Genomic DNA, 55,887 nt, shown 5'->3' with positions numbered 1-55,887 from the left:
CCGTCCCAGCATGACCCGACAAGCACGACCGACAAGGATGACGGAGAGGTGTCCGATCATGGGAACCGCAGAGAATGTTGAACTGGTCCGGCGTGGGTACACGGCCTTCAACGCAGGGGATATGGCGACCCTCAGCGACCTGTTCGCGGAGGACGCAGTCTGGTACGCGGCCGGAAGCGGCGTGCTGTCCGGGACCAAACAGGGCCGGGACGCAATCATGAGCTACTTCGGCGAGCTCGGCGCCCGATCCCAGGGTTCCTTCCAAGCCAACCTCCAGGACGTCGTCGGCGGTGAAAAGTACACCGTGGGCATTCAGCAGACCCAGGCCCAGGGCAACGGCAAGACAATTGACCTGGCCACCGTCATCACGTTTGTGGTCCGCGACGGAAAGATCGTGGAAGGGCGGGAGTTCTTCGAGGACACGGCCAAGGCGGACGATTTCTGGGCGTGACCGAACCGGCGCCGCCTGTCCCCGGCCGGCAGACGGTTTCCATCATCGGCGGCGGCATCGCCGGACTGGCCCTGGCGGCCCGCCTCGACCCCGCACGGTTCGACGTCACCGTCAACGAGCAACGCGCCGGACTCCCGGCCGTCGGAACATCACTTGCCGTGTGGCCCGCGGCCCAGCGGGCCCTTGGCCGCCTGGGAATCCTGGACGCGGTCAGGGAGGCGAGCCCGGTGATCGAGGGCATGAGTGTCCGCGCGGCTTCCGGCAAGCCCTGGACAGCGGCACAGGCGAGTGGGCTGATCGGCGTTTCCCGCATTGACCTCATCCGGCTGCTCGACGCCGCCGTCCCGGTCAGCGTGGGCCGGGCGTCCGGCCGCATCGACGTCGTCCGGCCGGGTCCCGCTGGCCTTGTGGTGGGCGCCGACGGCGTCCACAGCTCGGTCCGCCGCAGCTGCTGGGGCGCCCGCTCCGGGGCGCGGCCCACACCGTATCTCGCGGTCCGTGGCGTGGTTCCCGGACGGCTGTGGCGCGGGCACACGGGCGAATACTGGGGCCGGGGGCAACTCTTCGGAGTTGGTCCCGCCGCGGACGGGACCAACTGGTACGCGGCGTTCCGCTCCGGCGCAGGACCAGGGAGCCTGGATGTGGCCGCCGTCCTGGCGGAAACACGTGCCCGCTACGCAGGCTACCCCCCGGCGATCCTCGAGGTCCTGGCCGCGGCAGCACCGCAGACATCCCTGGTGCAGCGGGTCTGGACGACGCCGCCGCTTGGCAGCTACGTCCGCCGCAGGGTGACCCTCGTCGGCGATGCCGCCCACGCGATGACCCCGAATCTTGGCCGAGGGGCCTGTGAAGCGCTAGTCGATGCCGTGACGCTTGCGGAGTTCCTCAACACCCGGTCCGTGGACGAGGCACTGGCGGCCTATAACCGGGCGCGCCACCTGCGCACGCAGGCGCTGCGGGCGGCGTCGTCGGCCGTGATGCGCCTGGCCCTGGCCGAACGTGGCCAGCCTGCAAGGGACGCGCTGCTCGGCATCATCGGACGCCGCTGCCGCTCCGGCCCGGGCTCCGCCTAGAGCGGGCGGTCTTGGTCCGGTTCCTAGTCCTGGGCCTAGTCCTGGTCAAGGGTCTCGGTCAGGTGGTGCGTCGGAATCCGGTCCCGGTCATAGGTGATCTCGGTGTAGCCGTGCGGCTCGGGCTTCCCGGACGCGCTGAGGTTCACGAAGACAATCTCATCAATGGTGAGGATGCTCCGGCGCGTGATCATGTTCCGGACCTCGGCGCGCATGGTCAGTGACGTCCGGCCGAAGCGCGTCGCGGTCAGGCCCATTTCGATCAGGTCGCCCTGAACTGCGGAGCTGACGAAGTTGATTTCCGAGATGTACTTGGTGACGGCCCGGCCGTTGCCCAGCTGCAGGATGGCGTAAATGGCCGCCTCCTCGTCGATCCACTTCAGCAGGCTCCCGCCGAACAAGGTGCCGTTGGCGTTGAGGTCCTCGGGACGGACCCATTTGCGGGTGCGGAAAGTGATGTCGGCCGATTCCATAGTGCGAGGTTAGCCGAGTCGGTGGCAGGCGGCGTTGTGTGACGCAGCGTTCCCCCTGCTCCGGTCGCGCGGCCCCCTAGGCCATGGCGGTGTGCGCGGCGCTGTGTGAATCGATCGGCTTCGCGTAGCAGTACGAGTGCACCACGCCGACATACGGCCCAAAGTTCGGCACGGACACAAAGCCCGAGTTCTCGTAGAACTGCCGTCCGTCGGTCTGCACCGAGCCGGCCTCTGCCGTCAGGGTGGTGACCCCCAGCGCGTGGGCGTGGGCTTCGAGCGCCGCGAGGATGGAGCTCGCCACCCCGGAGCCGCGGGTGTAGGGCAGCACATAGAGTCGCTTGATTTCGGCGGTCTGGGCGTCCAGCATGCGAAGGCCGCCGCAGCCCACCGGCTGGCCCGAGGCTTTGTCGTGCGCCACCAGGAACACCGCCGTGTCCGCTTCCGACGGCGGCGGCCCGGGTTCGTGGTCGGGCCGGCCGAAGCGCGCCTCGAGTTCCGCCTGCTGGGCGGCCCTCAGGTCCGCACCGACGGGGTTTGCCCAAGTGACCTGACGGATGTTGAGCCGCGGGTTGGTCTGCATCACTGCCTCGATTCGCCGAAGTGTTATGCAATCCAAGGCTAGGCGCCAGCGGTTTCGGCCGTGTTTCCTGCCGGTAAGCGTTGCGCTACGCCGGACGGCCGGTGGGGTCCTCCGCCGTCGGGTCCGCCAGGGCCAGGCCGCCCACGGGGCTGTCGTCCCAGTGGATGAGCTCCCAGCCGCCGTCGGGATCGCCGTCCAGCGCCACGATTCCGGTGTTGTCCAGCACATGTTTGATGGCAAAGTCCGGGTCGATGTTGCCCGCCCGCAGGCCAGCCCACACCCGGATGGCTGCACCGTGGCTGACCACGGCCACGGATCCTGAGCCCCCCGCTCCGTCGCCCCGTGCCGCTACTGTGGCCATCGCGGCATCGTAGCGGTCGAAGAAGTCCCGCCCGCTGGGACCGGCCGGCATCCGGCGGTCCAGGTCGCCGTCCGCCCAGGAAAAAATGGTGCCCAGGTACCGCTTGTGCGATTCGTGGTCCGTCAGCTTCTCCAGCGCCCCGGCTTCGATCTCGTGAATGCCCTGCAGCACCTCGGTTTCCAGCCCGTGCACCCGGGCGAGGGGCGCGGCCGTGATCTGCGTCCGGACCAGGGTGGAAGCGTAGAGGGCATGGATCCGCTCGTTCGCAAGGGCGCGGGACAAGGCCTCAGCCTGCCGCTCCCCGAGTTCGGTCAGGCCGGGCCCCGGGTGCGCGGTGTCCAGCTGGCCGAGGACGTTCCCGGGCGTCTGGCCGTGGCGGATGAGCAGGAGCCTCATTTGAGGTGGTCCACCAGCTGGTCCGCGATGCCCGTGTACTTGCCCGGAGTCAGGGCCAGCAACCGGGCTTCGGCGTCGGGGGACAGGCCGAGTCCCTGGACGAATTCCTGCATCCTGGCAGCGTCCACGCGCTGTCCGCGGGTCAGGTCCTTGAGCCGCTCGTACGGGTTCTCCATGCCTTCGACGCCGGCGATGGCCTCGGCGCGCATGACCATCTGGATCGCCTCGCCGAGGACTTCCCAGTTGGTGTCCAGATCAGCGGCCAGGGCGTCCTCGGCCACCTTGAGCCGGTCCAGGCCCTTGGCGACGTTGGAGATGGCGAGCAGCGAGTGGCCGAACGCCACGCCGATGTTGCGCTGCGAGGAGGAATCGGTGAGGTCGCGCTGCCAGCGGGAGGTGACCAGGGTGGAGCCCAGCACGTCCAGCAGGCCCGAGGAGATCTCGAGGTTGGCCTCGGCGTTTTCGAATCGGATCGGGTTCACCTTGTGCGGCATGGTCGAGGAGCCGGTGGCGCCTGCCACCGGGATCTGCACGAAGTAGCCGATCGAAATGTAGCTCCAGATGTCGGTGCAGACGTTGTGCAGGATGCGGTTGAAACGCGCGACGTCGGCATAGAGTTCGGCCTGCCAGTCGTGGCTTTCGATCTGGGTGGTCAGCGGGTTCCAGGTCAGGCCGAGGCCTTCGACGAAGCCCTTGGCGACGTGCTCCCAGTCGGCGCCCGGGACGGAGGCAACGTGGGCGGCGTAGGTGCCGGTGGCGCCGTTGATTTTGCCGAGGTATTCGGTCCGGGCAATCCGGTCCAGCTGGCGGCCAAGCCGGTGCGCTATGACGGCCAGTTCCTTGCCCAGTGTGGTGGGCGTGGCGGGCTGGCCGTGGGTGCGGGAAAGCATCGGCACGGCGCGGTTGTCCTCGGCCATGGCGCTGATCTGCGCGACGAGGGCGCGGGCCGCGGGCAGCCACACGTCCTCGACTGCGCCCTTGACGCCCAGGGCGTAGGAGAGGTTGTTGATGTCTTCGGAGGTGCAGCCGAAGTGCACGAGGGCGGTCAGGTGATCGATCCCGATGCCGGCCAGGCGGCGGCCGATGTAGTACTCGACGGCCTTGACGTCGTGCACCGTCACCGCTTCGATCTCGGCCAGTTCGGTGACCGAACCGGCGTCGAACTCCGTAACGATCGCGCGCAGCTGCTGCTGCTGTTCCGCCGTGAGCGGGCCAGCCCCGGGCAGGACGCTGTTGCCGGTCAGGTGGATCAGCCACTCGACTTCCACGGCCACGCGGTCGCGGTTCAGGGCGGCTTCGGAAAGGTAGTCCACCAGCGGCGCGACGGCGGACTGGTAGCGGCCATCCAGCGGGCCGAGCGCGATCTGGTGGTCGGACGCGGCGAGGGCCAGGCGTCCGGACGGCGTGCGGGTATCAGCTGTGGCGGCAGTTTCAGGCATGTGCCGATTCTTTCACGAAGTGCCGCCGGGCCTTAAGCGCACCTTTTCTTATGACAGTGCCGTGTGACTTTGCCGGCCGGTCCGGGATGGCTGTCCGGGGCGTTGTCCACATAGCCGGTCGGCGCTCTTCAGCCGGTTCTGGCAGGCCGATAGCGTCGGTCCATGAGTAGCGGGATGACGCCCGGCAGTTGGATGTCAGATGGCAGGTGGATGTCACACGGGCCGGCAGGCAGCGTGGCCGTTTTTGGCGTGACGGCCGCCGATGCCCTCCAGTGCGCGTCACGCGGTCATGAAGTCCAGCAGCTCGCGGCGCGCGTTGCGAGGTGCGCCGATGAGGCGGACGCGGTGCTCGCCGCCCTCGCCAGCCTTGAGCTGCAGACGTGGCAGTCGCCGGCCGGCCGCGCCTACCGGCTGGCCCTGTCCCTGCACGCGGCGGCGCTGCGCCGAAGCCGGGACTCCCTCCTCGATGCTGTTGCCGTGGTGCTCCGGCACGCCCGGAACGTGGCGCAGCCTCCGGACCGGATGGGCCCCTGATGGCCGAGGTGACCCCGGCAGGTTCCGGCGGCACCCCCGGGGTTTCGGCGCCGCCGGCTGACGGCAGCCTGCGGATCCGGGGCGGAATCGGCGGGGTGAGCTTCCAGTTTGAGGAACTGCTGGCAGGTGCTGCGGCACTGGACGGGCTGGTCCGGCAGCTGCAGTCGGTGGAAGTGGAGGCCGACGCCGTCCGGCGCGCGCTTTTCCCCTATCAGTCCGACTCCTACACCAGCGGCAGCAATGCCATCATCGCCGTGGGGGAGGCCGGCCGGAACGTCGGCCGCGTCCGGTCACAACTCCAGCGCATCGGCGACGACGTCCGCGCCAGCCACCGCGAGTACGAATACGCCGAAGCCCGCAATGCCCTGCTGCTGCGAATGGGGTTTCACGGCTCCGAATTCGGCGCAGCGCCGGCGCCCTTCGCCCTGCCGGCGGTGCGCGGCATCGTTGAAGACTGGACCGCCATGGCGCCCCGGAACCTCGCCGTGCTGCTCGGCCTGCCCGGGCCCCTGGCCGCCGTCGCCGGAGCCCTGAGCGGGCCCACAGACGTCCGCCGCCTGGTCCGGGACGCCTCGGACGCGCCGGGGCTCACGTTCCTCAAGCCCCGGCCCGTCAGCATCGTGGGCCGCGAGACGTATTCGGCGGACGTCGACCTCTCGCCGGCCGGGCTGTTGCGGCGCGCCGGAGCGGTGGGGGAGCAGGGTGGCCGGATCGAGGTCATCGAGGTCGACGGCGCCACCCGGCCCGCGTGGGTGGTCATCATCCCCGGAACCCAGCAGGGCGGCCTGCCGGAAGGCACCAACCCCTTTGACCCCGCCGGAATCGCCGAGGCCCTGGGCCACGACTCGGCATGGACCTCAGCCGCCATCCGGCAGGCTTTGGAGCAGGCCGGAGCCGAGGCCGGCGATCGGCTCGTGGCTGTCGGCTACAGCCAGGGCGGGATCCACGCCATGAACCTCAGCAAAGACCGGGCGGTCCTGGCCGAGTACGATCTCAAATTCGTGCTGACGGCGGGCTCGCCCGTTGGCGGTATCAGCCCGGGGCCGGGGATCCGCAGCCTGCACCTGGAGCACGAACAGGACTGGGTGCCGGGAGCGGACGGACTGGCCAACCCGGACACCAGGGACCGCGTGACCGTGACCCTCACCAACCCGCTGGCAATGCCGCCGCTGCAGGACTTCGGGCTGGGTCCCGGGCACCGGCTGGAGAATTACGCGGACGGTGCCGCGCTCGTCTCGGCAAGCCGGGACAACACGCTGCAGGACTCCACGGCTGCGCTGGCCGCAGTGGTGGGAACCGGCGGGGCGGCGACGGTGAGCCGGTTCTCGCTGCGGCGCGAGGCCCGGCCGGCATCACCAGGAACGCGGGCACCGCGGGGAACATCCGCGGCTCCGGGGCCCGTGGGTCCGGGACCGCCGCACGGCCCGGGAGCTTCTAGCGGTCGAGGGCGGGAAGGAAGCTGGCCACGAGGGACACCGCGCTGATGATGATGGCGGCGAACACGGCGGTCCAGAAGAACGAGTCGATGGTGAAGTGCACGGTGGTGTAGCTGCTGATCCAGGACGTCAGGTAAAGCATTGCCGCGTTGATGACCACCGTGAACAGGCCCAGGGTCAGGATGGTGATTGGCAGCGACAGGATGCTGACGATCGGCTTGACGAAGGCATTGACCAAGCCAAAAATCAGGCCGATGAACAGGTAGCCCAGGATGAGGCTGATGGTGCCGTCGCTCTGGGTGGAAATATCCAGCCCGGTGAGGATCCAGCAGGCGATTGCCAGAGCCAGCCCGTTGATGATGACTCGTACGATGAATGAGCGCATGGCCCCATGCTGTCATAAGCCCAGCGACGGCGGCAGGGACCATCTTCCCCTTTGCGGCAGCGGCCATCCCCCAACAGCACCAGCGACCCGAAGTAGGCTAGTTGGCATGACTTCATCAGAGAACCCGGCCGGGGGCATCAGGCCCCGTCCGGTGGTAGACCTCCTCCCCCGCTACGCGGCCGGCAAACCGCCCGCCCCCGTGGAAGGCCTGGTCAGCTACAAACTGTCCTCCAACGAAAACCCGTTGCCCCCGATCCCTGCAGTGCAGCAGGCCATCGCGGCGCAGACCGATTTCAACCGCTACCCCGATCCGCTCAGCAGCAAGCTGCGCGAATCGCTGGCCCGCTTCCTGGATGTTCCCGCCGAGGACATCGTCACGGGCGCCGGCAGCCTGGGCGCCCTCAACCAGCTGCTGGCCACCTTCGCCGGCCAGAACGACGACGGCAAGGCCGACGAAGTCATCTACGCCTGGCGCTCGTTCGAGGCCTACCCGATCTGTGTGGGGCTGGCGGGGGCCGAGAGCGTCCGGATCCCGCTGACGGCCGAGGGGCGGCATGACCTGGACGCCATGGCCGCCGCAGTGACCGCCCGGACCCGGATGATCCTGCTGTGCACGCCCAACAACCCGACCGGGCCCATCCTGACCACGGAGGAAACGGAACGCTTCATCAACGCCGTTCCGGCCGACGTCGTGGTGGTCATCGACGAGGCCTACCAGGAATTCGTCCGGGCCGGCGACGCTGTGGACGGCATCGCCATGTACCGGAAGTACCCTAACGTCGTCGTCCTCCGGACGTTCTCGAAGGCGCATGGCCTCGCCGGACTCCGCGTGGGTTACAGCGTCTCCCGGCCCGACCTGACGCAGCACCTGCGGGTAGCCGCCACGCCCTTCGCGGTGTCCCAAATCGCGGAAACGGCTGCAGTCACGTCGATCGAGCACTTCGCTGACGTTGTAGAAAGGGTACAAAGCCTGGTGGACGAACGGGACCGGGTCACGGCCGGACTCAGGGATCTGGGCTGGTTCGTTCCGGAGGCCCAGGGCAACTTTGTCTGGCTCAATCTGGGCGCAAACAGCGCGGAATTCGCCGCCCTGGCTGCCGAGCGGGCACTGTCCGTGCGCGCCTTCGGCAACGAGGGCGTCCGGGTCAGCGTCGGCGAAGCGGAAGCCAACACCCGGTTCCTGGAGCTCTGTGCGATCTATACAAAACCGCCACAGCGTTCCTAGCGCTTAACACGGCACGTTCAGTCCGCCCCGTGCGGATAAAGTAAGGAACAGTAAGCCAAAATATATGCCGAATGCGGAATGCATTCCAACTCCGGCATATATCCCAGCGATTGCGGCGCATTCGGATGCGGCAAGCAAGGAGACGGTATGGGCGCCATACATCTGCCCTCTACCGAGTTCGACGGAACCGAGATGGATGACCAGCTCGAGGCGGAGGCGGAGGCCCAACTGGGCGCCCCGGCCGAATCGATGGTGCAGTTGCTGGCCCCTGACGGCACTCTGGGCTCGGACCCGGTTTTCTCAAAGTACGCCGAGAAGCTGGATCCGGCCACGCTGCGCGGGTTCTACGCGGACATGGCCAAGATCCGTCGCTTCGACGTGGAAGCCACCGCCCTGCAGCGGCAGGGCCAGCTGGCCCTGTGGGTTCCGCTGACGGGACAGGAGGCTGCCCAGATCGGCTCGGGCCGGGCCAGCCAGCCGCAGGACTACATTTTCCCGACCTACCGCGAGCACGGCGTGGCCCTGACGCGGAACGTGGACCTGGCCGAGCTCCTGCGTCAGTTCCGCGGTGTCTCCAACGGCGGCTGGAACCCGAAGGACACGAACTTCCACCTCTACACGCTGGTCCTGGCCGCCCAGACCCCGCACGCCGTCGGTTACGCCATGGGCATCCAGCGGGACCAGAAGCTGGCGGCCGCCAACGCCGTGGCCGGCGGTGAAGCGGGACAGGCCGGGGAGCCGAATGCTGCCGTCATGGTGTATTTCGGCGACGGCGCCAGCTCCGAAGGGGACGTCCATGAATCCATGGTGTTCGCCTCCTCCTACCAGGCGCCGGTCGTGTTTTTCTGCCAGAACAACCACTGGGCGATCTCGGTGCCGAGCTCTGTGCAGACCCGCATCCCGCTCGCCAACCGCGCCAAGGGCTACGGCTTCCCCGGCATCCGGGTGGACGGCAATGACGTGATCGCCGTCCACGCCGTCACGGAGTGGGCGCTGGAGCAGGCCCGCGAAGGCCACGGTCCGGTCCTGATTGAGGCGTTCACCTACCGGGTCGGGGCGCACACCACGGCCGATGACCCCACCAAGTACCGCGAGTCCGCCGAGGAAAGCCTGTGGCGGGCGAAGGACCCGCTGGAACGGCTGGAGAAGTATCTCCGCGCCGAGGGCCTCGCGGACGACGCCTTCTTCAACCAGGTCAAGGCCGACGGCGACGAGCTCGCAGCCTATGTCCGCAAGACCACTTACGACCTCGAAACCCCGGACATCCGGACTGCCTTCGCCAATACCTATGTGGAGGCCCATCCGCTGGTGGCCGAGGAACTGGCCTGGTTCGAGGAATACAGCGCAGGGTTCGCCGATGCCGAAACCGGACAGGCAAAATCAGATCCGGCACAGGCGGAGCAGACAGACAAGGCGGCCGAGTAAATGACCACCATGACCATTGCGAAAGCCATCAACGAGGGCCTGCGGGCCACGTTGAAGAACAACCCCCGCTCGCTGCTGATGGGCGAGGACATCGGGGCCCTCGGCGGCGTCTACCGGGTCACCGACGGTCTGATCGCCGAGTTTGGCGCCGACCGCGTCGTGGATACCCCGCTGGCCGAATCCGGCATTATCGGCACCGCGATCGGCCTCTCCCTGCGCGGTTACCAGCCTGTCTGCGAGATCCAGTTCGACGGCTTCGTGTTCCCCGGGTTCAACCAGATCACCACCCAGCTGGCCAAGATGCACTCGCGCAGCAACGGCAACCTGACCGTTCCTGTCGTCATCCGGATCCCGTACGGCGGCGGCATCGGCTCGATCGAGCACCACTCCGAATCGCCGGAGGCGCTGTTCGCCCACACGGCCGGCCTGCGCATCATCACGCCGTCCAACCCGCACGACGCCTACTGGATGATCCAGCAGGCCGTCGACTGCCAGGATCCCGTCATCGTCTTCGAACCCAAACGCCGCTACTGGCTCAAGGGCGAGGTCGACACCGAGACCCCCGGCGCGTCCGCGGACCCCTTCAAGGCCCATGTGCTGCGCGAGGGAACCGACGCCACCGTGGTGGTCTACGGGCCGCTGGTGCCCGTGGCCCTGGCAGCGGCGGAGGCCGCCGCCGAGGACGGCCACAGCGTCGAGGTAATCGACCTCCGCTCCATCTCGCCGATCGACTTCGACACCGTCACGGCATCGGTCCAGAAGACCGGCCGGCTGATCGTGGCCCACGAGGCCCCCACGTTCGGCGGCATTGGCGGCGAAATTGCCGCCCGGATCAGCGAACGGGCGTTCCACTCGCTGGAGGCTCCCGTCATCCGCGTCGGAGGATTCCACATGCCCTATCCCGTGGCCAAGGTCGAAGAAGACTACCTGCCGGACATCGACCGCATCCTTGAGGCGCTGGACCGCGCCCTGGCGTACTGACGAGGACCCATGACGCTCAACAAGTTCAACCTTCCCGACGTCGGCGAAGGGCTTACCGAGGCCGAAATCGTCGCCTGGAAGGTCAAGCCCGGCGATACCGTGGCCATCAATGACGTCCTGTGCGAGATCGAGACGGCCAAGTCCCTGGTGGAACTGCCGTCGCCCTTCGCGGGGACCGTCACGGAACTGCTGGTTTCCGAGGGAGTCACGGTGGACGTCGGCACGCCGATCATCAGCGTGAGCGACGCCGTCGCCGCCGAGGTGCCGGCCGCGCCGGTGCCGGCCGCCCCTGCTGCCCCGGCACCTGCCGCCGCGGCCGCTCCCGCGGCGCCCATGTACGGCACGCTGCCGGCTGACACGTCCGAGGCCGGCGAAGCAGCCGGGCGCCCGGCTGGCGGGCCGCTTGTGGGCTCCGGTCCCAAGGCCGACGCCGTCAAGCGCCGGCGGCGGATATCCGCCCCGGCGGCCACTTCGGCCGCCGGCAACGGCACTCCGGTAATAGAGCCGGCTGCTGTGGAGGCCCACGACATCTGGATCAGCCCGGCCGCCGTCGGCAATCCGGCTGCGGAGGCCGCCGGCCCGGCCGACGCCGTGGACCTGCGCCCCACGCTGGGCGGTGCCATCAGCGGCCTGGTCGGCAAGGTGCTCGCCAAGCCGCCGGTCCGCAAGATCGCCCGGGACCTCGGGATCAACCTGGCCGACGTCGTCCCCACCGGCGCCCGCGGTGAGGTGACCCGTGAGGACCTGGTGAGCTATCAGGCCCAGCGTGATGCCGAGGTGGACAAGGCGGACTCGTTCTGGGGCAAGTCCGGCCGCCCGCAGGACCAGCGGATCGAGCGGATCCCCGTCAAGGGCGTCCGCAAGGCCACCGCGAAAGCCATGGTCGAGTCGGCGTTCTCGGCGCCGCACGTCAGCATCTTTGTCGACGTCGACGCCAGCCGCACCATGGAATTCGTCAAGCGCCTGAAGGCCTCCCGCGACTTCGAAGGCATCAAGGTCTCCCCGCTGCTCATCCTGGCCAAGGCGGTCATTTGGGCCGCGGCGCGGAACCCGAGTGTCAACGCCACTTGGGTGGACAATCCGGACGGCAGCGATTCCGCGGAGATCCACGTCAAGCACTTCATGAACCTGGGCATCGCGGCCGCCACGCCCCGCGGACTGATGGTGCCGAACATCAAGAACGCCCAGGACCTTTCGCTCAAGCAGTTGGCCCTGGCCCTCAACGAGCTCGCCACCACGGCGCGGGCCGGCAAGACCCAGCCCGCCCAGATGCGGGGCGGCACGCTCACCGTGACCAACATCGGCGCCCTCGGGATCGACACCGGCACGCCGATCATCAACCCGGGCGAGGTCGCGATCGTGGCCTTCGGCACCATCAAGCAGAAGCCCTGGGTCCTCGACGGCGAAGTCATTCCGCGGTGGATCACCACCCTCGGCGGCTCCTTCGACCACCGGGTGGTGGACGGTGACCTGTCGGCCCGTTTCATGGCCGACGTCGCCGCCATCCTGGAGGAGCCGGCACTGCTGCTGGACTGACGCGGCCCGAGGACCGCAGCCCGCAACGTTCCTCCCCAGTTGCTTCGGCTCCCACAGCCCTGCACCCGCGGAATACCGCGGGTTCCCCGGCCGCCGCGACGTCCCGCGGCCGGCAACTGGGACGGAGCGTAGGACCCGGGCCGCGGCCAAGGTGAAAACGACGGAACCCCGCCGCTGAAGCATTCAGCGGCGGGGTTCCGTCGGTATCGGGCCGAATGGCCCGGGTGTCTCAGTATCCCGAGTACGCGGTCAGCATCTGAACCATCGCGGGATCGCCGCTCATGCCTGCGACGGCGGCCGAGGCGGCAAACATCAGGCCCCCGAGCCCCGCGCCGCACGCGCTGATCGCAGTGAGGAACTTCCAGTCCTCACGGAACACGCTGCGCAGGGTGTCGGGCATGCGCAGGCCCGGGGCAATCAGGTTGGGGGCGCTGTCGGTTGAACCGTCGTCCAGGAACGCGACAACGCGGCCGGCGCCGCGGTCCACGCGCATGGCACTGATGTGGTTGCCGTGCCGGGCCAGGAGAATGTCGTGGCCAACCAGCTGGCGGCGCTGAAGAGTGATCATGGGTCCCTTTGGGTAGGTGGGTTCTTGGATGTCCGCACCATCGCAGGGCACTTCCCATTTTATCGGCCCGGTCTGTTCCGGGCGGCCCAATGGGCGGTGAGGCTGCCCACGGGAGGGGGTGATCCTGATCAAGTTCGATACACAGTCAAGTCCGCGCCGTCCTGTCCCGGCGGTGCACCCCGGCATTAGAGTGACACCAGCCGCCGACAGCCCGGGCGGACGCGGATCAAAGGAGATGTTGCGTGTTTTCAAGCCCCTACCCCGACGTCGAAGTTCCCAATCTCAGCATTTACGACTACCTCTTCGGCACTCTGGCAGAGGAGGAGCTGGACCGGGTCGCCGTCGTCGACGGCACCAGCGGTGCAGAAACGACGTACCGGGCGCTGCGTGGGCAGATCGATGCCCTCGCCGGCGCCGTGGCCGCCCAGGGCCTCGGCGTCGACGGCGTGGCAGGCATCCTGTGCCCCAACGTCCCGGCCTTTGCGGCAGTCTTCCACGGCCTGCTCCGGGCCGGCGCCACGGTCACCACCATCAACTCGCTGTACACGGCGGACGAGATCGCCCTCCAGCTCACCGACGCCGGCGCCGGCTGGCTTTTTACCGTTTCGGCGCTGCTGCCGGCAGCCCGGGAGGCCGCTGAACGGACCGGGATCCCGGCCTCGCGGCTCGTGGTGCTCGACGGCGCCGACGGCCACCCCTCGCTGGGTGACTTGCTCGCCATGGGCGCCCCGGCTCCCCGGGTCTCATTCGATCCGGCCACGCATGTGGCCGTGCTGCCCTATTCGTCCGGCACCACGGGCAGGCCGAAGGGTGTCATGCTCAGCCACCGAAATCTGATCGCCAACGTGGAACAGGCCAGGGGGCTGCTCGGCGTCGGTCCCGAGGACCGGCTCCTAGCGCTGCTCCCGTTTTTCCACATCTACGGGCTGACCGTGCTGCTGAACCTCGCCCTGCGCCAGCGCGCCAGGCTGGTCACGATGCCCAGGTTCGATCTGCCCGAGTTCCTGCGGATCATCCAGGAGCACCGATGCAGCTACCTGTTCATCGCACCTCCCGTGGCCGTGGCGCTGTCCAAGCACCCGCTGGTTGCCGAGTACGACCTCGGCTCGGTGCACACCACCCTCTCCGGCGCGGCGCCGCTGGACGGTGAGCTCGGCACCCGCCTGGCCGAGCGGCTCGGCTGCCGGGTCCTGCAGGGCTACGGCATGACCGAGATGAGCCCGGTGTCGCACCTGATCCCGCGCGACAGCCGCGACGTCCCCGTCAGCTCTGTGGGCCACACCGTGCCAAACATGCAGTGCCGGCTCGTGGACCCGGCTACGGGGGAGGACATCCCGGTTCCCGCGGAAGGAACCAGCGCCCCGGGGCATCTGTTGTGCCGCGGGCCGAACGTGATGCTGGGCTATCTCAACCGGCCGCAGGAAACCGCGGACACCCTGGACGCGGACGGCTTCCTGCACACCGGAGACATCGCCACGGTGCGGGCAGACGGGGTGGTGACGATCGTGGACCGGCTCAAGGAACTGATCAAGTACAACGGCTACCAGATCGCCCCGGCGGAGCTGGAGGCGCTGCTCCTCACGCACCCCGGCATCGCCGACTCGGCGGTGATCGGGACCCGCGACGCCGACGGCCAGGAAGTGCCCAAGGCGTTCGTGGTCCGCCAGCCCGGCGCGGACGGCGATGCCCTCGACGTCGCGGGTGTCATGGACTTCGTGGCAGCCAAGGTGGCGCCGTTCAAGAAGATCCGCCGGGTGGAGTTCATCGAGGCCGTGCCGAAGTCGGCCTCAGGAAAAATCCTGCGCCGGATGCTCAAGCCCGCAGAGCCCGCCGCAGTGCCGGCCCCAGAGCCGGCCGCGGTGTCCGAGAAGCAGTAATGCCTTAGTCGGCGTCGGTCTTGGCGATGTAGACGTCGCAGGGGGCGTTGTGGGCCACACTGTTCGCAACGCTCCCCAGGACCCGGCCGATCCCGCTCATGCGGCGGTTCCCGACCACGATCATCCGGGCACCGGTCCGTTCGGCTTCCCGGATCAGGGCCTCGGCGGGCTTGCCCCGGGCTGCGGCATGGGTGACGTTGGTGTCCGGGCGGCGCAGGCCGTCCGCCACGGTCCGCGCCACCTTCTCCGCGTTGCCGGCGTCGGAGACGATCCACTCGTCACTGCCGCTGCCGAAGACCTGGGTCCTGTCGCTGTCAAAGGCGCTGACCACATGAAGTGTCGCCCCCATGGAAACTGCGAGGTCACGCGCGGTCTGCGCGGCCCGCAGGGCAGTTTCACTGCCGTCGACGCCGACAACGATAATTCCGGTCATGGACTGCTCCTCTTTGAACGACTAATGCTGGTTAGTGTGCCTGTTCGCTGGGCCCTGCTGTTCAGGGACTAGTGCTGTTCAGGAACTAGTGCTGCCCGACAGGCCCAGCGAAACCTGCCGGTGTTCACGCTACAGTTCTTCAAACTACAGTGCGGCCAACGCTTCGCGCAGCACCGGCGCGAGCCGCCGCACGCCCTCACGGATCGACTCGGGCGGCACCGCGCTGAACGCCAGCCGGATCTTGTTCGAGGTGTCGTCCGACGGCGTGAACGCCGCTCCCGGGATGAAGACGACGCCGGCGTCGATGGCCTTCTTCAGCAGCGGGTAGGTGTCCACGCCTTCGGGCAGCGTGACCCAGACGAAGAAACCGCCGTCGGGTTGGGTCCAGCTCAGCCCGTCCGGCATGTATTCGGCCAGGGCGGCAAGCATTGCGTCGCAGCGTTCCTTGTACAGCCCGCGGTACGTCTCGATCTGGCCGCGCCAGTCGTATTCGCGCAGATAGGCCGACACCAGCATCTGGTTCAGGGTGGGCGGGCACAGGGTGACGGCCTCTGATGCCAGGTAATACCGGCGCTGCAGGTGGGCCGGGACGAGGGCCCAGCCGATCCGGAGGCCCGGGGCGAAGATCTTGGAAAAGGACCCCATGTAGATGACGTCGTCCGGGTTGGCAGCCCGCAAAGGGGTCAGCGGCTTGCCGTCGAAGCGGAGGAGGCCGTAGGGGTTGTCCTCCAGCACCAAGATATTCGCGTTTCGGCATATATCTACCACCGCCTGCCGGCGTTCTGCGGACAGGGTGATGCCGGACGGGTTGTTGAAGCTTGGGATGGTGTAGAGGAACTTGACGTTTCTGCCGGCGGTTTGGAGGGCGGCGATTTTCGCCTCCAGCAGGTCCGGGACGATGCCGTCGCCGTCCATCGGCACGGCCTCGACTCCCACCTGGTAGGCCTCGAACGTGTTGAGGGCGCCCACATACGTAGGATCCTCCACGAGCACCACATCTCCGGGATTGCAGAAGACTTTGGCGGCGACATCCTGGGCGGACTGCGAACCGGCCGTAATCACGATGTTCGCCGGGTCGGCGTCGAGGATCCCCTCCGCTGCCATGACCTCGCAGATCTGGGAGCGGAGTTCCTCAGTGCCCTGGCCGCTGCCGTACTGCAGGGCGATCATTCCCTGCTCGGCGATGATCTTCTCGGCGGTCTGGCCAAGGCGTTCCAGCGGCAGGGACTGCAGGTACGGGCTTCCGCCGGCGAGGGAAACGAGGCCGGGGCGCATCGAGATGTCGAAGACGTCCCGGACTGCCGATTGTTTGATATTTGCTGCGCGCTCCGAGAACAGGATCTCGTGGCGGTGGGCGGACGTAGCCGCACGTTCGATTGCGTCAATGGCCTCGGCCGGAAGTACTGCTGCGGCGGCATCAAGTGTTTCGTGGGTCACAGACCCTAGGATACTACCCATGTTGCGCGGGAGGAAACGATTGTTTTCTAGCATTTGCTTGCCATCAAATCGTCAAGCCTCCGTCCGCGGCGCCCCCGGGTGGTCCGGAAATCCCGGAGGCCCCCGGCAGCTGCATCCTGCCGGGGGCCTTGGGGTGTTGTGGAGCGGAGTCCGTGAGTGGCGGAGGGCCTAGGCCGCTGCCGCGGCGGGGGCTTCGGCCAGGGCGTCGAACACACCCTTGATCTGCTCGACAACTTCGGCGTCATCCTTGGGGTGGACCTCGGCGAAGCGAACCATCGAGCCGGGGACTGCCAGCTTGACGTTCTCGAGGACCTGGGCGCCGGCAATGCCGACGGCCTTGCGGGCCTCATCCTGGGCCCAAACGCCGCCGAACTGGCCAAAGGCGGTTCCGACAACCGCGGTGGGCTTGCCGGACAGGGCGCCGGCGCCGAACGGGCGGGACAGCCAGTCGATGGCGTTCTTCAGCGATGCCGGGACTGTGCCGTTGTGTTCCGGCGTAACCAGCAGGATGGTGTCGGCGTCGCTGGCGGCGGCGCGCAGGGCGGCGGCGGCAGCGGGCACCTGGCCTTCGACGTCGATGTCCTCGTTGTAGAACGGGATGTTGCCCAGGCTCTCGTGAATGACAACGTCCACCTGCTCCGGGGCGTTGAGAGCGATGGCCTCGGCCAGCTGCAGGTTGGTGGAGCCGGCGCGGAGGCTGCCGACGAGGGCGAGGATGGTCTGCTTGGACATGTGTACTCCTGTGCATCACGCCGCAGGATGGTTCCGGCGGCTGGTGGATCGTAGGGCTTTGGGGGCCTTCACCCATGCTAAACGGACTGCGGTCCGGTTATATTCCGGGGGGCTAGACTCAGCGGTGTGAGCCTCATCCCGATCCGTCCCGGTGCCCAGTCCGGGGGAGGGCGCCCCGCAGCGCCCGCCGCAGAAGCCGGGCGCCGTGACGCGGCGCGCAACAGGGAGCTGCTTCTTTGCGCCGCCCGGGAAATCGTGGAGGAATCCAGCGTCGACGCCCTCACCATGGACAGGCTGGCGCAGCGCGCCGGAGTTGGAAAAGGGACAGTCTTCCGGCGGTTCGGCAGCCGTGCCGGGCTGATGATGGCCCTGCTTAGTGATGCCGAGGCTGAATTCCAGGGCAGGTTCATCTTTGGGCCGCCGCCGGTGGGCCCCGGCGCGCCGCCCCTGGAGCGGTTGATCGCCGTGGGTGCCGCCCGCATTGCCTGGACCCTGGAGTTCGGGGAGTTGGCCCGGGCCGCCGACGCGTCGGCCTACAACAGGTTCGATGTGCCGCCGGCCGTCCTCTGGCACCGCCACCTTGAGATGCTGCTGCGCGAGGCCGGTGTGACGGCGGACCCGGGCCTCATGGCGTCAGCCCTCGGGGCGGCGCTGGAGCCGGAGCGGCTACTCCATTCCGTCAGCGTGCACGGGATTGCGCCCGAACGGCTGGCGGAAACCTGGCGGGAACTCGTCACACGCGTAGTAGCCGGACAATAGCGCGGTGTTGGCCATTCCGCGAGTCAAAATCCACTCCACGGACTTATTCATAACGATCTGTAGTTGAGCCGCCGTGTCGCGGCCGCCGGGAGCGCTCCGCGGCCCGGCATATGTGATAGCTTCCTCTGGAATGTGACCCGCAACATAGTCCACAAGGACTCAGCCGCGAGGCCTGCGGGCGGCCGGAAAACCAGCTGGCACATGATCCCGAACCGGTGGCGGAACCCACTGCCGGATGGGGGACGACGGAAGGACCTAAGTTGTGAATAGACTTGTCACCCCGGCAGGCAGGCCGGCCCGTCCAGCAGCCGCCTCGGCGCCCGGATCCGCTCAGACAACGGCGATCCAGAACTAGCCGCTCCATGCTTCGATACCTCGCCCAACGTGCCGTCACGTATGTCTTCATGATCTTCCTGACCACCAGTGCCGGTTATCTCCTGGCGGTGAGCACACTGCAGCCGGCACTGCTCGAGCAGGAGCGGATTCCGCGGCCCACCCCCGAACAAGTGGTCAACTCCTTCCGGCTCAAGGGGCTCGATCCGACGCTCAACCCGTGGGAGCGCTACGTCGACTGGCTCACGGGCATCCTCACCCGCTGGGACTGGGGGCGGAGCCCCAACGGGGCCTTCATCAACGCCGAGTTCGGCGACCGGGTCTGGATCTCCACCCGGCTCTTCCTGGCCTCGATCATCCTGACCCTGGTCATCGGCGTCGCCCTCGGCGTCTACACCGCCGCCCGTCAGTACAAGGCCTCGGACAGGGTCATCACCTCGTACAGCTACCTCATGTACATCGTCCCCGCCCCGATCGCCTACTTCCTGGTGCAGCTGGGCGCCATCAACATCAACGAGTCGGTCGGGGAGCGCGTCTTCTTTGTCACCGGCATCTCCACCCCGGGCCTCGACGGCGGCGGCTGGGCCCAGTTCGTCGACATGCTCGCCCACTACGCCGTGCCCACTTTCGCCATCACGGTTGTGGGCTGGGGCGCGTACCAGATCGCCCAGCGCCAGTACCTTCTGGACAACGTCAACGCCGATTTCGTAAGGACGGCACGGGCCAAGGGCCTGACCCGCAACCAGGCCATCAGCCGCCACGCCCTGCGGGTGTCCTTCATCCCCGTGGCGCAGAGCATCGCCTTCACCATCCCGGCCATCTTCGCCGGCGGCTTCTTCGCCGAGAAGATCTTCGCCTGGCACGGCGTCGGATCCTGGTCCATCGACTCGATCGCGCTGCAGGACGTCAACGCGGCCACCGCCACCCTCGCCTACGGCTCCGTCATCTTCGCGGTCGGGGCGATCCTCGCCGACTTCGCCACCACGCTCGTCGACCCGAGAGTGCGGGTGCAGTAATCATGACCAACCTCAACACGATTGACCCGGCCGCCGTCCTGGACGAAGGAAAGATCGAAAACGACGACGTCGTGATCGGCAAGTCGCGGATCATCCTGCGGCGCTTCCTGCGCAACCGGACAGCCCTCGCCGGCCTGGTCATCTTCCTGACCCTGACCCTCTTCTCCTTCGTCGGCGGCTTCTTCAGCAGCTGGGACAAGGAGAGCATCGACCCGTTCAACATCGGCATGCCGCCCTCCGGGGAGCATCTGCTGGGTACCTCCCAGGCCGGGATCGACCTCTACGCCCTGACCGTCGAAGGCACCCGGGTCTCCATCCTGATCGGCGTCGTCGTCGGTCTGGTCTCGGTGCTGATCGCCGCCGTCTACGGCTGCACCATGGCGTACTTCGGCCGCAAGGTGGACAAGGTCATGCTGTTCATCCTCGAAGCCCTGATCATGATGCCCGCCCTGCTGGTGGTCGCGGTGGCAACGAGCGGCGGCGCCAACGGCCTGAAGAACACCGTCCCCAGCTGGCTACTGCTCATCATCGTGCTGCTGGTCTTCAGCTGGATGGGCACAGCGCGCCTGATCAGGTCCCTGTCGCTGTCGCTCATGCAGCGTGACTTCGTTAAAGCAGCCCAGTACATGGGCATCCCGCCGCGCAGGATCGTCTGGCGCCACCTCGTGCCGAACATCGGCTCCCTGCTGGTCCTGGAAGTTACCCGCGGGGTCACCGGCGCCATCCTCGCCGAGGTCGCGTTTTCCTTCATCGGCATCGGCATCAAGGTCCCGGACGTGAGCCTGGGCGTGCTGATCGGCCAGTCCACCTCCCAGGTCTCCACCTTTCCGTGGATGTTCTGGGCTCCCCTGATCGTGATGTTCCTGCTGACCGGCTCGCTGGCCATGATGAACGATGGCCTCCGCGACGCGTTCGACCCCAGTTCCAGCTCCGTTGGCCGCACAAAGCGGGGCCGCGCGCGAATCGGCAGCGCCGTGACGGGCAAAACACAGAAGACGAGCAAATGACCAGCAATACGACCGCCCCGGACACCGCCCAGAGCACCGCCGAGCGTCTCCGCGTCGCCGGGCTGCACGCCCCCACCGACGCGGTCCTCTCCGTCCGCGACCTCAACGTCCGCTTCAACACGGAGAACGGCGTGGTGCACGCGGTGCGCGGCATCGACTTCGACGTGTTGCCGGGCAAGACGCTGGGGATCGTGGGCGAGTCCGGTTCCGGCAAGTCGGTCACGTCCATGGCGATTATGGGCCTGCTGCCCCCGACGGCGGAAATCAGCGGTTCCGTCCGGCTCAAGGGAAAGGAACTGCTGGGTCTCAGCGACAAGGCCATGTGCCGGCACCGCGGCAACGACCTGGCGATGGTGTTCCAGGACCCGCTGTCCTCCCTGACCCCCGTTTATACGGTCGGCACCCAAATCGTCGAGGCCCTGACCGTCCACAACCCGACCATGAGCAAGCAGGCCAAGGTGGCCCGCGCCGTCGAACTCTTGGGGTTGGTCGGCATCCCCAGCCCGAAGGACCGGCTCAAGGCCTTCCCGCACGAGTTCTCCGGCGGCATGCGCCAGCGCGTCATGATCGCCATCGCGATCGCCAACAACCCCCGGGTTCTGATCGCCGATGAGCCGACGACGGCGCTGGACGTCACCATCCAGGCGCAGGTCCTCGAGGTGCTCCACGCCGCGCAGGAGGAGACCGGCGCCGCCGTCGTCATGATCACGCACGACCTCGGCGTGGTCGCCGGCATGGCGGACGACATCATGGTGATGTACGCCGGCAGGCCGGTGGAGACCGGCAGCGTCGACGACATCTACTACAGCCCTCGGATGCCCTACACCATGGGCCTGCTCGGCGCGGTCCCGCGCGTGGACATCGCGGAAAAGACCTCGCTGGTGCCGATCGAGGGCATCCCCCCGAACCTCGCCCATCCGCCCACCGGCTGCTCCTTCGCGCCGCGCTGCCCGCTGGCCAGCGAGGCCTGCCTCGACGGCGAACCGGACCTGCGGGCAGTGGGGCCCGGGACCGGGCACAGCGCCGCGTGCATCAAGACCGAAGCCCTCGCCGACGTCGACGCGCACGCGATTTTTGCCGCCCCGGCTGTGCCGGTCTCCCGTTTCGACGTGGTGCCGCGGCACGAGCGCAAGCCTGTCCTGGAACTCCGCGACGTCAGGAAGCACTTCCCGCTCATGAAGGGCGCCCTGCTCAAGCGCAGGATCGGCACGGTGAAGGCCGTGGACGGGCTGAGCTTCGATATCCGAGAGGGCGAGTGCTTCTCGATCGTGGGGGAGTCCGGCTGCGGAAAAACCACCACCCTGCTGGAAATCATGGAATTCCACAAGGACCAGGACGGCGAGGTGGTCATTGGCGGGCTGAGCAACAAGCAGGCCGCCGACGCCAAGACCAAGGGCGCCATGCGCAGGGAACTGCAGATGGTGTTCCAGGATCCAACCGGGGCGCTGGATCCGCGCTTCACCGTCTACGAGGTCCTGGCCGAGCCGATGGAAAACCTGGGCATGCCCAAGCCGGCCATCCGGAAGCGAATCATGGAGCTCATGGAGCTGGTGGGCCTGCAGGCGGACCACGTCAACCGTTTCCCCAACCAGTTCTCCGGCGGCCAGCGCCAGCGGATCGGCATTGCCCGCGCCCTCGCCGTGAACCCCCGGCTGGTTGTCCTGGACGAACCCGTCTCCGCCCTCGACGTGTCAGTGCAAGCCGGCGTCATCAACCTCCTGGACAAGCTCCGTGCCGAACTGGGCCTGAGCTATCTCATGGTGGCGCATGACCTCTCCGTGGTGCGGCACATCTCCAACCGCGTTGCCGTCATGTATCTGGGCAAGATCGTGGAGATCGGAGACGTCGACGCCGTCTTCGACAACCCCCGCCACCCCTACACCCGGGCCCTGCTCTCCGCGATTCCGGTACCGGATCCGGAGCTGGAGCGCACCCGCGAACGGATCATCCTCCAGGGCGACCTGCCCTCGCCGTTGGAGGCGCCGGCGGGCTGCAACTTCGCCACCCGCTGTCCCGTGTTTGCGGCCCTGCCGCCGGCCAAGCAGGAGAAGTGCCTGACCTTGGAGCCCGTCCTGGAACCGGCCGCCGTCGACCAGCAGTTCGCCTGCTTCTACCCGGACGGCGAACTGGACGCGGACATGGTCGTGGTCCACGAAGACCACTGACAGCCCGACCGCCAGAACCGGCACCAGCAACCACCAATCCGCCAGACCACCATGCATCACACTCGCACGAAAAAATGAAGGGGATCTCATGAAAAATCGCACCAAGGTCGGCGCCATCACCGCCGTCGTGGCGGCGCTTGCGCTGACTGCCTGCGGCAGCGGCGGCGCCTCCACCACGGCCGAGAGCGCCAAGGCCCAGGACGCCTCCGGCGACCTCAGCAAGCTCGTCAGCGTCAACGCCAAGAAGGCCGCCGAGCTGCAGCAGGGCGGCACCGTGACCCTGCCCCTGGGCAACATCGGACCGGACTTCAACGGCTTCTCCAACGCGGGCAACTCGGCGGACAATACGGAACTGCACTACCCGATCGACGAGGCCGGCTACGTGGGCTGCTGGAAGCTGGACTTCGACGGCACCGCCAACCTCAACAAGAACTTCTGCGAAGACTTCAAGAGCGAGGTCAAAGACGGCAAGCAGACCATCACCATCAAGATCAACGCGAAGGCCGCCTACAACGACGGCACTCCGATCAACGCCGCCACGTTCGAAAACACGTGGAAGATGCTCAACGGCAAGAACAAGGACATCGACATCGTCTCGTCCGGCGCCTACGAGTTCATCGACTCCGTCAAGGCCGGAAGCAGCGACAAGGAAGTCGTTGTGACCACCACGCAGCCGGTGTACCCGCTCAGCGACATCTTCGGCGGCTTCATCCCGCAGGCCGTCAACACCCCGGAACTGTTCAACACCGGCTTCAGCGGTGAAATGCACCCCGAGTGGATGGCCGGCCCGTTCAAGGTGGATAAGTTTGACTCTGCCGCGAAGACCGTCTCCCTTGTTCCGAACGACAAGTGGTGGGGGGAGAAGCCGGTCCTGGAGAAGGTGATCTTCCGCCAGTTGGAGGCCAGCGCCGAGATCGCCGCCTTCAAGAACGGCGAGGTCGACATGGCTGACGGCCGCACGCTGACCAAGTACAAGCAGCTGGAAGGCTCCAAGAACTCCGAGGTCCGCCGTGGTCAGCGCCTGTTCGCGGGCGGCCTGAACCTCAACGCCCTGAAGGCGCCGCTCACCGACGTCGCCGTCCGCAAGGCGATCTTCACCGCCGTCGACCGTCCCGCCATCCGCGCCGTCCGCTTCGGCGGCCTGAACTGGGACGAGAACAGCTCGGGCTCGATGATGCTGATGCCGTTCTCGAAGTACTACCAGGACAACTACCCGGTCAAGGAAACCGGCGCCGATGCCGCCAAGAAGGTCCTGACCGAGGCCGGCTACACGGCAAACGCCAAGGGCATCATGGAAAAGGCCGGCGTTCCGGCGTCGTTCAAGATCACCAACTTCGGTGACGATCCCACCGCCCTGGCCACCGTGCAGACGCTGCAGAAGCAGCTGCAGGCGGCCGGCATGGAGGTTGGCATTGACCAGCGCGGCGACGCCGACTTCGGCAAGGTGGTTGGCAGCCGCGACTTCCAGCTCACCATCAGCGGCTACACGGTGGGCGCCGACGCCACCGCCGCCGTGAAGCAGTTCTACGACTCCGCCACCAACGAGAACGGTCTCGGCGACGCCGAACTGGACAAGGCCATCAAGGACCTCGCGTCCATCCAGGATGACACCCAGCGCAACAAGGCCGCCATGGACGTTGAGAAGAAGCACATGGAAAAGTACTTCTCCATGGGCGTGATCATGAACGGCCCGCAGATCTACTTCGCCCGCACGGGCCTGGCCAACTACGGCGCCAGCCTGTTCCAGACCCCGGACTGGAGCGTCGTCGGCTGGGACAAGAAGTAAGCTCTGCCGACTGAGCAGTACTAGGCAGTACTGAGTAATACTGAACAGTACTGAGCAGCATGGCCGAGGCCGGCGCCCCCGGAAGCATCCGGGTGGCGCCGGCCTCGTTCTCTTAACCTGCCGTCCGTTCAACCAACCCGCCGGGTCCAACAAGCGGGCAGGGCGGTAGCCTAGGCACCATGAGCAACGATCCAACCCGGCCCATCCGCACCGCCGTCGCCGGTTTCGGCCTCTCGGGCAGCGTCTTCCACGCCCCGTTCATCACCGCAAACCCCGCCTATTCGCTGGACGCCATCTCCACCTCCGACGCCGGCAGGCAGTCTGCTGCCGCGCAGAGCTACCCGGGGGCCAGGATCGTCGACACCCCGGCGGACATCCTGGAGCTCGCTGGAGAACTGGACCTGCTGGTGCTCGGCACGCCGCCCGCCACCCACTACCCGCTGGCGAAAGCTGCGCTGGAAGCCGGGCTCGACGTCGTTATCGACAAGCCGTTCGCCGTCAGAAGCGCCGAGGGGCAGGAACTCATCGACCTGGCCGCGCGGCTGGGCCGGGTGCTCACCGTGTTCCAAAACCGGCGCTGGGACGGCGACTTCCTCACGGTGAAGGCGCTTATGGACGCGGGAGCCTTCGGCACCGTGACCCGCTTTGAATCCCGCTTTGAGCGGTGGTCGCCGGATGTCCCCAAGGCATGGAAGGCGGCAGCCACGGCCGACGACGGCGGTGGGGTGCTCTTTGACCTCGGCACGCACCTGCTGGACCAGGCCGTGCAGCTTTTCGGGCCGGCCACGGTCACGCACGCGGAACTGGCGGCCCGGCGGCCGGGAGGTGTGGCTGACGACGACGTCTTCGTGGCCCTGCGGCACAACTCGGGGGTGACCAGCCACCATTGGATGAACATGCTCTGCGCCCAGCAGGGGCCGCGCTACCGGATCCTGGGCAGCGAGGGCGGCTTCACCAAGCACGGTGTGGACCCGCAGGAGCCCTACATCGTGGCCGGCGGAAGCCCGCTGGACGCCGACTACGGCATGGAAGATCCGGACTGGGCCGGACTGCTGGGGCGCGACGGGCATCTGGACCGACTGCCCACCGAACGGGGCGCCTACCCGGAGTTCTACCGGATCCTGGCCGCAAAGATCGCCGACGGCGGGGCAGCCTCGGCGCTGCCCGTCCCCGTCGACCCCGAGGGGCCGCTCCAGGTGCTGCGGCTGATCGAGCAGGCCCGCTCCCTGGCTTAAAACACCATCGGCTGCTCCGTAACTGCCGTTCTGGGGGTCCAAAAGGGCGGTTGCGGAGCAGCCGATGCAGTGTTGGCTAAGCGGCGACCGGCAGGTTACGCGGAGACCAGCTCGTGCCAATCGGAGACGAGGGGCAGGTTGTGCGCCTCGGAGACCGAGCGGTGGGCAACCTTGCCGCCGGCGATGTTCAGGCCGGAGGCCAGGGCGGCATCGCGCTCGAACGCAGCCTTGACGCCCAGGTTCGCCAGGGAGACGGCGTAGCGCAGGGTGACGTTGGTCAGCGCGTACGTGGAGGTGTTCGGAACGGCGCCGGGCATGTTGGCGACGCAGTAGAAGATCGTGTTGTGGACCTTGTACGTCGGTTCCTGGTGCGTGGTGGGGTGGGTGTCCTCGAAGCAGCCGCCCTGGTCCACTGCGATGTCCACCAGCACCGAGCCGGGCTTCATCCGGGACACGAGCTCGTTCGTAACCAGTTTCGGGGCCTTGGCGCCGGGGATCAGGACCGAACCGATCACGAGGTCGGCGTCGACCACGGACTTCTCGATCTCGTACTTGTTGGACGCGACCGTCTTCAGGCGGCCCTGGTACTGGGCATCCAGTTCGCGGAGGCGGTTGATGTTGATGTCCAGGATGGTGACGTCGGCGCCCAGGCCCAGGGCCATGGCGGCGGCGTTGGTGCCGGCAACACCGGCGCCCAGGACAACAACCTTGGCCGGGCGGACGCCCGGGACGCCGCCGAGCAGCACGCCCTTGCCGCCGGCCGGGGCCATCAGGGAGGTGGCGCCCACCTGCACGGACAGCCGGCCGGCAACCTCCGACATCGGGGCCAGCAGCGGCAGGGTGCGGCCTTCCTGGACGGTCTCGTAGGCGATGGCGGTGACGCCGGAGTTGATCAGTTCCTGGGTCAGTTCCGGCTCGGCGGCCAGGTGCAGGTAGGTGAAGAGGATCAGGTCCTTACGGAAGCGGTGGTATTCGGCCTTGACCGGCTCCTTGACCTTCATCACCATGTCGGCGCGGCCCCAGACGTCGTCGGCTTCGGCGACGATCTCCGCGCCGGCGATCGCGTATTCCTCGTCCGTGATGCCGGAGCCCAGGCCCGCGCCGCGCTCGACGAGGACCGTGTGGCCGTTGGTGCGGAATTCGTGGACGCCAGCAGCGGTGATGGCGACGCGGAATTCGTTGTTCTTGATCTCTTTGGGTACACCGATGATCATTTATTAGCTCCAGTGGGTGTTGGCCTCGTGGGCCTGGGTGAGCGGGGGATTCGTACTTCCAGAATAAATCCCGCTGTGAGGCACGCGACAGGTGCCGCGGCACCGCCACGGGCGCCGGCCGCGTGATTCCGGGGTTTTTCAAATCCGCGGATAGACATTTGTCGAGGCGGCGGGCGTCAGGTGTCGGCTCGTGTCCGTCCCGGCTGCATTCGCAGCGCGGCGGGCCGGAGCAGTAGTGTGGCAGGATGCAGCAGCAGGACGTGGAGCAGCTCGTGGAGCAGGTGGCGCAGCGGCTGGGCCGCGGCCTCTCCCTCGAGGACCTCGACGGCTTGCTCCTGGCCTACAGTTCGAACCAATCGCACGCGGACCGCGTCCGGGTGAACTTCCTGCTCAGCAAGCGGGTCCCCGTGGACGTCATCGCGTGGCAGCTCTCCCACGGGATTGCGACGGCGGTCCGGCCGGTGGTGGTGCCGGCCAACGAGGACCTCGGCATGCTCGGCCGTGTGTGCGTGCCGCTGCTGGTGCGCGGCTTCCGGGTGGGGTACCTCTGGGTCCAGCTCGACGCCGAGGAACCAAGCGCCGCGGCCGTCCTCGCCCAACTGCAGGACGTGGCGCCGGAGCTGGAGCAGCTGTCCTCCCTGCTGCTCGATTCCAACACGGCCGAGTCCGAGTTCCGCCGCCGCCGTGAGCAGGAGTTCTTGGCCGCCTGCGCCGGCGAGGCGAACGCGGCGGCTGCCGTGGCGGGCTGGAAAGAGGTCCAGGGCAAGGGACCCTGGCAGTTGGTGACCGTCCTGGACGCCGATGGCTGGGCCGGGGGCTCGGACCCCATCGCCGATACCCTCATTCACCGCTCCGCGGCGCTGCAGGCGACCATCGGGGTGGACGCCGCCCTGTTCAGCGCCGGCACGGAGACCCACGCCGTGGTGCTCTTCAAGGAATCCACGGGACGCGCTGACCACGCCCAGGTGCTGGTGCACTATCAACTGGAACTCGCCAAACGCTCTGGGCGCACCGTCCGGCGGATCATCCTGGGCACGAGCGAGGGATTTGCCAAGCCGCGGGAACTCGCCGAGGCCTACCGGCAGTCGCGGCAGGCGGCCCAAGCCGCGGCAGTGGACCCGCAACTGGGCGAGCTCGTCGACTGCCGGGCCACCGGCGTCTACCAGCTCCTGGCCTCGGCCGGCGGTGGGGCGGGGGCCTGGGCGGACGCGGGATCCGTGTACTTCCGCATGCTCGAGGACCATGACCGCAACCGCGAGCTGCTGCCCGTGCTGGAGTTGTTCTACGACAACGACGGCTCGGTCCAGGAAGTCGCGGCCAAGCTGCACCTGCACCGGAGCAGCATCTACAACCGGCTCGGCCGGATCCGCCAGCTGCTGGGCGTGGATCCGCTGAAGGGAATGGTGCGGCTGGAACTGCATGCTGCGCTCAAAGCGCGGCGCTGGGCGGGCCGGCCGCGGATTTAGCGGATGCAGCCTGATTTGAGCCTGCGGCCTAGCCCTCGGGCTTGGAGGAATCGGCGTCCAGGGCCAGTTTCGCGTCCTGACCGGCGCCGGGACCGGGATGGCGGAGTGCGCTCCGGCGGCGGGAAATCCGGCTGTCCACCCAGAGGGAGACCGCAACGAAAGCGACGCCGCTGGCCAAATAAGTGGCGGTGATATTCAGGCCCATCGCGGTTCCGAAGATGCCAGCGAGCAGCATGGCGGCGATGCCTGCCACGATGTGCCACCCTCTGAATTTACCCACAATTCAAGCGTAACCCGCGCGATATCAGTGTTTCCGCGCAGGAGCGGGATCGTTGCTTGATCCTTATCACTGCTTCATGAAGCATCCCTTCATGAAGCGTCTGTTCACTCAACACCGGCACCCTCGTCGTCCTGGCCGGCCGGTGACACGGCGCCCATGCCGTTCTTCTTCTGCGTCTCGAGCCAGGCCATGATGTCGGCCAGCCGGATCCGTCGGTGTGTTCCGCGGTATTCGACCGGGATCTCACCGCGGTCGGTCATGTTCCGCAGGTACGTGTGCGAAATCCCCGCAAGCTCCGCGGCCCGGGACGTCGTCAGCATCTCCTCGACGCTGCTGACGGTAACGGCCTCGCCGCGGCTGAAGCGGCCCAGCAAATCGACGACGGCGTCCCGCGCCGCGGGCGGCAGCCGGTGGACGGTGCCGTCGACGAACACCGTGATGTCGTGGCTGCCGTCGAGGGCGTACCGCAGTTTCTGCGCGTCTTCGGCCGGGAGGCCGGCCGTCACCCGGGGAGCTATCAGTGCCATGAGTGCATCCTAGCGGCACCGGCGCAGCGGAAGGGCCTGTCGGTGGGCCGGCCCGCGGGCCCACCGGCCGCGGGCCCACCGGCTGCCGCGCGGTTACAGCCCAAGGTCCTCCAGAACCGGCAGTTTTGCCCGGACCCAGGCGCGGGCCTCAGTTGCGCTCGGCGCGGACAAGGCCAGCTTGGCCAACTCCTGCGCTTCGGCCAGGGTGACGGTCTTCAGCACGGCGGCGACGGCCGCGATGGAACGCGCCGTCATGGACAGGGTGGTGACGCCCAGTCCGGTGAGGACGACGGCGAGGGCCGGGTCCGCCGCGGCCTCGCCACACACGCCCACCGGCTTGTTGTGCCCCTCGGCGGCCGAACCCTCCACCGTCAGGCCCACGAGCCGCAGTACGGCCGGCTGCCAGGGTGTGTTCAGGCCGGCCAGCGGGCCGAGCTGGCGGTCGGCGGCCATGGCGTACTGGGTGAGGTCGTTGGTGCCCAGGCTTGCGAAGCCGACTTCGCGGAGGATGGCCTCAGCCGTCAGGGCAGCCGAGGGGACCTCCACCATGACGCCGGGGGTCTTGATCCCTGCCGTGGCGCACAGCGAGGCAAAGCGGGCCGCCTCCTCCGCGGTGGAAATCATCGGGGCCATCACCCAGACGTCGGCCTCGGATGCCTTCTCGGCCAGGGCGATTGCCTGCAGCTGGCGTTCCAGGACCCCCGGCGTGGTGAAATCTGTCCGGTAGCCGCGGACGCCCAGGGCGGGGTTGGGTTCGGTGGCGTCGGTCAGGAACGGCAGCGGCTTGTCCGCGCCGGCGTCGAGAGTGCGGAGCACCACCTTCTTGCCCGGGAAGGCGTCGAAGACGCCCTGGTAGGCGGCGGCCTGTTCTTCCACGGTCGGTTCGGTGTCCCGCTCAAGGAAACAGAACTCGGTCCGGAACAGCCCCACGCCCTGGGCGTTCAGCCCTGCCGCGGCTACGGCGTCCTTGGCTCCGCCGACGTTGGCGAGGAGCGGCACAAGGTGGCCGTCCGACGTCGTGCCCGTCCCGTCAAAGGCGGCCAACAACGACGCCGTGGCGGCCCAGTGCGCTGCGGCCGCGCGCTGGGACTCATCCGGGTTCGCGGTGATGAGGCCGGCCGCGCCGTCCACGTACACCTCGGTGCCGTCGGCGAGCTCGTCGACCCCGACGGCGGCGACCACGGCCGGCAGGCCCAGCGAGCGGGCGATGATCGCCGTGTGGGACTGCGGCCCGCCGCCGGCGGTGACCAGGGCCAGCACCTTTTCCGGATCCAGGGTGGCGGTATCGGCCGGGGCCAGGTCCTCGGCAACGAGGATGAACGGGGTGGAGGACACGGGAATGCCCGGCGCGGGGACTCCACGCAGTTCCGCCACGATCCGGGACCGGACATCCAGGACGTCCGTGGCGCGCTCGGCCATGTAGCCGCCGAGGTTGTGCAGCATTTCCGAGACGGAGGCACCGGCTTCCCAGATTGCCCGCTGCCCGGACGTGCCGCGGCCGATCAGCTTGGTGGCGGATTTGAGCAGCATGGTGTCGGTGGCCATGAGGGCCGTGGCCTCGAGGACGGCCTTGCCGTCGCCGGTGACTGTCTCGGAGCGGGCCTTGAGTTCGTCGTGGACGGATTTCGCCGCGGCTTTCAGTGCCGCCGTCGCGTCTTCCGCCGTGACGCCGGCGGGAAGCTGCTCTCCGGCGGGCGGTTCGCTGATCGGTTTGGGCATCTGCCGGATGGTGCCGATGATGCGGCCTGGGCTAACGCCTACTCCTGGGAAGTTCTGCACTGAAGGTCCTCATTCTCTGTCGTAGGCCAGTGGCCACTAAGCCGGTAAACCAGGTGCCGCCGCTGACCCTGCTGATCATTTGTGCCTGCCGTCGACGGCTACGTCAACAGGCGGGTCACGGCACCTGCAAAAATTGTATGTGATGCAGTTCATATAGCGTTGCTATAGGTGCTAGGGTAGCGGTTATGAGTATCGATGGCCAGCTACCACCCAAGGCCCGGCTGCTGCGCGCGGCCGCCGAGCTGCTGGCCAACTCGGGCGGATCCGCAGTCTCGACCCGCCAGATCACACAGCTGGCCGGTGTTACGGCACCGACCCTCTACCACCACTTTGGTGACAAGGAAGGGCTGTTCGACGCCGTCGTCGCAGCAGGTTTTGACGAATATGTCGCGGGCGAACGTGACTTCGCGCCCTCTGGCCAACCGCTGGAGGACATCCGCAGGATGTGGGACAACCATGTCCAGTTCGGGCTGAAACAGCCGGAACTCTATCTCGTCATGTTTGGCAATATCCGCCCTGAGAGCCGTCCGGCGATCGTCGCCGATGCCGAGGCCCTCATGGAGGAGATGCTCAACAAGGCGGCAGTCTCCGGGCAGCTCAACGTCCAGCCCAAGGAGGCGGCCAGGTCCATCCTGGCGGCCAACGTGGGCATGACCCTCATGCTGATCGCGGAAAAGGTGCCGGAGCGGAACCTCGAGCTCTCCGCCATGACCCGCGACGCCATGATCTTTGCGGTTTCCACCGAGCAGGCCCGGAGCAACGGTTCTGATGACAGCGGAAAATCCTCCGTGGTCGTGGCGGCCATCGCATTGAACGCGGCACTCCAGGCGTCCCACTCGGACCAGCTCTCCAGCTCGGAACTCAAGCTCTTCCTCGAATGGCTCCACCGGATCTCCAACAGCTCCACCAGCTAGCTCGGCGAAATTATCGGACCATCCTGCAAAGCAGCGGGAACGACGGTTAGGAACTCACATGGCAACAGATACAGTTGCGAAACCAAAGACCAGCGTGCGGGTGCACGTCCAGAAATTCGGGACGTTCCTGTCCGGCATGATCATGCCCAACATCGGCGCGTTCATCGCCTGGGGCTTCATCACGGCGCTCTTCATCCCGGCGGGCTTCTTCCCCAATGCGGAGCTCGGCAAGCTCGTTGGGCCGATGATCACGTACCTGCTCCCGCTCCTGATCGGCTACACCGGTGGCCGGATGGTCTACGGCGTGCGTGGCGGCGTGGTCGGTGCCGTGGCCACGATGGGTGTGATCGTCGGTACTGACATCCCCATGTTCATCGGCGCCATGATCCTGGGCCCGCTCACCGCGTGGCTGATGATGAAGGCGGACAAGATCTGGGAAGGCCGGGTCAAGCCCGGCTTCGAAATGCTGATCGACAACTTCTCGGCCGGCATCCTGGCCGCTGCCATGGCGGTCGTCGGCATGCTGGTGGTCGGCCCTATCGTGAAGGCATTCAGCAACGGCGCCAGCGCCGTGGTCGAATTCCTTGTGGTGAACGGCCTGCTGCCCTTTACCAGCATCTTCATCGAGCCCGCCAAAGTCCTGTTCCTGAACAACGCCGTCAACCACGGCATTCTCACCCCGCTCGGCACCCAGCAAGCGCTCGAGCAGGGCAAGTCCATCCTGTTCCTGCTCGAAGCCAACCCCGGTCCCGGCTTCGGCGTCCTGCTGGCCTACTCGTTCTTCGGCAAGGGTCTGGCCAAGGCGTCGGCGCCTGGCGCGGCAGTGATCCAGTTCATCGGCGGCATCCACGAGATCTACTTCCCGTACGTCCTGATGAAGCCGATGATGATCTTCGCCGCAATCGGCGGCGGCATGACAGGCATCTTCACCCTGGTGGTCACCGGCGCCGGCCTCCGGTCCCCGGCTGCCCCAGGCAGCATCATCGCTGTCTACGCCTCCACCGCACGCGACAGCTACGTCGGCGTGACCCTCTCGGTGCTGTTCGCCACCACGGTGTCCTTCCTCATCGGATCGGTGATCCTGAAGGCCAGCAAGGCACCCGCGGAGGACGATCTCGGCGAGGCCACGCACCGGATGGAGGCCCTGAAGGGCAAGAAGAGCTCGGTTTCCGCGGCCCTGATCGGTGAGGGCGTGGGCCCCAGCGGCGTCGCCGTCCTCGCGACCCCGATCAAGAACATCGTCTTTGCGTGCGACGCCGGAATGGGCTCCAGCGCGATGGGCGCGTCCGTGCTCCGCAACAAGATCAAGGCGGCCGGTTTCCCGGACGTCAAGGTCACCAACTCCGCAATCGCCAACCTCAGCGACACGTTCGACGTCGTCATCACCCACCAGGACCTGACCGAGCGGGCCAAGCCCGCGACCGCCAGCGCCGTGCATGTCTCCGTGGACAACTTCATGAACAGCCCGCGGTACGACGAGATCGTGGAACTGGTCAAGGCCAGCAATACGGAAGCAGATGCGACAGCGGCTGGCACCGCGGGAGCGGTCCCAGCCGCGGCCGCTGTCGCCGCGCCGGAGGCCCCCGCGGAGGCCGAGCCGGACGCCGATACTGGTCCCGCAGGGATCCTGGTGGCCGAAAGCGTCATCCTCAACGGCACCGCCACCACGCGGGACGCCGCGATCGATGAGGCCGGGCAGCTCCTGCTGGACCGCGGCGCCGTCGACTCCGGCTACATTGACGCCATGCACGAACGCGAGGAATCCGTCTCCACGTACATGGGCAGCTTCCTTGCGATCCCGCACGGCACCAACGCCGCGAAGGACCACATCATGAAGTCCGCGGTATCGGTGATCCGCTACCCGAACGGCATCGACTGGAACGGCAAGGAAGTGAAGTTCGTGGTCGGCGTGGCCGGCGTCAACAACGAACACCTGCACATCCTGTCCTCGATCGCCAAGGTCTTCACCAACAAGGCCCAGGTGGCCCAGCTCGAGGCGGCCACCACGGTTGACGAAGTGCTGGCCCTGTTCGGAAAGGTCAACTCCTAGTGAAGGCTGTTCATTTCGGAGCCGGAAACATCGGGCGCGGATTCGTGGGCCTGCTGCTGCACGAGGCCGGGTATGAGGTGGTGTTCGCCGACGTCGCGGACGCCCTCATCACCCAGCTGGCCGCCGCGGACAGCTACCAGGTCCACGAAGTGGGAGAGAACCCCGCCGTCCGCACCATCGACAACTTCCGTGCGCTGAACTCCGGCACCCAGGAAGCCGACGTCGTCGCGGAAATCGCGACGGCGGACATCGTCACCACCGCCGTCGGGCCGCACATCCTGAAGTTTGTGGCGCCTGTGATCGCCAAGGGGATCACGGCCCGCGCCCCCGGGCTGCCGCCGCTACAGGTGATGGCGTGTGAGAACGCGATCAACGCGACCGACATCCTCAAGTCCGAAGTTGCTGCCCAGTGGGATCCGGCCGCCGGGTCCCTGGACGCTGCCGCCGTGTTTGCCAACACGGCAGTAGATCGGATCGTGCCCAACCAGGAGGCCGGGCAGGGCCTGGACGTCACGGTGGAGACGTTCTATGAGTGGGTGATCGACCGTACCCCCTTCACCGGGCAGGCGCCGGTGATCCCGGGCGCGACCTTCGTGGACGACCTGGAGCCGTACATCGAACGGAAGCTGTTCACCGTCAACACGGGCCACGCGGCGGCGGCCTACTTCGGCTTCGAGGCCGGCCTGGGCAAGATTTCCGAGGCCATGGCCGATCAGGACGTCGCGGCTGACGTGCGCGCCGTCCTGGACGAAACCAAGGAGCTGCTGGTGGCCAAGCACGGCTTCAACCGCGGGGATCAGGAGGCGTACGTGGAGAAGATCCTGGGCCGCTTCTCCAACCCGCACCTACCGGACACCGTCAACCGGGTGGGCCGTGCCCCGCTGCGCAAACTCAGCCGGCACGAACGCTTCATCGGCCCCGCTGCCGAGCTGGCCGAGCGCGGAATTGTCCCCGAGGCGCTGCTCGGGGCGATCGCCGCGGCCCTGCGCTTCAACGATCCGGCCGACACCGAGGCCGTGGAGCTGGCGAAAATCCTCTCCGCGTCCACGCCGGACGAGGCCACGGAGACGATCACCGGCCTCGCAGCGGACCACCCGCTGTTCGCCGCGGTCTCCTCACTCATCGAGGAAGCCAAGGCCGTCGTCTGACTAACGCCCTAGCTGGGCCGGCGCCGCAACTCACGCGAGTTCCGGCGCCGGCGTGTTTAAGCCGTGTTTAACCCGTCACCCGCCCGTTGCGCTATCACTCTCGGTTGCTATTCGCCGGGTTTAGCCACCCAGAGTGATAGGGCAACGCGATATTCCTTGCCATTAGGTAGCCTAAATGTTAGGCTACCTAACTATGACGTCAAGTGAACCGGCTGACCCCGGCCTTCTCGCCCTCGCCCAGGATTTCCGCGAGGCTCTCCGCCACAGCATCTATCTCGTCCGCCGTCTCGACGCCGACGGCGAACTCAGCGCCGCCCAGCTCAGCACGCTCAAGATGCTGATGGACGCCGCACCCGCAACCGGGGGCAGTGCTTCCTCCGCCAGCGGAGTGCGGGTGGGCGAAATCGCCCGGAACCTCGGCGTCAAAGTGCCCAGCGCCACCGAGCAGATCATCAAGCTCGAGCGGGCCGGCCTCGCCCGCCGGGAACCGGACCCCAGCGACTCCCGCGCCGTCCGCGTGACCCTTACGGAAGCCGGCCTCGCCGCCGTCGCCTCCGCCAACGAGCGCCGCAACGCCGTCATGGCCGGCATCCTCTCGTCCCTCCCGGACGATGACCGCGCCGCCCTCGCCGCCGCCCTTCCGGTCATCGGCCGGATCAACGCGACGCTCCAGGCCTGACCCTCAACCGAAATTCCCATCATTTAGGAGCCCCTCCCATGCACGGCCACCCCGCCGACACCCTGCCGGCAGCCGAAGTTACCCTCGAGGCCGAGAAGGCCTCGCTACTCAAACAGCCCAAGGCGGTGTGGGCGACGGCCCTCGCGGCGGTGTTCGCCTTCATGGGCATCGGGCTGGTGGACCCCATCCTGCCGGCGATCGCCAAGAACCTGGACGCCTCCCCGAGCCAGGTGTCGCTGCTCTTTACGAGCTATTTCCTGGTGACCGCGGTCGCCATGCTCATCACCGGTTACGTCTCCTCCCGGATCGGCGGGAAGCGGACGCTGCTGATCGGACTGGCGGTGATCGTCGTGTTCGCCTCGCTGTCTGGCACCTCGGGCAGCGTGGCTGAACTCATCGGTTTCCGGGCCGGCTGGGGACTGGGCAACGCACTGTTCGTGGCCACGGCGCTGGCGGTGATTGTCGGCGTCGCAAGCGGCGGGGCCGGCACAGCGATCATCCTGTACGAGGCCGCCCTCGGCCTGGGGATTTCCCTCGGTCCGCTTCTGGGTGCGCTGCTGGGCGGCTGGCAGTGGCGTGCCCCGTTCTTCGGCACGGCCGTGCTGATGGCCTCCGCCTTCATCGCTCTCATTGCCTTGCTGCCCAAGACCGCGCTGCCCGAGCGGAAAGTCCGGCTCCGTGATCCGCTGCTTGCCCTCGGCCACAAGGGACTGCGGACGACGGCGGCCAGCGGCCTGTTCTACAACTACGGCTTCTTCACCGTCCTCGCCTTCACGCCCTTCATCCTGGGCATGGACGCCTATGGGATCGGCGGGGTGTTCTTCGGCTGGGGCGTCGCGGTCGCCGTCTTCTCGGTCTTTGCCGCCCCCTTGCTGCAGAACCGCTTCGGAGCCGTCCGGGTGCTCATCGGCACCCTGGTCCTGCTGATGCTGGACCTTGTGGGACTGGGCCTGTCCGCCGGGCACTCGGTGCCCGCCGTCGTGGTCCTCGTGGTGATTTCCGGGGCACTCCTGGGGGTCAACAACACCATCTACACTGAGCTGGCCATGGGCGTTTCGGATTCGCCGCGGCCGGTGGCGTCCGCCGGCTACAACTTCGTGCGCTGGATGGGCGGCGCCCTGGCACCCTTTGCCGCCGCGCAGCTGGGCGAGCACTTCGGCCCGCAGGTGCCCTTCTTCGCCGGCGCGCTGGCCATGGTGGCCGCGATTGCCGTCGTCTTCGGCGGGCGCCGCTACCTCACGGCGCACGAGCCGCACGTGGTGTAGCAACGCTGGCTCCGTGCAGAATCCGCAGTGACCAAGGACGCCCATGCTTCCGAGGAAGCATGGGCGTTCTCTGTCGTGCCGCTGGGTGCAGCGGCGGCCTCACGCGGCGCGCCGGATCAGGCCTTGGCGGACTCTTTCGCGGAACCCTTGGGCACGAACAGGGTTTCGGCCTGTTCCAGGGACATGCCGTTGGTCTCCGGCACCTTGAACATGACGAAGAAGAACGATGCCGCCGCGAACAGCGCGTACATGGCGTACGTCAGCGGCAGCGAGGCCGCGGCCATGACGGGAAAGCTCAGGGTGATGGCGAAGTTGGCTATCCACTGCGCGGCCGCGGCCAGGCCCAGGGCGCGGGCACGGATGCGGGACGGGAAGATCTCGCCCAGCAGCACCCACACCAGGGGGCCCCAGGAGGCGCCGAAGCTAATGACGAACACGTTGGCGGCGACCAGCGCGGCCGGACCCCACGCGCCGGGCAGCGAGATCGCGTCCCCGGACCCGGTGGCCGAGCTGAAGGCCAGGGCCATGGTGCCGAGCGAGAGTGCCATGCCGATGGAGCCGGCCAGCATGATGGGGCGGCGCCCGATCCGGTCCACGAGGGCGATCGCCACGAGCGTCACCAGGATGTTGGTGATGGCGGTGGCCACGGAGATGGTGAGCGAATCCTTTTCCTGGAAGCCCACGGCCTTCCATAGGGTGGTGGAGTAGTAGAAGATCACGTTGATGCCGACGAACTGCTGCAGCACGGACAGGATGATGCCGATCCAGACCACCGGCTGCAGGCCCAGGGCCTTGCCGCGCAGGGAACCCTTCTGGCCGGCGAGCTTGTCCTCGTCGATGGCCGTCTTGATGTCGCGCAGGTGCCGGTCCGAGTCCTCGTCCGGGGCGATCGTCTTGAAGACCTTGAGGGCTTCCTCGTTCTTGCCCTGGAAGACCAGGAACCGCGGCGATTCGGGCAGGGTGAAGGCGATCCAGCCGTAGACCACCGCGGGGACGGCGGCGGCCATGAACATCCAGCGCCAAGCTTCCAGTCCGAACCAGAGGGCCTGGTCCGCGCCGCCGGCCGACGTCGCGAACACGGCGTCGGAGAGGAGGGCGGCGAAGATGCCGGTGGTGATCGCCAGCTGCTGCAGCGAGGCCAGGCGGCCCCGGACGTGGCGGGGGGAGATCTCCGAAATGTAGGCCGGCGCGATCACCGAGGCCAGGCCGATGCCGAGCCCGCCCACCAGGCGCCAGAAGATCAGGTCCCAGACGCCGAACGCGAACCCGGTGCCGATGGCGCTGACCAGGAACAGCAGCGCGCCCAGCTTCATGGCCGGGATCCGGCCGTAGCGGTCGGCGACCTTGCCGGCCAGGTAGGCGCCGGCCGCGCAGCCGAGGAGGGCCACGGCGACGGCGAAGCCGGTCACGGCCTCGCTGAGGGCGAACTCGTCCTTGATCGCGTCGACGGCGCCGTTGACGACGGAGGAGTCAAAGCCGAAGAGGAAGCCGCCGACGGCGCCCGCCACGGCCAGCCAAATGACCCGTTTCGGGATCTTGGCTGCGGTCTGGTCCTGGGTGATGGTCATACGGCTCCCTTGGCAGTTCGCGTTCCACGGCCTTCGCCGCAGCTACCCAGTCTTACACCCGAGCCGGCGTGCCGCCTGTCACAACCGCCGGAAAGTGAGACGAAACATACACTTTGCGCACGCCGTCGGCCGGGCCGGCCGGACCGGAAACCGCAGCCGTCACGCACGGCAGGGTTCCGGCGTCGGGCCCCTTTCCGGAGCCCGGTTTGACTGCAGACGACAACGGCAGGCAGTCCAAAGACTGCCTGCCGTGACGTGCTGCCTGCCGCTACGTGGAACTGCCGTGAAATGAACCGGCCGGAGGAACGCCCTAGTGGGCGGCGGCCGCAACTGCCTCTTTGGCAGCCGCCTTCGGGTCCGTGAGTTTCTTGTTGGGCAGGGCGAAGGTGATTAGGAAGGCGATGCCGGTGAGCACGGCGGCTGTGAGCATGACGGCGTCGATCGACTGCGCGAAGCCCTCGGTGATGGGGCGGGTCAGCGTCGAGTTGGCGGTGTGCAGCCAGCTGGTGTCGTTCAGTGAATCGTTGCTGGCACCGTTCTTGAAGAACTCGTAGAGCTTGGCGTTGGCGGGATCGGCGGCCACGGCCGGATCCTTGAGCACCTTGAGGTAAGCGGCATTCTGCGCGGCGTCCTTCATGCCCGCGGCGATCTTGTCCGCCGCGAGGCTGAAGAGCATCGAGATGAACACGGCCGTCCCCACCGCGCCTCCCATGGAGCGGAAGAACGCGGCGGAGGAGGTGCCCACGCCCATGTCCTTCGACGGGACGGAGACCTGCATGGCCAGCGTCAGCGGCTGCATGCAGAAGCCTAGGCCCAGGCCGAAGAAGACGGCGATGGCGCCCGGGACCCACAGCGGCGTGTCGGCACCGAGGGACAGGCCCATCACGACGGCGGCAACGGTCAGGACCGCCGTGCCCAGGATCGGGAAGATCCGGTACGTGCCCGAGGCCGAGATGGTCCGGCCGGCCGTGATGGAGCCGGTGAGGATGCCCACCGTGAAGGTGATCATCATGAGGCCGGCCTCGGTGGGCGTCAGGCCCTTGACCAGCTGCAGGTACATCGGCAGCATCGCGATGGCGCCGAACATGCCGATGCCGATGATGAAGTTCAGCAGCGAGGACAGGCCGAACGTGATGTTCTGGAACAGCCGGAGCGGGATCAGGGCGTAGTCGCCGGCGCGCCGTTCGGCCAGCAGGAACCCGATGATGCCCACGACGCCCAGGCCGTAGCAGAGGTAGGAGTTGGCGGAGCTCCAGCCCCAGCTGCGGCCCTGTTCGGCGACGAGGAGGAGCGGGACGATCGCCAGCGTGATGGCGGCCGCGCCCCAGTAGTCGATCTTCTGCTTCACGTGCTTGGCCGGGAGGTGCAGGTACATGAACACCACCGCGAGGGCGGCGAGGCCGATCGGCAGGTTAATGAGGAAGACCCAGCGCCAGCCGTCGATTCCGAGGATGGTCTCGGTGCCGGCGAAGGCGCCGCCGATCACCGGGCCCAGGACCGAGGAGATGCCGAAGACCGACATGAAGTAGCCCTGGTACTTGGCGCGGTCCTTGAGTGCCACGATGTCGCCGATGATGGTCAGGGCGAGGGCCAGGAGGCCGCCGGCGCCCATGCCCTGGATGCCGCGGGCAATGGCGAGCTCGGTCATGGAGTGGACCGATCCTGCGTAGAGAGAGCCAGCGAGGAAGATCAGGATGGCGATGAGGTACAGCGGACGGCGACCGAAGATGTCGCTGAGCTTGCCGTAGAGCGGGGTGCTCACCGTGGAGGTGATGAGGTACGCGGTGGTGGCCCAGGCCTGCAGGGAAAGGCCGTCGAGGTCGTTGGCGATCGTGTAGATCGAGGTGGACACGATCGTCTGGTCCAGCGAAGACAGGAACATGCCGAGCATGAGTCCCACCATGACGGTGATGGTCTGACGGTGGGTCAGGACCTCTCCTGCGGCGCGCACGGAGGTGGTTTTGGACATGACTGCTCCAAGGTGAAGTGTGGGGATCAAGCGGATAGTTGCTTTCAGTAACTATGTTACTGGCTCAAATGTTCCCGCCACTACCTCGGGCAGAAGAAAGTCGTCAGCGTTCGACCAAGATTCCGTCCGGATCGCACCAGATCATCGCACCCGGGCGGATGGCCACGCCGTCGATCTCCAGCGGAACGTCGATGGCACCGGTGCCTTCCTTGGCGCTCTTGCGCGGGTTGCTGCCCAGCGCCTTGACCCCCAGCGGCAGCCCCGCGATAGCGAGCCGGTCCCGGATGGCGCCGTTGATCACGACGCCGGCCCAGCCGTTCGCGACGGCGCTCGCCGCAATCATGTCCCCCATGAGTGCCGTGCGGAGGGAGCCGGCGCCGTCCACCACCAGCACGGAGCCGTTGCCGGGGGTGGCCAATACGGTCTTGACCAGCGCGTTGTCCTCGAAGCATCGAATGGTCCGGACCGGCCCGCTGAAGTGCGACTGGCCGCCGAGGGACTGGAACTGTACGGCCAGGGAGCTGAGCTCGTCGCCGCGCTCATCGTAGAGGTCGGCGGTGTTGATGCTGGATGCGGTCACGGTTACTCCTTCTGGGTTGGCAGAGTTTTTCACGATCGAGGCTCTCACATTTGGTCCAGATCTCCCGTGTCCCTGGAACTAGGGCTACCGTTTGCTGCACGGCCTCCAGGACTTGCCGCCCGGGGCATAACAACGGGGGCCTGTGTATCCCGGATACGGGTTCGGCGCTGGGGCGGGGGGAACATAAGCGGGTGGTACATAGGCGGGCGGGACGTACGGGGCAGGTGCCGGGGGCACGTAGGGTGCCGGCGCGGGCGGCAGGTTGCGGATTCGCTCGGCCTCGGCGGCAGCTGCCGCTGCGGCAGCAGCCTCGGCGGCCTGGCGGGCGGCTGCGGCGGCGGCTGCGTCCGCTTCTGCTTTTGCGAGTTCCTTCTTCTTCGCGCCAATGGCGGTCTGCCTGGCAGCTCCAGCCGTAGCCGCCGAATCCAGCCGGTTCACCATCGCCGCCACCTGCGACGTCCTGTAGGCGGCCCAGTGGACGCTGTCCTTGGCTTTTGACGCTGCTTTGAGCGCGGCGACCGTTGCGAGGGCGGTGACCAGCCCGGCGTGGCCCCGGTCCAGCTCGGACGCGGAAGCGGAAAGGGGCGCGGCGGCGAGGGTCTCAACAGCCAGAGTCGCCTTTGCGACCTGCTGGGACGGCAGGCACGCGACGCTCGAGGAGTTCAGCCCCACACCCCGAGTGCGAGCCTCGTCGAAGGCCGCAACAACCGGTGGGTAAAACTTCTTGTTGGGTTCGAACAGGACGGGAACCCCGAGTCCCAGCCGAGCGACCTCGGCGTTGACCAGCTTTCCGGCTGAGTCGAAAACTCCCGCCAGCGTGCGTCCGTATTTATCCAAAGGCTCGACGTCCAGTTCGAGCCTGACTTTGGCTCCGACGGGCAGAAGCTGTTCGAGGCCTTTGGTCGCCTCGGGACCCATGCATTCGACGGGCGCGTTGGGGTCCTTGGTCTCTGGAGTGTCGACATTCAGGAGCCTGACAGTCTTATCTTCACCGTCTATCGAGGCCTTGAATGTGTCGCCGTCGATGACACGTACCACTATGGCCTCAGCTCCGCCGGAGCCGGAGGCTTCGCTCGGGGCAGGGTTCCCCTCTGCTGCCGGGCTGGAGTTACAGCCACTGAGCGCCATGAGTGCTGCCATGGCGATCCCCACGGCCTTCGTTCGGGCAAGACCGCCCGGTATTGGTGACAACAAAAGATATTCCCCCACGGAACGAGTGATGATGAACTTCTCCATAGTTGGAGGTTCAACGATGACCTTACTGTGCCGGAATGTAAATGCGTGGTTCCGGCACATTGGGTCCAGATCGGCCGAGTCCCGATAGTCTGGCCCCACACAGATCATCAGCCTGCGTCGCCAGTTCCGGGGGGAACCACATGAGCTTGTCCGACCTACCGAGCCCAGCTCCGACGTCGGCGGCGCTCGCCGAACCGGAGCAGCGAGTCCGCCCGGTCTGGACCGCGGGCGTGGTCCTGGTGAACCTCGGCATCAACGCGGCGTTCTTCGGCCCGATCCAGGTGCTGCTAGGACAACAGGCGGCGGCGTTCAGCGAAGGGGACAAAGAAGCCATCCTGGCCCTCGTGACCGGGGCAGGCGCGGCCGTGTCCCTCGTGGCCAACCCCCTGTTCGGCGCCTTCAGCGACCGCACCACCTCCCGGCTGGGCCGGCGCGTGCCGTGGGTGCTGTTCGGGGCGGTCCTTGGCGCCGCAGCCCTTATCGCGCTGGCCGGTGCGCCCAACGTCGCCGTCATGACGCTGCTCTGGTGCCTCGTGCAGGCCGGCTGCAACGGCGCCTACGCCGCCATCACCGCCGCCATCCCGGACCGCGTACCGGTCCCGCAGCGCGGCACGGTGGGCGGACTGGCCGCCATGGGCCAGACGGTCGGGATCCTCCTCGGCGCGGTGATCGCCGCCGCCGTCACGGGAAACTTCGCCGCCGGATACCTGGTGTGCGCCGTGGCGCTGCTGGCCGGCGTCGTGCTCTATTACTTCAAGAACGACGACGTTCCGCTGCCCGCGCAGGCCCGTCCGGCGTTCAGCCTGTCCGGCTTTGCGCGGGGCTTTTGGATCTCCCCGGCCCGCTACCCGGATTTCGCCTGGGCCTGGCTGACGCGGCTGCTGGTGAACATCGGCAACCACATGGTCACCCTCTACCTGCTGTTCTTCCTCCACGACGCCGTCCGGGTCCGCGAAACCCAAGGCATCGAGCCCGAGTTTGGTGTCCTGATCCTTACGGGCCTGTATGCGGTCATGGTGATCATCACCAGCGTGATCGGCGGCCGGCTGAGCGACCGGATGGGCCGCCGGAAGCCTCTGGTCATCATCTCTTCCGCGGTGATCGCCGCGGCCTCCCTCATTCTTGCGTTTGCGCCCACCTGGCCCGGCGCCCTGATCGGCGCGTCGGTGCTGGGCATCGGCTTCGGCTGCTATCTGGCGGTGGACTTCGCCCTCATCACCCAGGTGCTGCCCACCGCGCTGAACCGGGGCAAGGATCTGGGCGTCATCAACATCGCCAACTCGCTGCCGCAAGTGCTCGCCCCGCTTATTGCCTTTCCCTTCGTGACGCTCTGGGGAGGGTACGTTTCGCTGTATGTGGCCGCCGCCGTGATCGGGCTCCTCGGCGCCGTGTTCGTGGTGAAGATCAAGGGCGTGGACTGAGCCACGCACGTCCCATTTAGGGGGCTTCCGGGGCCCCGGCGGCCTGGCCGGGCGCCGGGTTTCGTGGCGTATAGTGGACGGCAATTGCCGCGGCAGCGCGGTGGGCGGATGGCGCCCGGCTGCCGAGAAAAACGACCCCCGGAACGCTGCTGATGCCTGATTTTCACTCAGATCTTCCACCGATGGCCCCTCCTCCCACTCTGCCCCGGCAGCGGCTCCGTTATGTGCGGATCCTTGACGTTGCGGCGGGGTTTGCCCGCAAGGGGCTGGACTCCGTGGTCCTTTCCGAGGTGGCGGCCAAGGCGGATGTGCCGCTGGGGACGCTGTACCGCTATTTCCCCTCCTCCACCCAGCTGGTCCTGGCGCTGTACCGCAAGCAACTGGGCGAACTCCTCGCGGGGAGCTCGCCCGAGGTTGGAAAGGTAACGGCCCAGGCCCTCGCGGGAGTGGTGATGGAGATCTTCCACATGCGCCTGATGCAGCCCGCCGTGGAGCAGGCCCTCAACCGCGCGGTCTACGTCAAGGACACCGACACCACGCGGCTGCTCCGCGAGATCGATGCGACGGCCGAGAAAGCAGTGACGTCAGCGTGCGACGACGGCGCAGTTGCCCGGGTCCTGCTGCTGACGGTTACGGGACTTGTCCAGGCCGTCCGCTGCCGCCGGCTGTCCCTCTTCGAGGCCGAAGAAGACCTGAAGAAGGCCTGCTCACTCCTGCAAAGAGCCCCGCAGGCCGCGTAACCGGTCTAGACCAGAGACCCGAATATAACCGTCTCACGCGTGATCCGGATCACTTAACATCTTGGGGAAACGTTTCACCACGGCGCAACCGGGCTCGTGCGCGGCGCAACCGGCAGGGTCCCTTGTTTACGATTGCTGGACCGGATACCGCTGACGCCAGCAAAACCGGGGGCTCCACCGGCGACCGCCACCTCTGGTCGCCGCAGCCCCCGCCAGACCAACTCAAGCAGCCTTGCTTGAGCTTCCATGAGCCGTGCGCCCACGGTGAGTCCCAGGAGACAACGACGTGTCCACTGAAACGATCATTCCCGCCGATTCCACCTCCCCGGCTGAGGCAGTAGCCGTGCTCAGCGACGAGGAAATCTTCGCATCCCACGAGGGCGGCAAGCTTTCGATTTCCAGCACCGTCCCCCTCGCCAGCAAGCGCGACCTCTCCATCGCCTACACGCCCGGCGTCGCCCAGGTCAGCCGCGCCATCCATGCCAATCCGGAGCTCGCCAAGACGCTCACGTGGGCCCAGCGCCTCGTAGTGGTGGTCAGCGACGGCACGGCCGTGCTGGGCCTGGGCAACATCGGCGCCAGCGCCTCGCTGCCCGTGATGGAGGGCAAGTCCGCGCTCTTCAAGGCCTTCGGAGAACTCGACTCCATCCCGCTGGTCCTCAACACCACCGACGTCGACGAAATCATCGAGACACTTGTCCGGCTCCGCCCCAGCTTCGGCGCCGTCAACCTGGAGGACATCGCCGCGCCCCGCTGCTTCGAACTCGAGGAGAAGCTCATCGAGGCACTGGACTGCCCGGTCATGCACGATGACCAGCACGGCACCGCCGTCGTGGTCCTCGCCGCCCTGACCAATGCCGCCAAGGTGACCGGCCGGCCGCTCGACAGCCTGCGCGTGGTGGTCTCCGGGGCAGGGGCGGCCGGGATCGCCGTCGCCGAAATCCTGCTGACGGCCGGAATCGGCGACGTCGTCCTGCTGGACTCCCGCGGCACCATCAGCAAGGACCGCGCGGACATCGCCGCCGATCCGGCAAGCAAGAAGGCCCAGCTCGCCGCCCGCAGCAACCCGCGCGGCGTGGCCGGCGGCCCGGGAGAGGCGCTTCTCGGCGCCGACGTGTTCGTCGGTGTCTCCTCCGCCAAGCTGGACGAGGAGCACTTGAAGCTGATGAACCACAGCTCGATCGTGTTCGCCCTGTCCAACCCGGACCCGGAAGTCCTCCCGGAGGTCGCAAGCAAGTACGCGGCCGTGGTGGCCACCGGACGCAGCGACTTCCCGAACCAGATCAACAACGTCCTTGCCTTCCCCGGAATCTTCCGCGGCGCCCTCGACGCCGGCGCCCGCCGGATCACGCCCGCCATGAAGCTCGCCGCGGCCCGGGCCATCGCAGAACTGGCCGAGGACGATCTTTCCGCGGACTACATTGTGCCCAGCCCGCTGGACCCTCGCGTGGCCCCGGCCGTCTCCGCTGCGGTGGCCGCGGCGGTCGAAGCCGAGTAGATCCGCGACACACTGCGGCCCACAGTGACGGCGGCGCTGCCCTCGGGGGAGCGCCGCCGTTGGTGGGCCTAGTGGGGATCCGTCCTCCGCCTGGGCTGCCCGCCGCCTAGACTGGGCCCATGAACCCCGAGACCCTGGTGACTGTGCTCTGCGGCCTCGCCATCCTGGTGGGCGTGGCCGGTACCATCATTCCCGTCCTGCCCGGCAGCATCCTGATCGGGGCGAGCCTGCTTGCCTGGGCCCTGTGGGGCGGCGCCGGAACCACCGGCTGGGTGGTCTTTGGGATCGGACTCGTGTTCGTCCTGGCCGGCATGGCCGCCAGCGCCGTCCTGACCGGCCGGAAGCTCAAAGAGCACAGCATACCGAGCCGTTCCGTGGTGGTGGGCCTGGTGCTGGGCGTGGCCGGTATGTTCATCATCCCCGTGGTGGGGCTCTTCGTGGGCTTTGCCGCCGGTCTCCTGCTCAGCGAGCTGCAGCGCACCCGCGTGCTCGGCACGGCGGTGGCCTCGAGCTGGGCCGCCCTGAAGGCCACGGGTTTTGGCATGATCGTGGAGTTCGGGCTCGCCTGCCTCGCCGCGAGCACCTGGGTGATCGGCCTCTGGGTGGCCGCAGCCGCCTAGCAGCGGCCTGCCGGTGGCTACTACCATGGGGGCATGAGCGCCGGACGTGGCGAATCCGCCCCCCGCATTCCCGACGGCCACATTCCCATCGGCCGGATCCCCGACGCCCAAATTCCCGTCGACCGGATCCCCGACACCCAAATTCCCGTCGACCCAATTCCGGACGAGCCCCGCAGGCCGTACACGGACACCCGCGACCTGACGCCCTTCCGCAAGCCTGTGGTCCGGACACCGGTCCGCGGTCTGGCCGGAAACGTGGGCTCCCTGATGACCGGACTCATCGCAGGCCGGGCCCCCGGCACGCTGGCCGCCGAGGGCGGCGTGCCACGGCTGGGCAGGGTAGGAGGCCGGGCGTCCGCCAAGAGGATGAAAGCCGTGCACTCCGCCGTCTTCGGCAGCACCGACCCGGACCGCCTGATCACCCTGGCCCGCGCCTACCCCGGCTGGGCCGGAGTCTGCTACCTCATGGCCGGGCTGCTGGCCTACTCCCACGGGGGTCATCTGCGCGCGTCCGAGCTCCTGCAGCATGGCCTGAGCCTGCGGAACGACCAGGACGCCAACCGCTACGCCGCTGTGTACCTGGCCGGCGTCGTCACGAGGGTGGAGGTGGCGGAGCGGATCGAGGTTCCGGTGCTGTTCAGTGAGGAGGCCGTGTTCCTGGCCCTGTCCCATTCCCTGCGCGAGACCGGCCAGACGGAGGCGGCGCTCGCGGCGCTTGCCGGCCTGCCGCCGTCGCTGCCTCTGGCCCTGGCCCGCTGTTCGCTTGAGGCCGAGCTGGGACGCGACGCTGACGTGGTGGCGGAGACCGAGGGGCTGCTGAACGCGGACGATCTCGCCGCCGCGCTGTTGCTGGTCCGGGCCCGGTCCCTGCGCAGGCTCGGAGCCTACACCGCTTCCCGATCAGCACTGCAGGAAGTCCTGCGGCGCAGGAAGACAGACTTCACCCTCCGAAGCGACGCGCTGACGGACACTGCCCTGCTCCTCCTGGACGCGGGCCGCAAGACCCTCGGGGCCCGGGAATGGCAGCGCCACAAACCGGCACAGCTGGAGGCCGTGAAGGCCATCCGCAAGGACGCGGAAATGCACGAACTCTGGGACCGCGAATACGGCCGCACTGACGACCACTGAGTGTTTTTCACGCCCGATCGCGGCCAAATACACGTATCGACTACTCTTGCGGGCCCCTGTGGCGGGGAGTACAACCGAGGCATGAGAGATGCGGTGGAGCGCTGGATGCAGCACTACATCACGGCGTGGACAACGAACGATCCGGAGGACATCCGGGCCCTGTTTACCGAGGACGCCATCTATGCCACCAGCCCGCAGGAAGCCGAACCGTGGCAGGGACGGGACGACATCGTCGAGCACTGGCTGGCGGGGCGGGATGAGCCGGATGACTGGACGTTTGAGTGGAAGCTGCTGGGGGTCGACGGCGGCCGGGCCTTTGTGCAGGGCCTGACGACCTACCGGGGAAACAGCCGAAGCTATGACAACCTGTGGGTCATCCAGTTGACCGCGGACGGCCGCGCGTCGTCCTTCACCGAGTGGTACATGCAGCGCAAGTAGCCGGGAATCCCGCTCTCAGCCGCGGTTCAGCGCTGCGCTGACGGCGGGCACGATCTGTTCGGCGAGCAGCAGGGCGCCCAGAACCAGCATGATGATCCCGCTGGCCAGTGTCACCTGACGCGCTGCGCCCGGCCTGGCCTGCAGCAGTTTCCGCGCCAGGAGTGCCACGCAACTGTAGATGACGCCCACGAGCAGGACGAAAGTCAGCCCCAGCAGTCCCGACTGGACCGGGACCGGCAGCGCCGCGTCAGGGCTGACGAACTGCGGCACCAGGGCCACGAAGAACAGCAGGCCCTTGGGGTTGATCCCACTGATGCCCATGCCCTGGAGGAAGATCCGGAACTGGCTTGCGGGCGCGGCCGGACCGGGGGCCGCCGCGCCGGTGCCGAAGCTGGCCCCGCGCCAGGACCGCAAGGTGCTGAAGCCCAGCCAGAGCAGGTAGAGGGCGCCCGCGGCCGTCAGCCAGCCGAGCACGCCGGGCATTCCGGCCAGCAGTGCCGCCAGTCCCAGCACCAACAGGGCCGTGTGGAGGGCGTAGCCGCCGCAGAGCCCGGCGACGGCGGGCGCGAAGCTGCGCTTCCTCAGCCCAGCCGCGATCGAATAGGCCCAGTCGACGCCGGGGGTGCACGCCAGGGCGACGGCGACAACCAGGAAGGCGAGGAAAAGCTGGGGGTTCATGGCGGGCTCCAGGGGGTGCGGCACCCCGTAGCGGGTACAAAGAAAACTCTAGGCAAATTCGGCCCGAAAGTGTTCGCTTATTTACTGACGAATCAGCCCCTTCGGGTAAGATAATTGCGTGATTGACAATATTGACAGAAGTATTTTGCGCTACCTCCAATCGGACGGCCGGATGACTGCCACGGCCCTGGCGGCCAAGGTGGGGCTGACCGTGGCTCCGTGCCACCGCCGGCTGCGGGATCTAGAGGCGGCCGGGATCATCCGGGGCTACAGGGCGGACATCGATCCGGCCGCCGTGGGGCTCGGTTTCGAGGCGATCGTGTTCGTGACCCTGCGGCAGGTGGACCGTTCCACGATGGAGATCTTCGAGAGCCGGGTGGCCGACAATCCCAACATCGTGGAGGCCCAGCGGCTCTTCGGTTCGCCGGACTATCTACTCAAGGTCATCGCGGAGGACCTTCCGTCCTACCAGCGCTTCTATGACAGCGAACTGACCTCGCTGCCCGGCGTCGAACGCCTGACGTCAACACTGGTCATGAAGAACCTGAAAGCCAATACCGGGCCGCCGGTCTAAACCGTGACCGGGGGCGCCGGGGGAGGCCGGTCTCGGCAGAGCCGGTTCTCCACGGAGAGTTCAGGCGCCGAGCAGTCCCGTGGTCCGGTACGGAATGACTTCGCGCAGGAACATGCTCGTGGAGGTCCGGACGATGCCGGGGCACAGCCGGATTTCCTCGGACACGCGGTAGAGATCATCCGGGCTCCTGGCCACCACCCGGATCAGGAGATCGGTGTCGCCGGCCGGGGCATGGCATTCAAGTACTTCCGGGATGTTGCGCAGGGCAGCGATCGCCTCGTTGAGGTGGCTCTGGTCCAGTTCCGCGCTCACCGCGGCCGCCACGCCCCGGCCCAAGGCGGACGGCAGAACCCGGCTGCTGTTCGGGCGGAGCGCGCCCGACGCCGACATCCGCTCCAGGCGGGACTGGACTGTTCCGCGGGCCAGGCCCAGCTTCTGCGCCAGCACCATGACCGGCACGCGGGGATCTTCGTCCAGCGCGGCGAGGATCCGCCGGTCCGTCGCGTCGAGCTCCTGCAAAATGACCACTTCCTGTTCACTGTCCCGACTGAAGTTGATCAGATTGGCCACTCCCGCGTCGGTCCGTTGCACCAACTGTAGGGCTTCTGCTCAAATGGTGACAACAAAGGGAACGCGGCCACCTCCGCCATCCCGAAGGCTACGGACACCCCGGCACACCACCCGGGCCCCGGATGAGGCTCCCGCAAGGATCCCGCCGCTGATTGACTCTTGTTCACGCATCGTCACTCCGCACAACGCACCACCACGCGGCAAGAGCCCCTGAGCCACCGACGTCGGATTCCCCGAAGTCATCGGTAGCTGAGGGGCTCTTGTGCTGCTCCGCATAGGCTTGTCCCATGACCTCAGCTGGCCGCTTCGCCCCCAGTCCCTCCGGTGAACTGCACGTGGGCAACCTCCGGACGGCCATCCTGGCGTGGCTCTTCGCCCGGTCCACGGGGAGGCGGTTCCTGATGCGGGTGGAGGACCTGGACCGTGCCCGGGCCGGAGCCGAGGCTGAACAGCTTCGCGACCTTGCGGCGATCGGGGTGAGCTGGGACGGCGGCGTCGTGCGCCAGACGGACCGTGAGCACCTGTACGCCGAGGTGATTGCGCAGCTGACGGCGGCCGGCCTGACCTACGAGTGCTTTTGTACCCGCCGGGAAATCCAGGAGGCCCCGTCGGCGCCTCACGCTCCGCTGGGCGCCTACCCGGGGACGTGCCGGGACCTCACCGGCGCCGAGCGCGAGGCCAAACGGGCTACTCGACCGCCTGCCGTCCGGCTCCGTTCCGCCGTGGCGGAGGCGACGGTGCGCGACGCGCTTCACGGCACCTACACGGGGGTGGTGGACGACTTCGTGCTCCGGCGCAACGACGGCGTGACCGCCTACAACCTGGCCGTGGTGGTGGACGATGTCGCCCAGGGCATCGATCAGGTGGTCCGCGGCGACGATCTGCTGCCGTCCACGCCGCGCCAAGCGTATTTGGCATCCCTCCTGAATATGCCTGCTCCGGAATATGCGCATGTGCCGCTGGTACTGAACGCCGACGGCGCCCGGCTGGCCAAGCGCGACGGCGCAGTCACGCTCGCCGACCTGGCGCTGGCCGGCGTAAACGCGGACCAGGTCCGGAACACGCTGCTGGCATCCGTCGGACTCCCGCCCGGCCCTTTGGAATTTGCACTGGCCGTCTTCGACCCCGCAGCCCTGCCGCGCGAGCCTTGGGTGTGGCCCGGCATTCCCCGACCGGATCCGGGGACCGGCGGCCGGGCCCGAACGGACAGCCGCGGCGCGTAGGCTGGATTCATGACCGAGCCCGCACACCCCCAGCCCCGCTTCACTGTCGAGACAGCCAAGGTCCTGGCCGAGGTGGCCCACAACCGGCAGAAGGACAAGCTCAAGCGGCCCTACCGGGAGCATGTGCTCGCCGTCGGGGATGCCCTGGCGGACTTCGACGACGACATCCGGATCGCCGGGTACCTCCACGACATCGCCGAGGACACCCCGATGACGCGGCAGGCGCTGTTGGACATGGGCGTCTCCGAGCACGCCGTGGACATCATTGAACGGGTCACGAAGCGCCTGCATGAGAACCCGGACGACTACCAGGCCGGCATCCGGTACATCGCCGAGGACCACGACGCCACGCTGGTGAAGATTGCCGACAACGCGCACAATTCGCTTCCCGAACGGGTTAAAGCGCTGGCCGAAAAGTGGCCGGACAAACCCCCGGTCACCCGCTACGACGACGCCCGGCCGGTGCTCTACGCCGCCGTCCCCGTCGAGGAAACCCGGAAAATCCTGGCCCGGGTCAATCCGTGGCTGCTGAAGGAACTCGACGACATGCTCGACGAGGCGGACGACACCGACTACGAGAACCTCTCCTACGACGACCCGGCGGGTGATTCGGCGGCCGCAATCACGGCGGCCGCGCCGGGCGAGACCGCCAGCGAAATTGAGTCCGCCCGGGACTGAGCATGCGTGCCTACGTCCTCACGCGCTACGGCGGCGCAGGCGGCGTGGGAACACTCGCCGTCCAGCTCGCCAAGTATTTCGGGGCCGCCATGCCAAGGGCAAGATCGTCGTTACCCTCTAGGGCTCATCTGCCGGGAGCCCCACAGCAGCCAGATGTACACCAGATCAAAGATGCTGCAGAGAATCCCCACGCCCAGGATCAGCGGCGAATTGCCTTGCCAGCCGAAGGCGATGGTCGGCGCGAGCGTGCCGATCCATTTCGCCACGGCGATCAGCAGGGTCTGTCCCCGGCGCCCGCCGCGGGCAACGAACATCGCGATGAACAGCCCGGACATCAGCAGGTTTTGCAGGAAGGCCGCATAGCGGGCCGCGTCGTCCCAGCCGAACTCGGCGACGAACAGCAGCTGCACGGCGAAGGACGTGACGCCCAGCAGGACTGCCCAGCCGATGAACAGCCGCCGCGTCACCCAGCCCGGCAGCTCGGAACGGCCGAACCTCAAGAAGGTGTACACAATCACGACGTCGGCCAGTCCCCACGCAATGTTGAAGACGCCCTGCGCGGTAATTCCGGTCGCGATGGAGCGGGCGGAGTAGATGACCTCCCAGGCGAAGTTGAGCCCGAGCGCGGCGGCCGGAATCGCATAGGTCCTGTCCCTGAAGCCGATCCGGATCGCATCGACGTAGACAACTGTCCAGGCCAGGCCGCTCACAATCGTCAGAAACAGGGTCACGGTCTACTCCTTGTCGCCGCTGCCGCAGCCGGCGTGCGCCCAGTTCGCCGGTAGGGTTCGGAGTCGCCGGAACGTTACGGCGAATTCGCGCGCTTCCGGCGAGTTCGGTCAGTGAACCCGCCGCCGGCGCCTAGACGCGCCCCAAGGCGTCGATGTCCTCGAGGAAATCCTGGTGCACCTCGTCACTGACGGTCGTCCGGGTGTCGCGGATGGCATCGAGGTAGTCCTGGGTCGAGGGGCCCTTCCGGACCGCCTCGCGGACTGAAGCACTGCCACCGGACGCAGCACCGCCGTCGTCGTACACCGCCTTTTCCAGCGCCCGCTGGGAGGCGCTGCGGGCCGCGTACTCGATGTCCGCGGGGGAGAAGCCCTCGGTGCGGTCCACCAGGAGCTCGACGTCGACGTCGTCCACCACGGCGACGGGGATGAAGCGCTGCCACATGGCCTCGCGAGCCTGCCGGTCCGGCAGGCCGATCGGGATGACGTAATCGAACCGGCCGTGGCGCAGGAACGCCGAATCCAGGGCGCGGATGAAGTTGGTGGCGCAGACCAGGAGCCGGCCGGGCTGTTCGCGGAAGGCGGGGATGATCTTGAGGAGCTCGTTGGTGACGCCCTGCAGGGGAGAGGGCGGCTCGCCCGAGCGCTGCGCGGCGATCTCCTCGACCTCGTCGATGAAGACCACCGCGTGCTCCAGTTCGGCGATTTCCAGGAAGGTCTCGCGCAGCGCCCCGGCCAGCCCCTGCGGATCGGCGGCCAGCCGGGATGGGAAGACCTCCACGAACGGCCACTCCAGCCGGGACGCGATCGCCTTGGCAAACGTCGTCTTGCCGGTACCGGGCGGCCCAAAGAGGACCACGGCCCGCGGTGGCACCACGCCGTATTCGTCGGCGAGATCGGCCTCGGCGAGCGGAAGGACCAGCCGGCGTTCCAGGAGTTCTTTTTCGTTGCGCATGCCGGCCACGTTCTCCCACAGGTCGCGGGCCAGGATCCGGCCGCCCAGCAGGCTGAGCGGTTCCAGCTCCTGGCGCTGGACCGGGATTTTCCGCTCGAAGTAGCGCAGGTTCTTCTTCAGGGCGAAGCCGCGGCCCAGGAACGCCTCCACCCGGGTCTCGGACTCGGGCATCAGGGCCGAGAGCTTGTTGAGCCCGTGCGGGGCCATCCGGTTCTCGACCGCGGCCAGCAGGGAGGTGCCGATCCCGCGGCCCCGGAACTCGGGCAGTGTGGCCAGGAAAACGATCCAGCCCTGGTCATGGGCGGCCCGTCCGACGGCGGCGCCCACCACCTGCTCGCCGTGCACCGCGACGACGGCGTGGTCCTTTTCGCACGAGGCCAGGACCTCGGAGAGCGCGTAGACGGGCTCCACGTTCGATTCTTTGAGGGATTCCCAGAGGTGCAGGATGCCGTCGAGGTCCGCCGAATGAAAGTCCCTGATCCGCCAATTGGTCATGAAGTGTCTCCCGGATGGTTCGTCGCTGAGCCAGTGGGCGCCAGTATGGGCTCCTCTGCTGAGCATATGCGAACCATCCGGGCCGGGATGTTGCGCGGCGTTCCGTTACGCGGAGGATTACCGGGGTGTCACTCCAAATCCCCGCCGGCGCTGCCGTCAGTGCCGCGTACGTTCTTCCCTGCGGGGCGGTTGGCCACGAGCGGATACGGGCCGGTGAACCCGTCGCGGACTGCGGCGATTTCCAGGATCCTGTGCCGGCAGAGGCGCCAGCCGAGCATCAGGAGCGGGACGATGACCACGACGGAGGCGATGGTCCACGTTCCCACGGGCGAGTCGAATGCCATGAGGACCAGCACCGCCAGGAGGAAGGCCAGCGTGATCCAGCCCGTCACGGGCGCGCCCGGCATCCGGAACGCGGGCCGGCGCAGCTCCCCGCGGGCTGCGAGCCGGGCAAGCTGCATCTGGCACAGCACGATCATGGCCCAGGTGCTGATGATGCCCAGCGATGCAACGTTCAGGACGATCTCGAAGGCCTCGGCCGGGACTACGGCGTTCAGGATCACGCCCAGGACGGCCACGCCGGCAGTGAGGGCGATGCCGCCGTAGGGGACACCGGACTTGTTCATCCGGCCGGCGAACTTCGGCGCGGAACCCGAAACGGACATCGAGCGCATGATCCGGCCGGTGGAGTAGAGGCCCGCGTTGAGCGAGGACAGCGCCGCGGTAAGGACCACGAGGTTCATGATGGCGTCCACACCGTCCACCCCGATGGAGCCGAAGAACGTCACGAAGGGGCTTTCGCCGGCCTTGTAGGAGCTGTAGGGCAGCAGCAGGGAGAGCAGCACCAGCGAGCCGACGTAGAACACCGCGATGCGCACGATCACCGTGTTGATGGCCCGCGGCATGATCTTCTCCGGATTTTCGGTCTCGCCGGCGGCGGTGCCGATCAGCTCAATCGAGGCGTAGGCGAACACGACGCCCTGCATCACCACGATCGCCGGCAACAGGCCGTTGGGGAACATGCCGCCGTTGTCCGCGATCAGACTGAAGCCGACCTCCTGGCCGGCCACGGGCGTGCCGAAGATGACGAAGTAGATGCCCACGAGCAGGAAGGACACGAGGGCCACCACCTTGATGAGCGCGAACCAGAATTCAAGCTCGCCGAACACCTTGACGCTGATGAGGTTCAGGCCCAGGACCAGGATCAGGGCCGCCAAGGCCCATGCCCACTGCGGCACGTCCGCGATGGGCGCCCAGTACTTCTTGAAGAAGTTCATATACAGCGCGACGGCGGTGATGTCCACGATCGCCGTCATGGCCCAGTTCAGCCAGTACAGCCAGCCGGTGACAAACGCGGCCTTCTCGCCGAAGAATTCACGGGCGTAGGAGACGAAGGAGCCGGACGAGGGCCGGTGCATCACGAGTTCGCCGAGGGCGCGCAGGATCATGAAGGCGAAGAACCCGCAGACGGCATAGCTGATGATCAGGGCCGGTCCGGCGGTGGCGAGCCGGCCGCCGGCGCCCATGAACAGGCCGGTGCCGATGGCGCCGCCGATCGCGATCATCTGGACCTGCCGGGGTTTCAGGCCCTTGTGGTAGCCCTGGTCCTCGGCGTGGAGCGCGGCCCCGGAAGCATGGGCATGCGCCGGAATGGTGTGGTCGGAAACGGCGTCTTGTTGCTGGGTTGGCTGCTTTTGGGCTGGCAGTTCTTGGGCGCGGGCAGTATCGGGATGAGTCATGGGGTCCTTCGGGGTTCGAGGGTGCGCTACTTGCTCAGGTTGGCCAGACGCTGCGGGCTGAGGAGC

At 67.4% G+C, this 55,887-nt stretch carries 53 protein-coding genes (1 of these 53 only partly in view); 30 read left to right on the top strand and 23 right to left on the bottom strand.

Annotated features, from left to right (window positions below):
- The first annotated feature begins 58 nt into the window (after nt 1-58).
- Complete coding sequence (locus ACFRJ8_RS00540) at nt 59-451, top strand: nuclear transport factor 2 family protein (RefSeq protein WP_377984217.1); 393 nt, start codon at nt 59-61, stop codon at nt 449-451.
- Nucleotides 448-1,524, top strand: coding sequence for an FAD-dependent monooxygenase (locus tag ACFRJ8_RS00535; RefSeq protein ID WP_377984216.1), 1,077 nt, complete (start codon nt 448-450; stop codon nt 1,522-1,524). Before ACFRJ8_RS00540 ends, ACFRJ8_RS00535 begins: the two co-directional genes overlap by 4 nt.
- A 35-nt stretch (nt 1,525-1,559) precedes the next feature.
- Here the strand turns inward: ACFRJ8_RS00535 and ACFRJ8_RS00530 are convergent, their stop codons facing one another.
- The 4 genes from ACFRJ8_RS00530 to purB form a co-directional block, all read right to left on the bottom strand.
- Nucleotides 1,560-1,994, bottom strand: a complete 435-nt coding sequence (locus ACFRJ8_RS00530; protein WP_377984215.1) for an acyl-CoA thioesterase — start codon at nt 1,992-1,994, stop codon at nt 1,560-1,562.
- Between the two features lie 76 nt (nt 1,995-2,070).
- Nucleotides 2,071-2,574, bottom strand: a complete 504-nt coding sequence (locus ACFRJ8_RS00525; protein ID WP_377984214.1) for a GNAT family N-acetyltransferase — start codon at nt 2,572-2,574, stop codon at nt 2,071-2,073.
- Between the two features lie 85 nt (nt 2,575-2,659).
- Nucleotides 2,660-3,331, bottom strand: a complete 672-nt coding sequence (locus ACFRJ8_RS00520) for a histidine phosphatase family protein (protein ID WP_377984213.1) — start codon at nt 3,329-3,331, stop codon at nt 2,660-2,662.
- Nucleotides 3,328-4,770: an adenylosuccinate lyase gene (gene purB, locus ACFRJ8_RS00515; RefSeq protein WP_377984212.1), complete on the bottom strand. Its 1,443-nt coding sequence runs from the start codon at nt 4,768-4,770 to the stop codon at nt 3,328-3,330. The genes ACFRJ8_RS00520 and purB overlap by 4 nt, the downstream gene beginning before the upstream one ends.
- A 210-nt stretch (nt 4,771-4,980) precedes the next feature.
- Here purB and ACFRJ8_RS00510 point away from each other — a divergent pair, with 210 nt between their 5' ends.
- Nucleotides 4,981-5,304, top strand: coding sequence for a hypothetical protein (locus ACFRJ8_RS00510; protein WP_377984211.1), 324 nt, complete (start codon nt 4,981-4,983; stop codon nt 5,302-5,304).
- Nucleotides 5,304-6,788, top strand: coding sequence for a hypothetical protein (locus ACFRJ8_RS00505; RefSeq protein WP_377984210.1), 1,485 nt, complete (start codon nt 5,304-5,306; stop codon nt 6,786-6,788). Before ACFRJ8_RS00510 ends, ACFRJ8_RS00505 begins: the two co-directional genes overlap by 1 nt.
- Here ACFRJ8_RS00505 and ACFRJ8_RS00500 read toward each other — a convergent pair.
- Complete coding sequence (locus tag ACFRJ8_RS00500) at nt 6,739-7,125, bottom strand: phage holin family protein (RefSeq protein ID WP_377984209.1); 387 nt, start codon at nt 7,123-7,125, stop codon at nt 6,739-6,741. The genes ACFRJ8_RS00505 and ACFRJ8_RS00500 overlap by 50 nt on opposite strands.
- 106 nt (nt 7,126-7,231) lie before the next feature.
- Between ACFRJ8_RS00500 and ACFRJ8_RS00495 the strand changes: the two genes are divergently transcribed.
- The 4 genes from ACFRJ8_RS00495 (at nt 7,232) to ACFRJ8_RS00480 (ending at nt 12,292) form a co-directional block, all read left to right on the top strand.
- Complete coding sequence (locus tag ACFRJ8_RS00495; protein ID WP_377984208.1) at nt 7,232-8,350, top strand: histidinol-phosphate transaminase; 1,119 nt, start codon at nt 7,232-7,234, stop codon at nt 8,348-8,350.
- Nucleotides 8,351-8,497: 147 nt separating this feature from the next.
- On the top strand, nt 8,498-9,775 hold the full coding sequence (locus tag ACFRJ8_RS00490; protein WP_377984207.1) for a thiamine pyrophosphate-dependent dehydrogenase E1 component subunit alpha: 1,278 nt from the start codon (nt 8,498-8,500) through the stop codon (nt 9,773-9,775).
- The gene (locus ACFRJ8_RS00485) at nt 9,776-10,756 is read left to right on the top strand and encodes an alpha-ketoacid dehydrogenase subunit beta (RefSeq protein ID WP_377984206.1); all 981 of its coding nucleotides are present in this window, start codon (nt 9,776-9,778) and stop codon (nt 10,754-10,756) included. It abuts the gene before it with no gap.
- 9 nt (nt 10,757-10,765) lie between these two features.
- The gene (locus ACFRJ8_RS00480) at nt 10,766-12,292 is read left to right on the top strand and encodes a dihydrolipoamide acetyltransferase family protein (RefSeq protein WP_377984205.1); all 1,527 of its coding nucleotides are present in this window, start codon (nt 10,766-10,768) and stop codon (nt 12,290-12,292) included.
- Between the two features lie 229 nt (nt 12,293-12,521).
- On the opposite strand, the gene ACFRJ8_RS00475 is transcribed toward ACFRJ8_RS00480, so the two are convergent.
- Complete coding sequence (locus ACFRJ8_RS00475; RefSeq protein WP_377984204.1) at nt 12,522-12,860, bottom strand: hypothetical protein; 339 nt, start codon at nt 12,858-12,860, stop codon at nt 12,522-12,524.
- Between the two features lie 242 nt (nt 12,861-13,102).
- Here ACFRJ8_RS00475 and ACFRJ8_RS00470 point away from each other — a divergent pair, with 242 nt between their 5' ends.
- On the top strand, nt 13,103-14,737 hold the full coding sequence (locus tag ACFRJ8_RS00470) for an AMP-binding protein (protein WP_377984203.1): 1,635 nt from the start codon (nt 13,103-13,105) through the stop codon (nt 14,735-14,737).
- 4 nt (nt 14,738-14,741) lie between these two features.
- Here ACFRJ8_RS00470 and ACFRJ8_RS00465 read toward each other — a convergent pair whose 3' ends face one another.
- The 3 genes from ACFRJ8_RS00465 to ACFRJ8_RS00455 all read right to left on the bottom strand — a co-directional run bounded on the left by ACFRJ8_RS00465 (nt 14,742) and on the right by ACFRJ8_RS00455 (nt 17,360).
- Complete coding sequence (locus ACFRJ8_RS00465; RefSeq protein ID WP_377984202.1) at nt 14,742-15,170, bottom strand: universal stress protein; 429 nt, start codon at nt 15,168-15,170, stop codon at nt 14,742-14,744.
- A gap of 144 nt (nt 15,171-15,314) precedes the next feature.
- A complete protein-coding gene (locus ACFRJ8_RS00460) occupies nt 15,315-16,607 on the bottom strand; it encodes a PLP-dependent aminotransferase family protein (RefSeq protein ID WP_377984201.1) in 1,293 nt (430 codons plus the stop codon).
- Between the two features lie 189 nt (nt 16,608-16,796).
- Nucleotides 16,797-17,360: an NAD(P)H-dependent oxidoreductase gene (locus ACFRJ8_RS00455; protein WP_377984200.1), complete on the bottom strand. Its 564-nt coding sequence runs from the start codon at nt 17,358-17,360 to the stop codon at nt 16,797-16,799.
- A gap of 126 nt (nt 17,361-17,486) precedes the next feature.
- On the opposite strand from ACFRJ8_RS00455, the gene ACFRJ8_RS00450 reads away from it, so the two are divergent.
- The 6 genes from ACFRJ8_RS00450 to ACFRJ8_RS00425 all read left to right on the top strand — a co-directional run bounded on the left by ACFRJ8_RS00450 (nt 17,487) and on the right by ACFRJ8_RS00425 (nt 25,661).
- On the top strand, nt 17,487-18,119 hold the full coding sequence (locus ACFRJ8_RS00450; RefSeq protein WP_377984199.1) for a TetR/AcrR family transcriptional regulator: 633 nt from the start codon (nt 17,487-17,489) through the stop codon (nt 18,117-18,119).
- 362 nt (nt 18,120-18,481) lie between these two features.
- Nucleotides 18,482-19,468 (top strand): ABC transporter permease, encoded by a 987-nt coding sequence (locus ACFRJ8_RS00445; protein WP_377984198.1) that lies wholly within the window; start codon nt 18,482-18,484, stop codon nt 19,466-19,468.
- Nucleotides 19,469-19,470: 2 nt separating this feature from the next.
- Nucleotides 19,471-20,475 (top strand): ABC transporter permease, encoded by a 1,005-nt coding sequence (locus tag ACFRJ8_RS00440; RefSeq protein WP_377984197.1) that lies wholly within the window; start codon nt 19,471-19,473, stop codon nt 20,473-20,475.
- Nucleotides 20,472-22,640, top strand: coding sequence for a dipeptide ABC transporter ATP-binding protein (locus ACFRJ8_RS00435; RefSeq protein ID WP_377984196.1), 2,169 nt, complete (start codon nt 20,472-20,474; stop codon nt 22,638-22,640). Before ACFRJ8_RS00440 ends, ACFRJ8_RS00435 begins: the two co-directional genes overlap by 4 nt.
- A gap of 88 nt (nt 22,641-22,728) precedes the next feature.
- Nucleotides 22,729-24,426, top strand: a complete 1,698-nt coding sequence (locus tag ACFRJ8_RS00430; protein WP_377984195.1) for an ABC transporter family substrate-binding protein — start codon at nt 22,729-22,731, stop codon at nt 24,424-24,426.
- Between the two features lie 179 nt (nt 24,427-24,605).
- Complete coding sequence (locus ACFRJ8_RS00425) at nt 24,606-25,661, top strand: Gfo/Idh/MocA family oxidoreductase (RefSeq protein WP_377984194.1); 1,056 nt, start codon at nt 24,606-24,608, stop codon at nt 25,659-25,661.
- A gap of 95 nt (nt 25,662-25,756) precedes the next feature.
- Here ACFRJ8_RS00425 and ald read toward each other — a convergent pair whose 3' ends face one another.
- Nucleotides 25,757-26,875, bottom strand: a complete 1,119-nt coding sequence (ald, locus tag ACFRJ8_RS00420; protein ID WP_377984193.1) for an alanine dehydrogenase — start codon at nt 26,873-26,875, stop codon at nt 25,757-25,759.
- A 245-nt stretch (nt 26,876-27,120) separates the two neighbouring features.
- On the opposite strand from ald, the gene ACFRJ8_RS00415 reads away from it, so the two are divergent.
- The gene (locus tag ACFRJ8_RS00415) at nt 27,121-28,341 is read left to right on the top strand and encodes a PucR family transcriptional regulator (protein WP_377984192.1); all 1,221 of its coding nucleotides are present in this window, start codon (nt 27,121-27,123) and stop codon (nt 28,339-28,341) included.
- Between the two features lie 28 nt (nt 28,342-28,369).
- On the opposite strand, the gene ACFRJ8_RS00410 is transcribed toward ACFRJ8_RS00415, so the two are convergent.
- The 3 genes from ACFRJ8_RS00410 to ptsP all read right to left on the bottom strand — a co-directional run bounded on the left by ACFRJ8_RS00410 (nt 28,370) and on the right by ptsP (nt 30,927).
- The gene (locus ACFRJ8_RS00410) at nt 28,370-28,621 is read right to left on the bottom strand and encodes a hypothetical protein (protein WP_377984191.1); all 252 of its coding nucleotides are present in this window, start codon (nt 28,619-28,621) and stop codon (nt 28,370-28,372) included.
- A gap of 104 nt (nt 28,622-28,725) precedes the next feature.
- Nucleotides 28,726-29,148: a helix-turn-helix domain-containing protein gene (locus tag ACFRJ8_RS00405; RefSeq protein ID WP_377984190.1), complete on the bottom strand. Its 423-nt coding sequence runs from the start codon at nt 29,146-29,148 to the stop codon at nt 28,726-28,728.
- A 93-nt stretch (nt 29,149-29,241) separates the two neighbouring features.
- Nucleotides 29,242-30,927, bottom strand: a complete 1,686-nt coding sequence (gene ptsP / locus ACFRJ8_RS00400) for a phosphoenolpyruvate--protein phosphotransferase (RefSeq protein ID WP_377984189.1) — start codon at nt 30,925-30,927, stop codon at nt 29,242-29,244.
- A 185-nt stretch (nt 30,928-31,112) separates the two neighbouring features.
- Here ptsP and ACFRJ8_RS00395 point away from each other — a divergent pair, with 185 nt between their 5' ends.
- From ACFRJ8_RS00395 to ACFRJ8_RS00375, 5 genes are all read left to right on the top strand, one after another.
- Nucleotides 31,113-31,841 (top strand): TetR/AcrR family transcriptional regulator, encoded by a 729-nt coding sequence (locus tag ACFRJ8_RS00395; protein WP_377984188.1) that lies wholly within the window; start codon nt 31,113-31,115, stop codon nt 31,839-31,841.
- A gap of 58 nt (nt 31,842-31,899) precedes the next feature.
- Nucleotides 31,900-33,891 carry a PTS mannitol transporter subunit IICBA gene (locus ACFRJ8_RS00390; RefSeq protein ID WP_377984187.1) on the top strand — a complete coding sequence of 664 codons (1,992 nt, stop codon included), beginning with the start codon at nt 31,900-31,902 and terminating at the stop codon, nt 33,889-33,891.
- Nucleotides 33,891-35,039: a mannitol-1-phosphate 5-dehydrogenase gene (locus tag ACFRJ8_RS00385; protein ID WP_377984186.1), complete on the top strand. Its 1,149-nt coding sequence runs from the start codon at nt 33,891-33,893 to the stop codon at nt 35,037-35,039. Before ACFRJ8_RS00390 ends, ACFRJ8_RS00385 begins: the two co-directional genes overlap by 1 nt.
- Before the next feature lie 193 nt (nt 35,040-35,232).
- Nucleotides 35,233-35,718, top strand: coding sequence for a MarR family winged helix-turn-helix transcriptional regulator (locus ACFRJ8_RS00380; protein ID WP_377984185.1), 486 nt, complete (start codon nt 35,233-35,235; stop codon nt 35,716-35,718).
- Nucleotides 35,719-35,756: 38 nt separating this feature from the next.
- Nucleotides 35,757-36,983, top strand: coding sequence for an MFS transporter (locus ACFRJ8_RS00375; RefSeq protein WP_377984184.1), 1,227 nt, complete (start codon nt 35,757-35,759; stop codon nt 36,981-36,983).
- Between the two features lie 116 nt (nt 36,984-37,099).
- Here ACFRJ8_RS00375 and ACFRJ8_RS00370 read toward each other — a convergent pair whose 3' ends face one another.
- The 4 genes from ACFRJ8_RS00370 to ACFRJ8_RS00355 all read right to left on the bottom strand — a co-directional run bounded on the left by ACFRJ8_RS00370 (nt 37,100) and on the right by ACFRJ8_RS00355 (nt 42,240).
- A complete protein-coding gene (locus ACFRJ8_RS00370) occupies nt 37,100-38,551 on the bottom strand; it encodes a sugar porter family MFS transporter (protein WP_377984183.1) in 1,452 nt (483 codons plus the stop codon).
- A gap of 310 nt (nt 38,552-38,861) precedes the next feature.
- On the bottom strand, nt 38,862-40,520 hold the full coding sequence (locus ACFRJ8_RS00365; RefSeq protein ID WP_377984182.1) for an MDR family MFS transporter: 1,659 nt from the start codon (nt 40,518-40,520) through the stop codon (nt 38,862-38,864).
- A 103-nt stretch (nt 40,521-40,623) separates the two neighbouring features.
- A complete protein-coding gene (gene rraA / locus ACFRJ8_RS00360; RefSeq protein WP_377984181.1) occupies nt 40,624-41,100 on the bottom strand; it encodes a ribonuclease E activity regulator RraA in 477 nt (158 codons plus the stop codon).
- A gap of 84 nt (nt 41,101-41,184) precedes the next feature.
- Nucleotides 41,185-42,240 (bottom strand): thermonuclease family protein, encoded by a 1,056-nt coding sequence (locus ACFRJ8_RS00355; protein ID WP_377984180.1) that lies wholly within the window; start codon nt 42,238-42,240, stop codon nt 41,185-41,187.
- Nucleotides 42,241-42,476: 236 nt separating this feature from the next.
- On the opposite strand from ACFRJ8_RS00355, the gene ACFRJ8_RS00350 reads away from it, so the two are divergent.
- The 6 genes from ACFRJ8_RS00350 to ACFRJ8_RS00325 all read left to right on the top strand — a co-directional run bounded on the left by ACFRJ8_RS00350 (nt 42,477) and on the right by ACFRJ8_RS00325 (nt 48,181).
- Complete coding sequence (locus ACFRJ8_RS00350) at nt 42,477-43,757, top strand: MFS transporter (protein ID WP_377984179.1); 1,281 nt, start codon at nt 42,477-42,479, stop codon at nt 43,755-43,757.
- Nucleotides 43,758-43,939: 182 nt separating this feature from the next.
- Nucleotides 43,940-44,497 carry a helix-turn-helix domain-containing protein gene (locus tag ACFRJ8_RS00345; RefSeq protein WP_377984178.1) on the top strand — a complete coding sequence of 186 codons (558 nt, stop codon included), beginning with the start codon at nt 43,940-43,942 and terminating at the stop codon, nt 44,495-44,497.
- A gap of 304 nt (nt 44,498-44,801) precedes the next feature.
- Complete coding sequence (locus ACFRJ8_RS00340) at nt 44,802-45,995, top strand: NADP-dependent malic enzyme (RefSeq protein ID WP_377984668.1); 1,194 nt, start codon at nt 44,802-44,804, stop codon at nt 45,993-45,995.
- 119 nt (nt 45,996-46,114) lie between these two features.
- Complete coding sequence (locus ACFRJ8_RS00335) at nt 46,115-46,615, top strand: DUF456 domain-containing protein (protein WP_277528057.1); 501 nt, start codon at nt 46,115-46,117, stop codon at nt 46,613-46,615.
- A 33-nt stretch (nt 46,616-46,648) separates the two neighbouring features.
- Entirely contained in the window at nt 46,649-47,743 is a 1,095-nt protein-coding gene (locus ACFRJ8_RS00330; RefSeq protein WP_377984177.1) for a hypothetical protein, read from the top strand.
- A gap of 81 nt (nt 47,744-47,824) precedes the next feature.
- Nucleotides 47,825-48,181 carry a nuclear transport factor 2 family protein gene (locus ACFRJ8_RS00325; protein WP_277528055.1) on the top strand — a complete coding sequence of 119 codons (357 nt, stop codon included), beginning with the start codon at nt 47,825-47,827 and terminating at the stop codon, nt 48,179-48,181.
- Between the two features lie 15 nt (nt 48,182-48,196).
- On the opposite strand, the gene ACFRJ8_RS00320 is transcribed toward ACFRJ8_RS00325, so the two are convergent.
- Nucleotides 48,197-48,859, bottom strand: coding sequence for a LysE family translocator (locus ACFRJ8_RS00320; protein WP_377984176.1), 663 nt, complete (start codon nt 48,857-48,859; stop codon nt 48,197-48,199).
- 118 nt (nt 48,860-48,977) lie between these two features.
- Between ACFRJ8_RS00320 and ACFRJ8_RS00315 the strand changes: the two genes are divergently transcribed.
- Nucleotides 48,978-49,433, top strand: a complete 456-nt coding sequence (locus tag ACFRJ8_RS00315; RefSeq protein WP_377984175.1) for an Lrp/AsnC family transcriptional regulator — start codon at nt 48,978-48,980, stop codon at nt 49,431-49,433.
- A gap of 60 nt (nt 49,434-49,493) precedes the next feature.
- Here the strand turns inward: ACFRJ8_RS00315 and ACFRJ8_RS00310 are convergent, their stop codons facing one another.
- A complete protein-coding gene (locus ACFRJ8_RS00310) occupies nt 49,494-49,952 on the bottom strand; it encodes an Lrp/AsnC family transcriptional regulator (RefSeq protein WP_377984667.1) in 459 nt (152 codons plus the stop codon).
- Nucleotides 49,953-50,290: 338 nt separating this feature from the next.
- On the opposite strand from ACFRJ8_RS00310, the gene gluQRS reads away from it, so the two are divergent.
- Nucleotides 50,291-51,226: a tRNA glutamyl-Q(34) synthetase GluQRS gene (gene gluQRS / locus ACFRJ8_RS00305; RefSeq protein ID WP_377984174.1), complete on the top strand. Its 936-nt coding sequence runs from the start codon at nt 50,291-50,293 to the stop codon at nt 51,224-51,226.
- A 9-nt stretch (nt 51,227-51,235) separates the two neighbouring features.
- Entirely contained in the window at nt 51,236-51,904 is a 669-nt protein-coding gene (locus tag ACFRJ8_RS00300) for an HD domain-containing protein (RefSeq protein WP_377984173.1), read from the top strand.
- A gap of 110 nt (nt 51,905-52,014) precedes the next feature.
- Here the strand turns inward: ACFRJ8_RS00300 and ACFRJ8_RS00295 are convergent, their stop codons facing one another.
- From ACFRJ8_RS00295 to ACFRJ8_RS00280, 4 genes are all read right to left on the bottom strand, one after another.
- Nucleotides 52,015-52,635, bottom strand: coding sequence for a hypothetical protein (locus ACFRJ8_RS00295; RefSeq protein WP_377984172.1), 621 nt, complete (start codon nt 52,633-52,635; stop codon nt 52,015-52,017).
- A 130-nt stretch (nt 52,636-52,765) separates the two neighbouring features.
- The gene (locus ACFRJ8_RS00290; RefSeq protein WP_377984171.1) at nt 52,766-54,082 is read right to left on the bottom strand and encodes an ATP-binding protein; all 1,317 of its coding nucleotides are present in this window, start codon (nt 54,080-54,082) and stop codon (nt 52,766-52,768) included.
- Between the two features lie 128 nt (nt 54,083-54,210).
- On the bottom strand, nt 54,211-55,821 hold the full coding sequence (locus ACFRJ8_RS00285; protein ID WP_377984170.1) for an amino acid permease: 1,611 nt from the start codon (nt 55,819-55,821) through the stop codon (nt 54,211-54,213).
- A gap of 26 nt (nt 55,822-55,847) precedes the next feature.
- Nucleotides 55,848-55,887, bottom strand: partial view of an aspartate ammonia-lyase gene (locus tag ACFRJ8_RS00280; protein WP_377984169.1) — the end only. Its footprint extends 1,376 nt past the window's final position; only the last 40 of its 1,416 coding nucleotides appear in the window; its start codon lies off the right edge, out of view; the stop codon is at nt 55,848-55,850.

The organism is Arthrobacter sp. NPDC056886 (genome assembly GCF_042788715.1).
In the GTDB taxonomy this organism is placed as follows: Bacteria; Actinomycetota; Actinomycetes; order Actinomycetales; family Micrococcaceae; genus Arthrobacter.
This window is presented reverse-complemented; position numbering and strand designations above follow the sequence as displayed.

Excerpts from the sequence above, each read along its gene's own strand:
- purB (WP_377984212.1), bottom strand. The coding sequence starts at position 4,770 with ATGCCTGAAACTGCCGCCACAGCTGATACCCGCACGCCGTCCGGACGC.
- ACFRJ8_RS00330 (WP_377984177.1), top strand. The coding sequence starts at position 46,649 with ATGAGCGCCGGACGTGGCGAATCCGCCCCCCGCATTCCCGACGGCCAC.
- ACFRJ8_RS00510 (WP_377984211.1), top strand. The coding sequence starts at position 4,981 with ATGTCACACGGGCCGGCAGGCAGCGTGGCCGTTTTTGGCGTGACGGCC.
- ACFRJ8_RS00500 (WP_377984209.1), bottom strand. The coding sequence starts at position 7,125 with ATGCGCTCATTCATCGTACGAGTCATCATCAACGGGCTGGCTCTGGCA.
- ACFRJ8_RS00435 (WP_377984196.1), top strand. The coding sequence starts at position 20,472 with ATGACCAGCAATACGACCGCCCCGGACACCGCCCAGAGCACCGCCGAG.
- ACFRJ8_RS00445 (WP_377984198.1), top strand. The coding sequence starts at position 18,482 with ATGCTTCGATACCTCGCCCAACGTGCCGTCACGTATGTCTTCATGATC.
- ACFRJ8_RS00380 (WP_377984185.1), top strand. The coding sequence starts at position 35,233 with ATGACGTCAAGTGAACCGGCTGACCCCGGCCTTCTCGCCCTCGCCCAG.
- ald (WP_377984193.1), bottom strand. The coding sequence starts at position 26,875 with ATGATCATCGGTGTACCCAAAGAGATCAAGAACAACGAATTCCGCGTC.
- ACFRJ8_RS00320 (WP_377984176.1), bottom strand. The coding sequence starts at position 48,859 with ATGAACCCCCAGCTTTTCCTCGCCTTCCTGGTTGTCGCCGTCGCCCTG.
- ACFRJ8_RS00540 (WP_377984217.1), top strand. The coding sequence starts at position 59 with ATGGGAACCGCAGAGAATGTTGAACTGGTCCGGCGTGGGTACACGGCC.
- ACFRJ8_RS00455 (WP_377984200.1), bottom strand. The coding sequence starts at position 17,360 with ATGTCCAAGCAGACCATCCTCGCCCTCGTCGGCAGCCTCCGCGCCGGC.
- ACFRJ8_RS00525 (WP_377984214.1), bottom strand. The coding sequence starts at position 2,574 with ATGCAGACCAACCCGCGGCTCAACATCCGTCAGGTCACTTGGGCAAAC.
- ACFRJ8_RS00355 (WP_377984180.1), bottom strand. The coding sequence starts at position 42,240 with ATGGCAGCACTCATGGCGCTCAGTGGCTGTAACTCCAGCCCGGCAGCA.
- ACFRJ8_RS00430 (WP_377984195.1), top strand. The coding sequence starts at position 22,729 with ATGAAAAATCGCACCAAGGTCGGCGCCATCACCGCCGTCGTGGCGGCG.
- ACFRJ8_RS00390 (WP_377984187.1), top strand. The coding sequence starts at position 31,900 with ATGGCAACAGATACAGTTGCGAAACCAAAGACCAGCGTGCGGGTGCAC.
- ACFRJ8_RS00475 (WP_377984204.1), bottom strand. The coding sequence starts at position 12,860 with ATGATCACTCTTCAGCGCCGCCAGCTGGTTGGCCACGACATTCTCCTG.
- ACFRJ8_RS00290 (WP_377984171.1), bottom strand. The coding sequence starts at position 54,082 with ATGACCAATTGGCGGATCAGGGACTTTCATTCGGCGGACCTCGACGGC.
- ACFRJ8_RS00395 (WP_377984188.1), top strand. The coding sequence starts at position 31,113 with ATGAGTATCGATGGCCAGCTACCACCCAAGGCCCGGCTGCTGCGCGCG.
- ACFRJ8_RS00480 (WP_377984205.1), top strand. The coding sequence starts at position 10,766 with ATGACGCTCAACAAGTTCAACCTTCCCGACGTCGGCGAAGGGCTTACC.
- ACFRJ8_RS00520 (WP_377984213.1), bottom strand. The coding sequence starts at position 3,331 with ATGAGGCTCCTGCTCATCCGCCACGGCCAGACGCCCGGGAACGTCCTC.
- ACFRJ8_RS00405 (WP_377984190.1), bottom strand. The coding sequence starts at position 29,148 with ATGGCACTGATAGCTCCCCGGGTGACGGCCGGCCTCCCGGCCGAAGAC.
- ACFRJ8_RS00325 (WP_277528055.1), top strand. The coding sequence starts at position 47,825 with ATGAGAGATGCGGTGGAGCGCTGGATGCAGCACTACATCACGGCGTGG.
- ACFRJ8_RS00345 (WP_377984178.1), top strand. The coding sequence starts at position 43,940 with ATGGCCCCTCCTCCCACTCTGCCCCGGCAGCGGCTCCGTTATGTGCGG.
- ACFRJ8_RS00485 (WP_377984206.1), top strand. The coding sequence starts at position 9,776 with ATGACCACCATGACCATTGCGAAAGCCATCAACGAGGGCCTGCGGGCC.
- ACFRJ8_RS00285 (WP_377984170.1), bottom strand. The coding sequence starts at position 55,821 with ATGACTCATCCCGATACTGCCCGCGCCCAAGAACTGCCAGCCCAAAAG.
- ACFRJ8_RS00415 (WP_377984192.1), top strand. The coding sequence starts at position 27,121 with ATGCAGCAGCAGGACGTGGAGCAGCTCGTGGAGCAGGTGGCGCAGCGG.
- gluQRS (WP_377984174.1), top strand. The coding sequence starts at position 50,291 with ATGACCTCAGCTGGCCGCTTCGCCCCCAGTCCCTCCGGTGAACTGCAC.
- ACFRJ8_RS00365 (WP_377984182.1), bottom strand. The coding sequence starts at position 40,520 with ATGTCCAAAACCACCTCCGTGCGCGCCGCAGGAGAGGTCCTGACCCAC.
- ACFRJ8_RS00350 (WP_377984179.1), top strand. The coding sequence starts at position 42,477 with ATGAGCTTGTCCGACCTACCGAGCCCAGCTCCGACGTCGGCGGCGCTC.
- ACFRJ8_RS00505 (WP_377984210.1), top strand. The coding sequence starts at position 5,304 with ATGGCCGAGGTGACCCCGGCAGGTTCCGGCGGCACCCCCGGGGTTTCG.
- ACFRJ8_RS00465 (WP_377984202.1), bottom strand. The coding sequence starts at position 15,170 with ATGACCGGAATTATCGTTGTCGGCGTCGACGGCAGTGAAACTGCCCTG.
- ACFRJ8_RS00335 (WP_277528057.1), top strand. The coding sequence starts at position 46,115 with ATGAACCCCGAGACCCTGGTGACTGTGCTCTGCGGCCTCGCCATCCTG.
- ACFRJ8_RS00530 (WP_377984215.1), bottom strand. The coding sequence starts at position 1,994 with ATGGAATCGGCCGACATCACTTTCCGCACCCGCAAATGGGTCCGTCCC.
- ACFRJ8_RS00495 (WP_377984208.1), top strand. The coding sequence starts at position 7,232 with ATGACTTCATCAGAGAACCCGGCCGGGGGCATCAGGCCCCGTCCGGTG.
- ACFRJ8_RS00425 (WP_377984194.1), top strand. The coding sequence starts at position 24,606 with ATGAGCAACGATCCAACCCGGCCCATCCGCACCGCCGTCGCCGGTTTC.
- ACFRJ8_RS00370 (WP_377984183.1), bottom strand. The coding sequence starts at position 38,551 with ATGACCATCACCCAGGACCAGACCGCAGCCAAGATCCCGAAACGGGTC.
- ACFRJ8_RS00375 (WP_377984184.1), top strand. The coding sequence starts at position 35,757 with ATGCACGGCCACCCCGCCGACACCCTGCCGGCAGCCGAAGTTACCCTC.
- ACFRJ8_RS00490 (WP_377984207.1), top strand. The coding sequence starts at position 8,498 with ATGGGCGCCATACATCTGCCCTCTACCGAGTTCGACGGAACCGAGATG.
- ACFRJ8_RS00300 (WP_377984173.1), top strand. The coding sequence starts at position 51,236 with ATGACCGAGCCCGCACACCCCCAGCCCCGCTTCACTGTCGAGACAGCC.
- ACFRJ8_RS00440 (WP_377984197.1), top strand. The coding sequence starts at position 19,471 with ATGACCAACCTCAACACGATTGACCCGGCCGCCGTCCTGGACGAAGGA.